Origin of the sequence: Amycolatopsis sp. NPDC057786 (genome assembly GCF_042797905.1) — a bacterium.
In the GTDB taxonomy this organism is placed as follows: Bacteria; Actinomycetota; Actinomycetes; order Mycobacteriales; family Pseudonocardiaceae; genus Amycolatopsis.
In genome coordinates, this window is sequence record NZ_JBHVKW010000028.1 from 1 (window position 1) to 55611 (window position 55611).

Annotated in this window: 59 protein-coding genes and 1 pseudogene (1 of these 60 only partly in view); 32 read left to right on the forward strand and 28 right to left on the reverse strand. The window is 69.0% G+C overall.

Going from position 1 to position 55611, the window contains the following annotated elements:
* The 5 genes from ACFVM3_RS17135 to ACFVM3_RS17155 all read right to left on the reverse strand — a co-directional run.
* A partial coding sequence (locus ACFVM3_RS17135; RefSeq protein WP_378439727.1) for a glycosyltransferase 87 family protein occupies window positions 1–1173 on the reverse strand: 1173 nt, incomplete at its 3' end.
* A gap of 92 nt (window positions 1174–1265) precedes the next feature.
* Window positions 1266–2486, reverse strand: a complete 1221-nt coding sequence (locus ACFVM3_RS17140) for an ABC transporter permease (RefSeq protein ID WP_378439729.1) — start codon at window positions 2484–2486, stop codon at window positions 1266–1268.
* Window positions 2483–3169 carry an ABC transporter ATP-binding protein gene (locus ACFVM3_RS17145; protein ID WP_034308470.1) on the reverse strand — a complete coding sequence of 229 codons (687 nt, stop codon included), beginning with the start codon at window positions 3167–3169 and terminating at the stop codon, window positions 2483–2485. Before ACFVM3_RS17145 ends, ACFVM3_RS17140 begins: the two co-directional genes overlap by 4 nt.
* Window positions 3166–4266, reverse strand: a complete 1101-nt coding sequence (locus tag ACFVM3_RS17150; RefSeq protein ID WP_378439731.1) for a peptidoglycan-binding protein — start codon at window positions 4264–4266, stop codon at window positions 3166–3168. Before ACFVM3_RS17150 ends, ACFVM3_RS17145 begins: the two co-directional genes overlap by 4 nt.
* Window positions 4263–4814, reverse strand: coding sequence for a hypothetical protein (locus ACFVM3_RS17155; protein WP_378439733.1), 552 nt, complete (start codon window positions 4812–4814; stop codon window positions 4263–4265). Before ACFVM3_RS17155 ends, ACFVM3_RS17150 begins: the two co-directional genes overlap by 4 nt.
* A gap of 230 nt (window positions 4815–5044) precedes the next feature.
* Here ACFVM3_RS17155 and ACFVM3_RS17160 point away from each other — a divergent pair, with 230 nt between their 5' ends.
* The 4 genes from ACFVM3_RS17160 (at window position 5045) to sepH (ending at window position 9821) form a co-directional block, all read left to right on the forward strand.
* Window positions 5045–6847: an alpha-L-fucosidase gene (locus ACFVM3_RS17160; protein ID WP_378439735.1), complete on the forward strand. Its 1803-nt coding sequence runs from the start codon at window positions 5045–5047 to the stop codon at window positions 6845–6847.
* A gap of 115 nt (window positions 6848–6962) precedes the next feature.
* Entirely contained in the window at window positions 6963–7622 is a 660-nt protein-coding gene (locus ACFVM3_RS17165; RefSeq protein ID WP_378439737.1) for a response regulator transcription factor, read from the forward strand.
* Window positions 7619–8785, forward strand: coding sequence for an ATP-binding protein (locus tag ACFVM3_RS17170; protein WP_378439739.1), 1167 nt, complete (start codon window positions 7619–7621; stop codon window positions 8783–8785). Before ACFVM3_RS17165 ends, ACFVM3_RS17170 begins: the two co-directional genes overlap by 4 nt.
* Before the next feature lie 190 nt (window positions 8786–8975).
* A complete protein-coding gene (sepH, locus tag ACFVM3_RS17175; RefSeq protein ID WP_378439741.1) occupies window positions 8976–9821 on the forward strand; it encodes a septation protein SepH in 846 nt (281 codons plus the stop codon).
* Window positions 9822–9857: 36 nt separating this feature from the next.
* Here the strand turns inward: sepH and ACFVM3_RS17180 are convergent, their stop codons facing one another.
* On the reverse strand, window positions 9858–10223 hold the full coding sequence (locus tag ACFVM3_RS17180; RefSeq protein ID WP_378439743.1) for an MmcQ/YjbR family DNA-binding protein: 366 nt from the start codon (window positions 10221–10223) through the stop codon (window positions 9858–9860).
* Window positions 10224–10297: 74 nt separating this feature from the next.
* On the opposite strand from ACFVM3_RS17180, the gene ACFVM3_RS17185 reads away from it, so the two are divergent.
* From ACFVM3_RS17185 to ACFVM3_RS17210, 6 genes are all read left to right on the forward strand, one after another.
* Window positions 10298–11146 (forward strand): hypothetical protein, encoded by an 849-nt coding sequence (locus tag ACFVM3_RS17185; RefSeq protein WP_378439745.1) that lies wholly within the window; start codon window positions 10298–10300, stop codon window positions 11144–11146.
* A 306-nt stretch (window positions 11147–11452) separates the two neighbouring features.
* Complete coding sequence (locus tag ACFVM3_RS17190; RefSeq protein ID WP_378439746.1) at window positions 11453–12067, forward strand: hypothetical protein; 615 nt, start codon at window positions 11453–11455, stop codon at window positions 12065–12067.
* A 32-nt stretch (window positions 12068–12099) separates the two neighbouring features.
* Complete coding sequence (locus ACFVM3_RS17195) at window positions 12100–12552, forward strand: hypothetical protein (protein ID WP_378439748.1); 453 nt, start codon at window positions 12100–12102, stop codon at window positions 12550–12552.
* Window positions 12549–13772: a putative T7SS-secreted protein gene (locus ACFVM3_RS17200; protein ID WP_378439750.1), complete on the forward strand. Its 1224-nt coding sequence runs from the start codon at window positions 12549–12551 to the stop codon at window positions 13770–13772. Before ACFVM3_RS17195 ends, ACFVM3_RS17200 begins: the two co-directional genes overlap by 4 nt.
* On the forward strand, window positions 13772–14392 hold the full coding sequence (locus ACFVM3_RS17205; protein WP_378439839.1) for a hypothetical protein: 621 nt from the start codon (window positions 13772–13774) through the stop codon (window positions 14390–14392). The genes ACFVM3_RS17200 and ACFVM3_RS17205 overlap by 1 nt, the downstream gene beginning before the upstream one ends.
* A 2-nt stretch (window positions 14393–14394) precedes the next feature.
* Complete coding sequence (locus ACFVM3_RS17210; protein WP_378439752.1) at window positions 14395–14742, forward strand: YbaB/EbfC family nucleoid-associated protein; 348 nt, start codon at window positions 14395–14397, stop codon at window positions 14740–14742.
* On the opposite strand, the gene ACFVM3_RS17215 is transcribed toward ACFVM3_RS17210, so the two are convergent.
* Both ACFVM3_RS17215 and ACFVM3_RS17220 read right to left on the reverse strand, forming a co-directional pair.
* Window positions 14739–15341, reverse strand: coding sequence for a DUF2537 domain-containing protein (locus ACFVM3_RS17215; RefSeq protein ID WP_378439754.1), 603 nt, complete (start codon window positions 15339–15341; stop codon window positions 14739–14741). The two genes, ACFVM3_RS17210 and ACFVM3_RS17215, sit on opposite strands and share 4 nt — an antisense overlap.
* Window positions 15342–15368: 27 nt before the next feature.
* Window positions 15369–16184: a TrmH family RNA methyltransferase gene (locus ACFVM3_RS17220; protein WP_378439756.1), complete on the reverse strand. Its 816-nt coding sequence runs from the start codon at window positions 16182–16184 to the stop codon at window positions 15369–15371.
* A 216-nt stretch (window positions 16185–16400) separates the two neighbouring features.
* On the opposite strand from ACFVM3_RS17220, the gene ACFVM3_RS17225 reads away from it, so the two are divergent.
* The 9 genes from ACFVM3_RS17225 to ACFVM3_RS17265 all read left to right on the forward strand — a co-directional run bounded on the left by ACFVM3_RS17225 (window position 16401) and on the right by ACFVM3_RS17265 (window position 25146).
* Window positions 16401–17900: a glutamate-cysteine ligase family protein gene (locus ACFVM3_RS17225; RefSeq protein ID WP_378439758.1), complete on the forward strand. Its 1500-nt coding sequence runs from the start codon at window positions 16401–16403 to the stop codon at window positions 17898–17900.
* A gap of 24 nt (window positions 17901–17924) precedes the next feature.
* Window positions 17925–18518, forward strand: coding sequence for a TetR/AcrR family transcriptional regulator (locus ACFVM3_RS17230; RefSeq protein ID WP_378439760.1), 594 nt, complete (start codon window positions 17925–17927; stop codon window positions 18516–18518).
* A 73-nt stretch (window positions 18519–18591) separates the two neighbouring features.
* The gene (locus ACFVM3_RS17235) at window positions 18592–19260 is read left to right on the forward strand and encodes a heme oxygenase (biliverdin-producing) (protein ID WP_378439762.1); all 669 of its coding nucleotides are present in this window, start codon (window positions 18592–18594) and stop codon (window positions 19258–19260) included.
* Window positions 19261–19426: 166 nt separating this feature from the next.
* On the forward strand, window positions 19427–21295 hold the full coding sequence (locus ACFVM3_RS17240) for a serine hydrolase domain-containing protein (RefSeq protein WP_378439764.1): 1869 nt from the start codon (window positions 19427–19429) through the stop codon (window positions 21293–21295).
* A gap of 198 nt (window positions 21296–21493) precedes the next feature.
* The gene (locus tag ACFVM3_RS17245; RefSeq protein WP_016337537.1) at window positions 21494–22117 is read left to right on the forward strand and encodes a superoxide dismutase; all 624 of its coding nucleotides are present in this window, start codon (window positions 21494–21496) and stop codon (window positions 22115–22117) included.
* 96 nt (window positions 22118–22213) lie between these two features.
* Complete coding sequence (locus ACFVM3_RS17250; protein WP_378439766.1) at window positions 22214–22963, forward strand: arylamine N-acetyltransferase; 750 nt, start codon at window positions 22214–22216, stop codon at window positions 22961–22963.
* Window positions 22964–23181: 218 nt separating this feature from the next.
* Window positions 23182–23340 (forward strand): hypothetical protein, encoded by a 159-nt coding sequence (locus ACFVM3_RS17255; protein ID WP_378439768.1) that lies wholly within the window; start codon window positions 23182–23184, stop codon window positions 23338–23340.
* A gap of 93 nt (window positions 23341–23433) precedes the next feature.
* Complete coding sequence (locus ACFVM3_RS17260) at window positions 23434–23946, forward strand: hypothetical protein (RefSeq protein ID WP_378439770.1); 513 nt, start codon at window positions 23434–23436, stop codon at window positions 23944–23946.
* 183 nt (window positions 23947–24129) lie between these two features.
* Window positions 24130–25146: a hypothetical protein gene (locus tag ACFVM3_RS17265; RefSeq protein WP_378439772.1), complete on the forward strand. Its 1017-nt coding sequence runs from the start codon at window positions 24130–24132 to the stop codon at window positions 25144–25146.
* On the opposite strand, the gene ACFVM3_RS17270 is transcribed toward ACFVM3_RS17265, so the two are convergent.
* From ACFVM3_RS17270 to ACFVM3_RS17285, 4 genes are all read right to left on the reverse strand, one after another.
* The gene (locus tag ACFVM3_RS17270; RefSeq protein ID WP_378439774.1) at window positions 25143–25571 is read right to left on the reverse strand and encodes a hypothetical protein; all 429 of its coding nucleotides are present in this window, start codon (window positions 25569–25571) and stop codon (window positions 25143–25145) included. The genes ACFVM3_RS17265 and ACFVM3_RS17270 overlap by 4 nt on opposite strands.
* Window positions 25568–26827 carry an MFS transporter gene (locus tag ACFVM3_RS17275; RefSeq protein ID WP_378439841.1) on the reverse strand — a complete coding sequence of 420 codons (1260 nt, stop codon included), beginning with the start codon at window positions 26825–26827 and terminating at the stop codon, window positions 25568–25570. The genes ACFVM3_RS17270 and ACFVM3_RS17275 overlap by 4 nt, the downstream gene beginning before the upstream one ends.
* Before the next feature lie 107 nt (window positions 26828–26934).
* On the reverse strand, window positions 26935–27366 hold the full coding sequence (locus ACFVM3_RS17280; RefSeq protein WP_016337543.1) for a MarR family winged helix-turn-helix transcriptional regulator: 432 nt from the start codon (window positions 27364–27366) through the stop codon (window positions 26935–26937).
* Window positions 27367–27433: 67 nt separating this feature from the next.
* On the reverse strand, window positions 27434–28891 hold the full coding sequence (locus ACFVM3_RS17285; RefSeq protein WP_378439776.1) for an NCS2 family permease: 1458 nt from the start codon (window positions 28889–28891) through the stop codon (window positions 27434–27436).
* 80 nt (window positions 28892–28971) lie between these two features.
* Here ACFVM3_RS17285 and ACFVM3_RS17290 point away from each other — a divergent pair, with 80 nt between their 5' ends.
* The gene (locus ACFVM3_RS17290; protein ID WP_378439843.1) at window positions 28972–29199 is read left to right on the forward strand and encodes a DUF2530 domain-containing protein; all 228 of its coding nucleotides are present in this window, start codon (window positions 28972–28974) and stop codon (window positions 29197–29199) included.
* Window positions 29200–29224: 25 nt separating this feature from the next.
* On the opposite strand, the gene ACFVM3_RS17295 is transcribed toward ACFVM3_RS17290, so the two are convergent.
* Window positions 29225–32032, reverse strand: a complete 2808-nt coding sequence (locus ACFVM3_RS17295; protein WP_378439778.1) for a sacsin N-terminal ATP-binding-like domain-containing protein — start codon at window positions 32030–32032, stop codon at window positions 29225–29227.
* A complete protein-coding gene (locus ACFVM3_RS17300) occupies window positions 32022–32888 on the reverse strand; it encodes a DUF3027 domain-containing protein (RefSeq protein ID WP_378439780.1) in 867 nt (288 codons plus the stop codon). Before ACFVM3_RS17300 ends, ACFVM3_RS17295 begins: the two co-directional genes overlap by 11 nt.
* A 49-nt stretch (window positions 32889–32937) precedes the next feature.
* Between ACFVM3_RS17300 and ACFVM3_RS17305 the strand changes: the two genes are divergently transcribed.
* Genes ACFVM3_RS17305 through ACFVM3_RS17315 form a run of 3 tightly spaced genes read left to right on the forward strand, consistent with a single transcriptional unit; the run spans window position 32938 to window position 36169 of the window.
* The gene (locus ACFVM3_RS17305) at window positions 32938–33702 is read left to right on the forward strand and encodes a glutaminyl-peptide cyclotransferase (protein WP_378439782.1); all 765 of its coding nucleotides are present in this window, start codon (window positions 32938–32940) and stop codon (window positions 33700–33702) included.
* A 51-nt stretch (window positions 33703–33753) separates the two neighbouring features.
* The gene (locus tag ACFVM3_RS17310) at window positions 33754–35676 is read left to right on the forward strand and encodes an MFS transporter (RefSeq protein WP_378439784.1); all 1923 of its coding nucleotides are present in this window, start codon (window positions 33754–33756) and stop codon (window positions 35674–35676) included.
* Window positions 35677–35704: 28 nt separating this feature from the next.
* A complete protein-coding gene (locus ACFVM3_RS17315; RefSeq protein WP_034308387.1) occupies window positions 35705–36169 on the forward strand; it encodes a DUF2771 family protein in 465 nt (154 codons plus the stop codon).
* Between the two features lie 416 nt (window positions 36170–36585).
* On the opposite strand, the gene ACFVM3_RS17320 is transcribed toward ACFVM3_RS17315, so the two are convergent.
* Entirely contained in the window at window positions 36586–36972 is a 387-nt protein-coding gene (locus tag ACFVM3_RS17320; RefSeq protein ID WP_016337551.1) for a cold-shock protein, read from the reverse strand.
* Between the two features lie 131 nt (window positions 36973–37103).
* On the opposite strand from ACFVM3_RS17320, the gene ACFVM3_RS17325 reads away from it, so the two are divergent.
* Window positions 37104–37349, forward strand: a complete 246-nt coding sequence (locus ACFVM3_RS17325; RefSeq protein ID WP_126730429.1) for a hypothetical protein — start codon at window positions 37104–37106, stop codon at window positions 37347–37349.
* Here the strand turns inward: ACFVM3_RS17325 and ACFVM3_RS17330 are convergent.
* On the reverse strand, window positions 37285–37938 hold the full coding sequence (locus ACFVM3_RS17330; protein WP_378439786.1) for an HAD family hydrolase: 654 nt from the start codon (window positions 37936–37938) through the stop codon (window positions 37285–37287). The two genes, ACFVM3_RS17325 and ACFVM3_RS17330, sit on opposite strands and share 65 nt — an antisense overlap.
* A gap of 94 nt (window positions 37939–38032) precedes the next feature.
* On the opposite strand from ACFVM3_RS17330, the gene ACFVM3_RS17335 reads away from it, so the two are divergent.
* Entirely contained in the window at window positions 38033–38644 is a 612-nt protein-coding gene (locus tag ACFVM3_RS17335) for a TetR/AcrR family transcriptional regulator (RefSeq protein ID WP_378439787.1), read from the forward strand.
* Between the two features lie 15 nt (window positions 38645–38659).
* Window positions 38660–39631, forward strand: a complete 972-nt coding sequence (locus ACFVM3_RS17340) for a R2-like ligand-binding oxidase (RefSeq protein WP_240599457.1) — start codon at window positions 38660–38662, stop codon at window positions 39629–39631.
* A gap of 87 nt (window positions 39632–39718) precedes the next feature.
* On the opposite strand, the gene ACFVM3_RS17345 is transcribed toward ACFVM3_RS17340, so the two are convergent.
* Both ACFVM3_RS17345 and ACFVM3_RS17350 read right to left on the reverse strand, forming a co-directional pair.
* Entirely contained in the window at window positions 39719–40861 is a 1143-nt protein-coding gene (locus ACFVM3_RS17345) for a hypothetical protein (RefSeq protein ID WP_378439789.1), read from the reverse strand.
* Between the two features lie 134 nt (window positions 40862–40995).
* Window positions 40996–42654, reverse strand: coding sequence for an AMP-binding protein (locus ACFVM3_RS17350; RefSeq protein WP_378439791.1), 1659 nt, complete (start codon window positions 42652–42654; stop codon window positions 40996–40998).
* 132 nt (window positions 42655–42786) lie between these two features.
* Here ACFVM3_RS17350 and ACFVM3_RS17355 point away from each other — a divergent pair, with 132 nt between their 5' ends.
* Window positions 42787–43557, forward strand: a complete 771-nt coding sequence (locus tag ACFVM3_RS17355) for a PhzF family phenazine biosynthesis protein (protein ID WP_378439793.1) — start codon at window positions 42787–42789, stop codon at window positions 43555–43557.
* The gene (locus ACFVM3_RS17360; protein WP_378439795.1) at window positions 43557–43931 is read left to right on the forward strand and encodes a YccF domain-containing protein; all 375 of its coding nucleotides are present in this window, start codon (window positions 43557–43559) and stop codon (window positions 43929–43931) included. Before ACFVM3_RS17355 ends, ACFVM3_RS17360 begins: the two co-directional genes overlap by 1 nt.
* A gap of 3 nt (window positions 43932–43934) precedes the next feature.
* Here the strand turns inward: ACFVM3_RS17360 and ACFVM3_RS17365 are convergent, their stop codons facing one another.
* From ACFVM3_RS17365 to ACFVM3_RS17395, 7 genes are all read right to left on the reverse strand, one after another.
* The gene (locus ACFVM3_RS17365) at window positions 43935–44750 is read right to left on the reverse strand and encodes a metallophosphoesterase (RefSeq protein WP_378439797.1); all 816 of its coding nucleotides are present in this window, start codon (window positions 44748–44750) and stop codon (window positions 43935–43937) included.
* Between the two features lie 171 nt (window positions 44751–44921).
* The gene (locus ACFVM3_RS17370) at window positions 44922–45716 is read right to left on the reverse strand and encodes an HAD-IIA family hydrolase (RefSeq protein WP_378439798.1); all 795 of its coding nucleotides are present in this window, start codon (window positions 45714–45716) and stop codon (window positions 44922–44924) included.
* Window positions 45717–45726: 10 nt separating this feature from the next.
* Entirely contained in the window at window positions 45727–46791 is a 1065-nt protein-coding gene (locus tag ACFVM3_RS17375; RefSeq protein WP_378439800.1) for a sulfate/molybdate ABC transporter ATP-binding protein, read from the reverse strand.
* Window positions 46788–47564 (reverse strand): ABC transporter permease, encoded by a 777-nt coding sequence (locus ACFVM3_RS17380; RefSeq protein ID WP_167373533.1) that lies wholly within the window; start codon window positions 47562–47564, stop codon window positions 46788–46790. Before ACFVM3_RS17380 ends, ACFVM3_RS17375 begins: the two co-directional genes overlap by 4 nt.
* Before the next feature lie 70 nt (window positions 47565–47634).
* Entirely contained in the window at window positions 47635–48390 is a 756-nt protein-coding gene (gene modA, locus ACFVM3_RS17385; protein WP_378439802.1) for a molybdate ABC transporter substrate-binding protein, read from the reverse strand.
* Window positions 48387–48791: a molybdopterin-binding protein gene (locus tag ACFVM3_RS17390; protein ID WP_378439804.1), complete on the reverse strand. Its 405-nt coding sequence runs from the start codon at window positions 48789–48791 to the stop codon at window positions 48387–48389. The genes modA and ACFVM3_RS17390 overlap by 4 nt, the downstream gene beginning before the upstream one ends.
* Before the next feature lie 33 nt (window positions 48792–48824).
* Entirely contained in the window at window positions 48825–49298 is a 474-nt protein-coding gene (locus tag ACFVM3_RS17395; protein WP_378439806.1) for a MarR family transcriptional regulator, read from the reverse strand.
* A gap of 78 nt (window positions 49299–49376) precedes the next feature.
* Here ACFVM3_RS17395 and moaA point away from each other — a divergent pair, with 78 nt between their 5' ends.
* From moaA to ACFVM3_RS17415, 4 genes are all read left to right on the forward strand, one after another.
* The gene (gene moaA, locus ACFVM3_RS17400; RefSeq protein WP_378439808.1) at window positions 49377–50441 is read left to right on the forward strand and encodes a GTP 3',8-cyclase MoaA; all 1065 of its coding nucleotides are present in this window, start codon (window positions 49377–49379) and stop codon (window positions 50439–50441) included.
* 1 nt (window position 50442) lies between these two features.
* A complete protein-coding gene (locus tag ACFVM3_RS17405) occupies window positions 50443–50697 on the forward strand; it encodes a MoaD/ThiS family protein (protein WP_378439810.1) in 255 nt (84 codons plus the stop codon).
* Window positions 50698–50915: 218 nt separating this feature from the next.
* The gene (locus tag ACFVM3_RS17410; RefSeq protein WP_378439812.1) at window positions 50916–51767 is read left to right on the forward strand and encodes a phosphatidylinositol-specific phospholipase C/glycerophosphodiester phosphodiesterase family protein; all 852 of its coding nucleotides are present in this window, start codon (window positions 50916–50918) and stop codon (window positions 51765–51767) included.
* 456 nt (window positions 51768–52223) lie between these two features.
* The gene (locus ACFVM3_RS17415) at window positions 52224–52859 is read left to right on the forward strand and encodes a transglycosylase family protein (protein ID WP_378439814.1); all 636 of its coding nucleotides are present in this window, start codon (window positions 52224–52226) and stop codon (window positions 52857–52859) included.
* Between the two features lie 207 nt (window positions 52860–53066).
* Here the strand turns inward: ACFVM3_RS17415 and ACFVM3_RS17420 are convergent.
* From ACFVM3_RS17420 to ACFVM3_RS17430, 3 genes and pseudogenes are all read right to left on the reverse strand, one after another.
* Window positions 53067–53983, reverse strand: a pseudogene (locus ACFVM3_RS17420) (molybdenum cofactor biosynthesis protein MoaE).
* On the reverse strand, window positions 53980–54450 hold the full coding sequence (moaC, locus tag ACFVM3_RS17425; protein WP_378439815.1) for a cyclic pyranopterin monophosphate synthase MoaC: 471 nt from the start codon (window positions 54448–54450) through the stop codon (window positions 53980–53982). Before moaC ends, ACFVM3_RS17420 begins: the two are co-directional and overlap by 4 nt.
* A 17-nt stretch (window positions 54451–54467) precedes the next feature.
* Window positions 54468–55611, reverse strand: the 3' portion of a protein-coding gene (locus ACFVM3_RS17430) for an alpha/beta hydrolase (protein WP_378439817.1). It continues 404 nt past the right edge of the window; the window shows 1144 of its 1548 coding nt (coding positions 405–1548); the start codon falls outside the window, past its right edge — the gene reads right to left on this strand; it ends in the stop codon at window positions 54468–54470.

A 55611-nucleotide genomic window follows, 5' to 3' on the forward strand; every position in this document is an offset into this window, starting at 1 on the left:
GGCCTCCTTGAGGGACCCAGAGTCCCTCAAGGAGGCCTTCACGGATTTGAGCACCAGCAGCAGCACAAGGCCGTACAGCACGAAGGATTCCGTCGCCAGCCACCAGCCGAAGCTCCCGGCGGGCCGCGGCGCGAGCCACATCGGCGCGATCACGAACAGCGCCACCGTCACGGCCGCGAGCGCGTACGAAACGACCGAGCGCGCCCAGACCAGCAGCGCGAGGATCGGCACGCACCAGATCCAGTGGTGCGTCCAGGACACCGGTGACACCAGCAGCCCGCCGACAGCGCACGCCGTCAGCGCGAACACCGGCTCCGCGACGCGCACGATCACGAACGCGGTCAGCGCCACCACGGCGATCGAGGCCAGCACCCAGGCGATGTCCTCCGCCGAGCCGAGCCCGAGCCGCGCCAGCATCCCGCGCAGCGACTGGTTGCCGACGTAGCCGCGATCGCCGATCCGGCTGGTGTCGAAGAGGATGTTCGTCCAGAACTTCGCGGACGCCCCCGGCGCGACCACGAACATCAGTGTGCCCGCGCCGAGGAAGCCGGCCACAACCCGCGCGGACGAGCGGAAGTCCTTGCGGAGCAAGAAGAACAGGATGAAGAAGGCCGGGGTCAGCTTGATCGCGGCGGCGACGCCGATCAGCAGTCCCTTCGTGCGGGCGCGGCCCGGCAGGAGCGCGTCGAGGACGACGAGAAGCATCAGCAGCGTGTTGACCTGGCCGAAGCCGAGCGTCGAGCGGACCGGTTCCATGATCCCGCCGACGGCCTGCGCCCCGATCGCCGCCAGGACGGCGATGGCGCGGCCACGGACGTTCGCACGGTCGGTGAGCGAGCCGTTGAGCGTCGCCACGAAGACGTAGACGACGATGCCGCCCGCGATGATCGACGCGAGCCCGACCAGTCTCGTGGCCAGTGCGGCGGACAGGAGCGTGCCGGGCAGGAACACCGCGGCCGCGAACGGCGTGTAGGTGAAGGGCAGCCAGCCCCCGTGCGTCTGCACCCACGCGCCGTACGGGTCGCCCGAGTCCAGGAGCAACCGCGCGCCGCCGATGTAGACCTCGAGGTCCTGGCCGTCGAACACCTTGAGGGTGAACAGCACGCCGACCACGACGACTTCGAGCGCGATCAACGCCCCCGCGAGTTTCCGCCCCGACAGTCCCACCAGCACCTGGCGAGATTACCCACCGCTACTCCGCATCCAGTCCTCTGGATGCGGTAGTTGGCACCGCGAACTACCGCATCCAGAGGACGAAACGCGAGCTAGGCGAGGGCCTGGGTCGGCGGGAGCCGCGCCGCGCGCATCGCCGGATAGGCGCCGGCGACGGCACCGACCAGAGCCGAGACCCCGACCCCGCCGAGCAGGGCGCCGACGGGGAGCACCGCCGGCCAGCCCTGGCTCAGCGCGTACCCCGAAGTCACCAGCACCCCGACCAGGACCCCGGCGATCCCGCCGAGCCCGGACAACAGCACCGACTCGGCCAGGAACTGGCCTCGCACCTGCCGTTTCGTCGCGCCGAGCGCGCGACGCAGGCCGATCTCCCGGCGTCGTTCCAGCACCGAGATCACCATCGTGTTGGCCACGCCGACGCCGCCGACCAGCAATGCCACCCCGCCGAGCCCGAGGAACAGCGCGCTGTAGGTGTTCTCCGTCAGCTTCTGCGCCTCCAGCGCCTCCGACGGACGGCGTACCTCGACCTCGTTCGGCGCCTCCGGGTTCATCGTCTGCGCCAGCACCGAACGCACGTTCTCGACCTGCGAGTCCTTCGCCCGCACGTACACGGTGGTCGGATGCCCCTCGAAGCCGAGGAGCCGCTTGGCGACGTCCCAGCCGACCAGCGCCGACCGCTCGATCTCGGGCGCCAGCGGCGTCGGCCCGAGGATGCCGCCCACGGTGAACCACTTCCCGTCGATGAACACCTGCGGCGGCTTGGCCGGGTCGATGCGGTCGATCCCGAGCCGCGCGGCCGCGACCGACCCCAGCACGACGACCGGGTAGTCGCGAGTGGCGTCACGGAGGAACTGCCCGTCGCGGACGGCGCCGCCGATGACGTCGAGAAGGTCCGGGGTCGCCGCGTAGACGCCGAGGCCGGACGTTTCGTCCTTGGCGATCTTGTCCGTACGCCGCACCGTCCCGTCGGTGGTGCCGGTCGCGGACGCCGCCGTCACCGGGGCGATCCGCTTCGCCATCGGCACCGCGCTGTCCGGCAGCGTCGCGTCGCCGCCGAACATCGTCTTGCCCGGTCCCGCCGAAAGCAGGTTGGTGCCGAGCGCGGCCAGCTGGTCTTGCAACGCCTTCGCGCCGGACGCCGGGATCGCGAGCACCGCCACCATCGCGGCGATCCCGATCCCGATGCCGAGCGCGGACAGCACCGCGCGCATCGGCCGCGTCCGCATCCCGTGCGCGCCCAGGTTCAGCACGTCACGCGGGCCGAGCCTGGCCGGATTCGGCGTCGGCGTCTTGTCGACGACCGGCGCGCTCACACCAGCACCCCCGTCCCGGTGTCGAGCCGGATCCGGCCGTCCCGCAGTTCGATCCGCCTCGGGATACCCGCCGCGATCTCCCGGTCGTGCGTGATGATCACGACCGTCGTCCCCTGCGAGCTCAATGTGGCGAGCAGGTTGAGGATCGCCGCGCCGTTGCCCGTGTCGAGATTCCCGGTCGGCTCGTCGGCCAGCAGGATCGAAGGCGAGTTGACGACCGCCCGTGCGATCGCCACCCGCTGCCGTTCCCCACCGGAGAGCTCGTTCGGGAAATGCCCGGCCCGATGCGCGAGACCGACGCGGTCGAGCGCGGCCAGCGCCCGCTCGTGCCGTTTCCGCCGCGGCACGCCCGCGTACAGCAGCCCCGTCGCGACGTTGTCGACCGCGCTCACCCCCTCGCTGAGGAAGAACTGCTGGAACACGAACCCGATCCACCGTGACCGCAACGCGGAAAGCTTGCGGTCGGGCAGTTTCGCCACGTCGTGCCCGCGCAGTTCGATGACGCCGCTGGTCGGCCGGTCGAGCGTGCCCATCAGCTGCAGCAGCGTCGACTTGCCGGAACCGGACGGGCCGACGATGGCGACCATCTCCCTGTCCTCAATGGACAGTGACACCTCGTGCAGTGCCCGCACCCCGCCGGGATAGGTGCGCGAAGCGCCGCGCACGTCCAGCACCGGGGTCATGAGGTCGTCACCACCCGCATCCCGGCGGCGAGCCCGGTACCGCTGATTTCGACGCGGCCGCCAGAGAACAAACCGGTCTTCACCGCGATGAGACGCCGATTGCCGCCTTCGTCGACTTCGACGGCGTAACCACCCTCGGCGAGCGCGAGCAGCGCGCCGACGGGGACCGCCAACACTCCACTGTGGACTTCCTTGGTGAAGCGCACCGAGACGGGTGTCGAATCGAGCGATCCCGCCGCGGCCGGATCGTCCAGTTTGATCTTCACCTTGATCTTCGGCTTGCTGTCGTCCTGTCCGGCGCCGTCCTTGCCGGTTTCCGCGACCTTGCCGACCTCGGTGATCACGCCGGTCGTGGTCTTGCCGCCGGTGATGTCGATCGCGACCTTGTCCCCTTCCTTCGCGATCGCCTGCTTGGCGGCGTCGAGCTTGACCTCGACGAGGCGCTCGGTGCCGGTGTACTTCAGGAGTTCGCCGCCACCAGGGCCGCCGAGCTGCGCGGCGATCTGCGAAACCCGGATCTCACCCGGCGCGAGAACGACGTCGCCCTGCCCGAAGGCGCCGGTCTGCTCCAAGCCCAGCGACTTCTGCCATTTCTTGAGCGCGGCGGCGGTGGCAGAGGTGAACTTCTTGTCCGGGGTGCCGAAACCGCCGAAACCGAGCGCCTTCAGGTTCTCTTCCAGCTGCTTGACGTCCGGGCCGTCCGCGGCCCCGTCCGCGAGGTCACGGAAGAACGGCAGCGTGCCGTAGAACAACGGCACCGGTTTGGCGTCGACGCCGTACACGGTCTTGCCCCTGGTGAGCACCGCGCCCGTGTCCGGCAGGGCGGTGATGGTGCCCTGTTTCCGGCCGGCGAGGGCGTTTTCCGCGCCGTAGCCCAGGGTTCCGTTCGCCTCTTCCTCCTCCTGCAGATCGGTCTTCTCGATCTTCGCGGTCTCCACCGGTGGTGGCGCCTGCCCGACCTGCTGGGCCTCCGACGTGACCCTGGTCAGCACGACCACGGACATCGTCCCGACCACGACGACGAGGACCGCCGCGATGATGAACCAGCGTGCCCGGCGCGACCGCCGTGCACCGCCGGGTCCTTCGTGTTCGCTCATTTCGCCGGGGCCGCCCTCATGGTCATGCCGAGACCGCAGGCCTTCGCCGCTTCTTCGAACTTCTTGGGGTCGCCGCCCGCGTCCAGCGTCATGGCGGCGCCCTTTCCGCTGGGATCGGGATCCGGGAAGTCGATGCCGTGCTCGCGCATGCACTTGGCTTCCTTGCGCATCTTGTCGAGCTCTTCCGGCGTGGGCGGTTTGATCTCGCCACCGTTCGGCAGCAGCTTCCGGCACGCGTCGCTCGCGGCCTTCATCTTGTTCTCGTCGGGCCTGCCCTCACCGGCCTCGATGGAGATCGCGCCCTTCCCGTCGCCGGTGGTCTGGGGATCCGGCATGTCGATCCCGTGCTCGCGCATGCACTTCGCGAAGTTGCGCATCTTGTCCTCGTCGGACACGTTGTCGGCCTGCTTCCCGTCACCGGCGGCGCCGGGAGCAGGCGGCGACGAGATCGAGGCGACCTTGTCGCCGCCGTCCCCGCCACCGCCACAGCCGGCCACCAGCGCGAGGACCGCTCCGGCGATCAGCGCCGCCATCGGTCGTTTCCGCATCGCTGCTCCTTCGGTCGTCTTGGCGCACCGATTTCTACGGAGCGGGCGATTCCGGCGCGGTAAGCGATGTTGCTTATGTCGCGCTTACCGTCCCAGTCAGCGGGACAGAGATCCGATCTATCTGCCGTCTTTACGGGTGAACTACGCAACCAACGAGACTTTCAGGGGTTCACATCCGACCTCTGGCTTCTTAGAGTCCCCGACGTCCACACCTCAGCGAGGAGGAGTGCATGAATCGCCGCAAGCCACTCCGGGCCCTGGCGGCCCTCGTCATCGCGACCACCGCACTGGGCGTCGTGCCCGCCGCGGAAGCCGCGCCACTCCCGTCCGACCACGCCTACGACGACCCGTTCACCGCCGAGCGGACGCGCTGGTGGCGCGACGACCGCTTCGGCCAGTTCATCCATTTCGGCGCGTACTCCCAGCTGCAAGGGAAGTACACCCGTCCCGACGGGAGCGTTTGCCAGGACGCCGAGTGGATCCAGCGGAACTGTCAGATCCCGCGCGCCGAATACGAGCAGATCGCCGCGAAGTTCAACCCCGCCGGGTTCGACGCGAACGCCATCGCGCAGTCGGCGAAGGACGCCGGGCAGAAGTACGTGGTGATCACGTCGAAACACCACGAGGGCTACGCGATGTGGCCGACGAAGGTCAACAAGTTCAACCTCCGCGACCATTCGGCGTTCGACAAGAAGCGCGACATCCTCGCCGAACTGAAACGCGCGACGGCCGCGCGCGACGTCAAACTCGGCTTCTACTACTCGATCTGGGACTGGCACGACCCGGACTTCCCCGATCCCGCGACCTTCCCGAAGTACAAAGAGCGGATGTATGCCCAGCTCAAGGAACTCGTCGACAACTACCGCCCGGCGGTGCTGTGGTTCGACGGCGAATGGAGCACCGACCGGCCGAACAACCCGTGGACGGAAAGGGACGGCGAGGAGCTGGAGGCCTATGTCCGCAGTCTCGATCCGTCCATCGTGGTCAACAACCGGGTCGGCAAACGCCGGGTGGTCGACGGCGACACGGGGACGCCGGAACAGGAGATCCCGGACAAGCCGGTCGACGGGCAGCTGTGGGAGTCGTGCATGACCCTCAACGGCAGCTGGGGCTACACCGATTGGGACCACAACTGGAAATCCTCGGCGGATCTGACCAGGAAGCTGCTCTCGATCGCCGGCCGCAGCGGCAATTTCCTGCTCAACGTCGGACCCGACCGCAACGGCCGCGTGCCACAGGAATCCATCGACCGGCTGAAGCAGATGGGCCGGTGGCTGCGCACGAACGGTCACTCCGCCGCCGTCTACGGGGCGGGCGCGCCAGGGCTGGTCGCCGAACCGGGCTGGGGCGTCGTCAGCCGTCGCGGCGACAAGCTCTACGCGTCGGTGTTCGACTGGCCCGCCTCGGGCGGCTCGCTGACGCTCGACGCGTTGGCGCCTTTCCGGGTTCGCGAGGCCCGGGTACTCGGCAGCCGTCAGCGCGTACAGGTCGAGCAGCCCCCCGGAAGCGTGAAGCTCACGCCGTCGGGCAGCCGGACGAACGACGTCGCGACCGTCATCGAGCTGAGCGTCGATCCGCTGCCGCAGGCGCCCGCCGGCCGCGGCTCGGGGCTGACCGCGGAGTACTGGCCGAACGCGGACTTCACCGGGACACCGACGGTGCGGCGGGTCGAGCCGGGCGTGAACCACAACTGGAAGTTCACCGGCTCGCCGGACGCGAAGATCCCGGCGGAGACCTTCTCCTCGCGCTGGAGCGGCCGGGTCACCGCGCGGGACACCGGGAAGTACACGTTCACCACGGTTTCGGACGACACCGTGCGGCTGTGGGTCGACGGGAAACTCCTGATCGACAACACCATCCCGCACGGTCCGAGTGTCGACAAAGCGACACTCGACCTGGTCGCCGGGAGGTCGTACGCGATCCGGCTCGAACACACCGAACGAGGCGGTGAGGCCTCGATGAAGCTGCTGTGGTCCAGCCCGAACACCCCTCAGCAGGTGATCCCGGCGCGGCAGCTGCACCCGGCGGACTGAAGGGGACTTTCACCACATCTCACGCGGTGAAGGGCGCTTTCCCCGCATCACATGCGGGGAAAGCCCCCTTCAGCGCTTATCCCGCGCTTACCCCCATCCGGGGCAGACTGGCCAGGTGAGAGTGCTGGTGGTGGAAGACGAGCGGCTGCTGGCGGACACGATCGCCGAGGGCCTGCGACGGTTCTCCATGGCCGTCGACGTCTGCTACGACGGCGCGCAGGCCCTGGACCGGGTCGGTGTGCACGGCTACGACGTCGTCGTGCTCGACCGGGATCTCCCGGTCGTGCACGGCGACGAGGTCTGTGCCGCGGTGATCGGGGCGGGCGGCGAGGCGCGGGTCCTCATGCTGACGGCCGCGGCCGACGTCAACGACCGGGTCGCCGGGCTGGGCCTCGGCGCCGACGACTACCTGACGAAACCGTTCGCGTTCGCCGAACTCGTCGCCCGGGTGCAGGCGTTGTCGCGGCGCGCACGGCCGGCGCTGCCGCCGGTGCTGGAGCGCGGCGGCGTGGTCCTCGACCTGCCCCGGCACCAGGCGTCCCGCGACGGCCGGTTCCTTCCCTTGTCCCCCAAGGAGTTCGCGGTACTGGAGGTGCTCATGCGCGCCGAAGGGACCGTGGTCAGCGCGGAAGACCTGCTGGAGAAGGCGTGGGACGAGCACGCCGACCCGTTCACGAACGCCGTCCGGGTGGCGATGATGACGTTGCGGCGCAAACTCGGTGAACCGCCGCTGATCGAGACCGTGCCCGGCGCCGGTTACCGGTTCGGGTCGTGAAACCGCTCCGGCTCTCCGTCCGCACCAAGCTGACGGCGCTCTACGGCGGCGCGTTCCTGCTCGTCGGGCTCGCGCTGCTCATCGTCAACTACCTGCTGGTGAGCTCGACGCTGCCGGACACGGCGGCCTTCGCGAACGGAGCGACCGCGGGGGTCCAGGTCCAGATGGCCCAGCCGTATCCGATGGACACGACGACCATCCTTCCCGCCGAGCGCGCTCAAGCCACACAACTGGTCGCGACGTCGATCACCGAATACCGCTCGGGCGTCCTTTCGACCCTGCTGTGGCAATCGCTGGTGGCGCTGGCGATCGCCGGCGCGCTCGCGGTACTGCTCGGCTGGCTGATGGCGAGCCGGGTACTGCGGCCGTTGCACGCGATCACCTCCACCGCCAGGAAACTCGAGGTGGAGAACCTCGACCGGCGTATCGACCTCGACGGTCCCGACGACGAACTCAAGGAACTCGCGGACACCTTCGACGGCATGCTCGACCGGCTCGCCGTGTCGTTCGACAGCCAGAAACGCTTCGTCGCCAACGCCTCCCACGAACTGCGGACCCCACTCGCGGTGCAGCGCACGCTCGTCGAGGTGGCGATGGCCGATCCCGACGCGAGCCCCGAGATCCGGAAACTCGGCGAACACCTGATCTACACCAACGAACGCAGCGAACGGATGATCGAGGGCCTCCTCGTCCTCGCCCGCAGTGACCGCGGCCTGGCCGCGCGCGGCCCCGTCCGGCTGGACGAGGTCGCGGCGACGGTGATCCGGTCGGCGTCGGCCATGGCGGAGGAAGCGGGCGTCACGGTGGAGTCGCGGCTGCGGCCGCGGACGGTGTCCGGTGATCCCGTGCTGCTGGAGCGGCTGGTCACGAACCTGGTGCACAACGCCATCACCTACAACCACAAGGGCGGCTGGGTCCACGTCGACATCGGCGTCGATCCGGCGCTGGTGGTGCGCAACACCGGTCCGCAGGTGCCGCTGGACGCCGTGCCCGCGCTGTTCGAACCGTTCCGGCGGCTGTCGGGCGACCGCACCGGCGACTCGCGCAACGCGGGCCTCGGGCTGTCGATCGTCCGGTCCATCGCGAAGGCGCACGGCGGGACCGCGGGCGCGGAACCGGGCGGCCGCGGCGGCGGACTGGTCGTCCGGGTGCGGCTGCCGTAGATTCCCCCGATCGTGACTGTGCGTGTCCGGCGCGTCACACGGCGAGCCGCCCGTCGCTCGCGCAGAATTCCCCTTGCCGTCATGAACAAAATAGTGAGCAGGACACATGACATCGGCGCGCCTCACACGTCAAGGCGACGCGCCGTTTTAACGTGGACACCCACAATGGTGAAGAATCGGGGAGGCGAGAATGCGAGCGCTACGGGTGGTCGGGCTGCACGAGGACGGTAAGTCCATCGTGTGCGAAGACCCGGCGAGCCGCACGCGCTTCCTGCTCCCCGCGGATGAGAGGCTGCGAGCGGCGGCGAGGGGTGACATCACCCGCCTCGGCCAGATCGAAATCGAGTTGGAGAGCCAAATGCGGCCACGCGAGATCCAGGCACGAATCCGGGCCGGTGAGTCCGTGGAGCAGGTCGCGAGCAGCGCCGGCGTCACCGTGCAGCGCGTCGAGCGGTTCGCGTACCCCGTCCTGCTCGAACGTTCCCGTACCGCCGAACTGGCCCAGCGAGCCCATCCGGTCCGCGAGGACGGCCCCGACGTCCAGACGCTCGGCGAGGTCGTCGCGCACTCCTTCGGGCAGCGCGGCCACGACTACAGCCAGGCGACCTGGGACTCCTGGCGGGGCGACGACGGCAAGTGGGTCGTCGTGCTGAGCTGGAAGGCCGGTCGCTCGGACAACCGCGCGCACTGGTCGTTCGCGCCCGGCGCGCACGGCGGCACCGTGCAAGCCCTCGACGAGAACGCCGAAGTCCTGCTCAACCCCAACGCCTACCGCGCCCCGCGCACGGTCCGGGCGCTGGACCCCGGCAAGGAAGCGGCCGTCCAGCCCACCCTCGATTCGGTTCCGGACGAGCCGGTCGCGAAGGTGATCGACGCGCCGATCGCGGAACCCGAAGAAGAGGCCGAGCCACCACTTCCGGCTGACGAGCCGGAGGAAGTGGCCGAACCCGCTCCACGGGCGAAGGGGAAGAAGAACCACCCCATCGTTCCATCCTGGGAAGACGTCCTTCTGGGCGTCCGATCACAACGAGGTTGAATCCGCACGTAGTGGCCCCTTCCGGTGGAGGGGCCATTACGTGCGTCCGGGGACCTGCGCGATCAGGGATTTCGGCGCCACGAGGCAATACGCGTCGACGACGATCCGCTCGATTTCGGCCCAGTCGACGTCCACGTCCAGCCGCACCCCGAGCCATCCCCGATGCCCGACATACGGCGGCCGGAAGAACCGCTCCGGTTCGGCGCCCACCAGTTCCTCCTGTGCTCCCGGCGGCGCCGGGCACCAGAAGGCGACCTTGTCGTCGTGATGACGGTCGGCGTACATGACGAACGTCTTCTTCCCGCGCACGAACCACGTCGGCTCGCCGTGACTGAGCCGCTCGGAGGTCTCCGGCAGCGCGAGGCACAGCCGTCTGAGTGAATCGAGCGGGTCACCGGTCATGGATCTCAGTATCCTCGCCGCTCGGTTCACGCGGAATCGATCGTCCTCCCCTACCCTCTGGAACGGGAGGGATCATGTTTTCGACGACCGGGGAGAACCCGTGGCAAGTGCGGGTCACGAGACTGCGCTACCAAGTCCTGTCCGGAGCGCCGTACGCACATGTGTCGCCGGTCGAATGGCAGGTCGACCCGGACAGCATCCGCATGATCGCCCGCGAGCGCGGCTACGTCGAAATCCCGCCGATGTTCCAGGGCTGCCTGAGTTTCCAGCACGCGCCCGATCGTTTTCCCCCGGCGGCGGCTTTCGATCATCCTGAAACCGGCCCGAGCGAGAACCGGGAACGCTGGCTTCGCAACCGGATCGACGGGAAAGCCTCGGTTTGGATCAGCGTCCGCCATGCCGGGCTGTCCACCCGGCACATCACCGAAATCGCCGCCGGTGAAGGGATGACCGTCGTCGCCGACCTCTCCGACCCCACCGATCGGCTGCTTCTGTTGAGCCGAGATCCGCGACCTCCGAGGCGACCCGTTCCCGTCCAGGCGGGCCTGAAGCGGTTCCGCTACTCGTTCCTCCTCTGGCTCTTGCCACTCGCGAACTTCTTCCTGTGTTTCCTCGGTGCGTTCATCGTCAGTGCCTCGAACGGCTACGACCCCGAAACACCGCTGGTGACCATCCTCATGGTGATGGCCTTCGGCCTCGCGATCCCGCTTTCCTTCATCGTCACCGTATTCCCGCACACGACCAAGGCAGGCTGGCTGGCGAAGGAGTTCAACGGGAGCAACAGTGTGCAGTTCCCGTTGAGCATGTTCGGGATCTCGGAGCCCTTGGCCGTCCAGCTCGCCGCTCATCGTGGCTATTTCCTGATCGGGCACACGGGTTCGCGAATGCACGGCCGCTACCTGAAGTTCGCCAAGCAGGTATAGGAAGGGCAGCCGATGTACCTGTCGCCGGAAGGCATTCAGCCCGTCGAATTCGGGGCCGAGTGGGCATGCCTCCTCGGTTCCCTGCGGTACCGGCAGTTCGACGGACGCTCTGTCGTGCACATCTCACCCGCTCTTTGGGGAATGGATCCGGCGACCATCCGGCAAGCCGCATACGACCGCCGATACGTCGAAGTCCCTCCCCCCGGGCCGGACGTCCTCAGCTTCCGATTCGCCCCGGACTCCTTTCCTGGGCGGCTCTTCGATTACCCAGCGCCCAGTCCGGCCCCTTTGCGCGGGCAATGGCTGATGAAGAAGATCCGCGGCAAGGATCAAGTCTGGATCAGCCTGCAAGACGCGAAGCTCAGCCGACGACATGTCGTCGAACTCGCGGGACAGGCTCAAATGACCGTAATGGCCGAATTCGCGGATTCCAGTGACCGGATCCTGCTGCTCACCCGTGCCTCGAATCCCCCGCGCACCACCACCGGACTCCGGATCGGTTCGCCGGGTTTCCTGACGGCCACCGTCGTGATCGTGATGATCCTGACCGCCGTCGGCTGCGCGGCCGGTGCGATGACCGAGCGTCCTTGGCTGCTCCTGGTGAGCGTGGTCGTCGGCTTTCCCCTGATCGTGGGCAGCTTCCTCTGGATGCGTGCCGCGCCAAGGAGCCGCCGCGTGACCTGGCTGGCCGATCGGTTCGACGGTTCCCCGTCGCTCCTCATCGCCCCCGCCTTCCACGGAGTCAGCCCTGAACTCGTCGCGCAGATGGCCGCTTTCTTCGACTACTACTACACCGCCTGGGTAAGGCAGAACAACGGGCGACTCCAGGGAATGGCCTTCGTGCGGCGGAACATTCCGGCACACCGGGGAACGGACACGGACGGGCGAACGTCGAACACAGGTGACGCGGGACAGTTCTAAACTGCCGGTCAAGTCGTACCAAAGGGGGGCACATGAGCGGGTACACGGTGAAGATCGCCGAGCTGGGAAAGCTCATCGGCGATCTGGAAACCGGCGCAGGCCGGATGGCGGACGCGAACAAGAAACTCTCCGGCGGTGGCGCGTGGGGCGCGCTGGGCAACGAGGATCTCGCGAAAACCGGAATGGACTTCGAAGAAGCCTGGGAATTCGGGATCGGCAGGCTGGGTGAGGCCGCGGAAGGCGTCACCGAAAGGCTGAAGAAGGCCCAGCAGAAGTACCAGAAGATGGAAGAAGAATTCGGCGGTGACCTGAACAAGTTCGCGGAGCTGATCCCCGCTCCCGTCGACGGTCCCCAAGGCGGTGGCACACCGAAACCCGGGGGTGCGCCCGACCCTTCACCGCGATTTCCGCTCGGCGACGACGGCGGCCCGGTCGGCGGCGGCTACACCGGGGGTATCACCGACATCCTCGGAGGTGGCCGGTGACCGGCAACCAGTACCCCGCGCTCGGCTTCGACCCGGCTCCCGGTGACGTCGGAGGCGTCGGCGACCTCGCCGAGAAGTACCGCGCGGTCAGCCGCGACCTCTCCGAAGCCGACACCATGCTGCGTCAGATCGTCACGAAGCAGGGAATCTGGACCGGCGAGGCCAGCGAGGCCTTCGCCCGGCGCCTGGGTCCGCTGCCCGAGTACCTCGAAGGCGCGGCGCGCTCGATGGCACAGGCCGCGTACGCGCTCGAAGGCTGGACACGCGACCTCGGGGAGCTTCAGCGTCAGGCAGCCGACTTGGAACGGCAGGCCAAGGCCGCCGCCCAAGCGGCCGAGCAGGCTCGCGCCAATCCCGACTTCGCGCTGGCGAACCGGACGTTCACCGACCAAGAGTCCTTGCAGATCGCGCAGACCCTTCTCGACAACGCCGGACGACAGCTCCAGGCGGCCATCGACGGCTGCACGGAGATTCAAGAAGCCGCGAAGAAGCTTCTCGAACAGCACAATTCGGCCGCCGTGCGCGTCGCGGACCTGCTACGGAAGGCGAAAGAGCTCGCTCCTGACGAGCCCGATCTGCTGGACGACGTCGTCGACGCGGTCACCGGAGTCGTCACCGACCTCGTGAACACGACCGCCGACCTCGTGGACGCGGCCTGGGACCTCGTTCAGGACAACGCCGAGATGCTGTCGAAGGTGTCCGACGTCATGGGAGACATCGGCAATCTGCTCGGCGTCGCCAGCGATTTCATACCCCCACCCGTCGGCGAGATCACCAGCATCGTCGCCGCGGGCTTCGGCGTGGCGGCTCTGGGCGGGCATGGCGTGGCGAAGGCGGCCGGCGCGGACGTCGCACCCGAGACCCTGACGTTCGACGCGATCGGCGCGGGAACCTCCCTGGCAGGGATCATCCCCGGCAATTCCGCTATGGCGACCAAGATGGTCACCGCCGCCGGGCTCGCCGGTTACGGCGCTCTCGGAGTCCAGACCGGCATGGACACCGCGGGAGAGATCCAAGGACGCAAGTTCGAAGGACCGATCGACGACTTCAAGAACTACTGGGTCCCGAAGGACGGCACCCAGTGGGCCGTGGCCGGTTCGTCGATCATCTTCGGCGGGGCGCCGCTGGCCGCGATGGCCATGGGCAACGCCATCGAGCAGGGTGCGGCCGAGGATCGCAAGAACGCCCAAGAGCGTGCCGAGGACAAGGCGTGGAGCTGATGAACGCGACCGGCCTCCGGATCGACCTGCCGCCCGGCTTCACCGGGATGCCGGTGACCGGGGACGACACGATGAACGCGCGATTCGCACTGGGGGTCGGCGAAAAGGCCGCCGCCCACGCCGGGCGGTCCACCGAGGACTTCGCCGCCGCGTTGATGGCGCTGACTCCCGAGCTGAAGGCGAACGGCGTGCGGGTGTTCGGCAAGTTCGCCGCGGGCGACGGCCCCGAGTACCTGGCCACGTTGTCACTGGCGGTGCCGCGCTGGCCGGACGCGGATCCGGAGATGCTGACCCTGCGGCGCACCGCGGTGGCCGACGCCTTGCTGGACGTCTACCGGAAGAAGCATCCGCGTGCCGACGCACGGGTGATCCGGTTGCCGATCGGTCCGGCGATGGCCGCCGTCGTGGCGGGCGAGTACCGGCTGCCGCCGGAGTTCACCGGCCGTCCGACGGAGATCGTGCGCGCGCAGGCCAAGGTGGAGTACCAGATCCCGCTGCCCGGCGGCGAGTTCCTGGCCGTCCTGGTGGTCGTCGCCGAATCCGAGACAGGGTGGCCCGCGGTCGCGGAAGCCGCGTCCCGCGTTGCGCACAGCCTGCGCCAGGGCACCACGGAGGAATGACGATGGCGGAACTCGGCAATCCGCAGCTCATCGAGGAAATGCGCTGGCAGCTGCGCGAGATCGAGGCGCGCAAGGCCGAGAACGCCAAGGCGCTGGCCGTGCTCGCCGCGTCGGGCGGGGTGACGGAGGTGACTTCACCCGACGGGGCGGTGACGGTGACCGTCGGGCCCGGCGGGGTGATCGGCGAGGTCCGGCTCACCGACAAGGCGATGGCGTCGAGTGCGAGCGCGCTCGGTGACGTCATCACGGCGACCATCCGGCGGGCGCTGACCGGGGAGCCCGCTCCGCGGCCGAAGCAGCCGGAACCCGCCGAGGACGACGAGCCGATCGACACGGTTTTCGATCTCTAGAAGACGACGATCAGCACGCCGATCCACGCGATCACGATTCCCGCGGCGGCGCCGAAGGAGGCCCACCGCACGATCGGCACCCGCCGCGCGAGCCACAGCGACGGCGTGATCCCGGCGGTCACGACGGCGGACGCGAGCAGCGCGAGCCAGCCGTTGGTCTCACGCGCGAGGGTGTTCGCCAGTGCCAGCATCGCCACGACGACCACGGCCGCGGCGAACGCGGAGACGGTCAGTCCGGTCAGCCACGGTGTCGGTTCCCCGGCGGGGTCCGGCGTACCGAAGAGCCGCCGCGCGAGTTCGCTGCGGGGTGCGGGAGCGGGCGGGTCGATGATCACGCCGTCGCCGGAGACGGGATCGACGAACCGCACCGACGTGCCCATCGTGGCGGCGACCCGCTGGGCGAGCTGACGGCCTCGCTGGGAGACCACGGAAGCCGCCTCGGTGCCGGAGCCGCCGACGGCGGAAGCGACCCTGGCCCATTCGTGCAGTGCCTGAGCGAGATCCGAACCGATCGCGAGTGAATGCGGGTCCACCTCGCGCGCGCGTTCGCCGCCCGGACCGGCCAGCACCGCGCGTCCCTCACGGATCCGCAATTCCATCGGTTCTCCTCGTGATCGCCCGGGTGCTCACGATAGCGGTGGACGCGTCTCGTAGAACGCGATCGCGCCCGCCGTGGCGACATTCAGCGAATCGACGCCTTCGGGCATCGGGATCCGGACCGCGACGTCGGCGGCGGCGATGGCCTCCTCGGTCAGGCCGGGCCCTTCCGCGCCCAGCATCAGCGCGACCTTCTCCGGTGTCTGATCGCGTAACTGGCGCAGCGAAACGGAATCCGCACGAGGTGTGAGGGCCGCGATGCGGAAACCGCGTTCCCGCAGCAGTTCGAGGTCGCTTGGCCAGGAGCCGAAGGTCGCGAACGGCACGCGCAGGACGTGCCCCATCGAGACGCGGACGCTGCGCCGGTACAGCGGATCCGAGCAGCCGGCGCCGAGCAGGACGCCGTCGACGCCGAGCGCGGCCGCGTTGCGGAACAGCGAACCGAGATTCTCGTGGTCACCGACGCCTTCGAGCACCGCGAGCACCCGCGCGCCGTCGATGACCTCTTCGACCGTCGGCGGCGGGTTCGGCCGGTCCGCGACGGCCAGGATGCCCCGGTTCAGGTGGAATCCGACCACGTCGGCCATCGTCTCGGCCGAAGTCACATAACCGGGGACGTCGACGCCGTCCAGGTCGCCGCCCAGTTCGTGGAACCGCCGTTCCACCCCGAGCAGGGAACGGACCGGATAGCGGGACTTGAGCAGGCGCTCGACCACGACGGTGCCTTCGGCGATCACAAAGCCACGCCCACCCGGCCTATCGGGACGCCGATCGGCTGTGGACAAGTCGCGGAAATCGTCGAGCCGCGGGTCGGCGCGGTCGTCGATGGTGATCAGTTCTGCCACCAGGAGAGTGTGTCATCCGCCCGCTGCGCGCCGTTTGCGTCCGATCGTCGAAGGGTAGGTGGTACGAACGGACGTATTTTGCTGTCAGTTAACCCCTAGTGACAGAGAGCACCAGTTTGGCCGCTAGCCGGGTGACAGCGAGGCGTGAAACCGTTGGGCCGCCTGGCAGTCCCGCCTGGATCCCGCGGAGCGTGGCCAATGAGGAGCTCGACGAACATGGGTAAGAATCTTTCGGCGGACCCCTCCGAGCCGCAGGATCGCGGCCGCTATCGCCGGAAGGTCCAGCGCTGCCTCGACACCTTGGCCCGAATGCTCACCGACGGAAGTTTTTCCTTCCCGCGCAAGAACATCGGCCTCGAGGTCGAGCTCAACCTCGTCGACGCCGAAATGCGCCCGTCGATGACGAACACGACGGTGCTCGAAGCGCTGAACGATCCGTCGTTCACCACCGAGCTCGGCCAGCACAACCTGGAGCTCAACGTGCCGCCGCGGCCGCTGGCAGGCGAGTCCGCGCTGCAACTGGAGGACGATCTCCACGCGTATCTGGGCGCCGCCTCCCGCAAGGCCGAGGAATCCGGTGCCTCCCTGGCGATGATCGGCATCCTCCCGACGCTGCGGCACGAGCACTTCGACCAGAAATGGCTGACCAACAACGCCCGGTATTCGCTGCTCAACGACCGGATCTTCGCGGCGCGCGGCGAACGCACCGTGCTCTCGATGGAAGGCTCGCCGCTCCCCGGCCGTCAGCCCGAGCGGCTGCGCAGCTACTCCGAATCCATCCTGCCCGAGGCCGCCTGCACGTCCGTCCAGCTGCATCTGCAGGTCGCGCCGGAGGAGTTCGCGGCGCACTGGAACGCGGCGCAGGCGCTGGCGGGCGTCCAGGTCGCCGTCGGCGCGAATTCACCGTTCCTGCTCGGCAAGGCACTCTGGCACGAGACGCGGATCCCGCTGTTCCTGCAGGCCACGGACACCCGGCCCGAAGAACTGAAGAACCAGGGCGTGCGGCCGAGGGTGTGGTTCGGTGAACGGTGGATCACGTCGATCTTCGACCTGTTCGAGGAGAACGTCCGGTACTTCCCCGGCCTGCTGCCCGAGACCGACCGCGAGGACCCGATCGAGGCGCTCGACTCCGGGCAGGCCCCGAAACTCACCGAACTGCGGATGCACAACGGCACCGTCTGGCGCTGGAACCGGCCGGTCTACGACGTCGTCGACGGCCTGCCGCATCTGCGAGTGGAGAACCGCGTGCTGCCCGCGGGCCCGACCGTCGTCGACATGGTCGCGAACGCCGCCTTCTTCTACGGCGCGCAGCGGGCGCTCGCCGAAGCCGACCGTCCAGTGTGGACACAGATGTCGTTCCAGGCGGCCGAGGAGAACATGTACGCGGGGGCGCGCCGGGGTTTCGACGCGCAGCTGTACTGGCCGGGTATCGGCTGGATCCCGCCGGACGAGCTGGTGCTGCGGGTCCTGCTGCCGCTGGCGCACGAGGGACTACGCCGGTCGGACGTTTCGGACGAGGCGAGAGAGCGCTATCTGGGCATCATCGAGCAGCGGTGCCTCACCCGGCGGACCGGCGCGGCATGGCAGCGGGAGTACGTCCTGCGCGCGGAGGAGCGCGGCGCCGAGCGGGAGACCGCGCTGCACCGGATGCTGGGCCGGTATCTGGAGCTGTCGGCCACCGAGACGCCGGTGCACACCTGGTCGCTGGAGGCTTAGAGTCTTCCTCCAGGGAGGTGGCTCGTGCCCAAGATCATCGGCCGGTCGCTGGAGGAACACCGGCGCGAGGTTCGCAGCAGGGTGTTCGACGTCCTGCGCGGGCAGCTGTACGAGCGCGGATTCGACGCGATAACGCTCGCGGGTGTCGCCGCCGAAGCGGGCCTCGGCCGCACGGCGATGTACAACCACTTCCCCGACAAGGAAAGCCTGCTGGTCGCCTTCGTCGAGGACGAGGCGACCCGGTACGTCGAACGGCTGACGGCGGCCGTCGCGACCGCGGACACGCCGGTCGAGAAGCTCGCGACGTTCGTGCGGCTCCAGTTGCGAGTGCTGGCCGAGTACCACCTGCCGCCGGGGACGGCGCTCGCGTCGGCGCTGGCACCCGCCGCGTACCGGCGGATCAGCGCGCACGCCGACCCCATCACCGGCCAGTTGCGCGAGATCCTCGCCGAAGGGGTGCCGGACGAGGATCCCGACGTGCTGATCCCGATGATCACCGCCGCGCTGGGCAGCCGTCAGGTCGTCGACGTGCCACCCGAACGGCTGGACGACGCGATCGAGGGAGCCGTCCGCTTCGTGCTCAGAGCGGTCGGGATGACCGATGGCCGGAAAAATTAGGGTAGCCTAACCCGCAGTTGTGCCTTACGCTCTTTCTGACAGCATGTCAGATCGATGCTTGGAGGCTCTGTCCATGCCGGTGACCACCGACGTCGAATCCGGGCCGTTCTCCGCGACCCTGCGCGCCTCCACCTTGCCCGCCCACGAGCGGGCCAACCACTCCGAGTACATGAACGCGCTGCTCGGCGGCGAGCTCACTCGCGACGGGTACACCCGGCTGGCGATCCAGTACTACTTCATCTACCAGGCCATCGAGCAGGCCGCCGACAAGCTGGCGAAGGACCCGGTGGCGGGCAAGTTCGTCTTCGAGGAGCTGCGGCGGCTGCCGAGCCTCGAACGCGACCTCGAACACCTCGTCGGCCCGGACTGGCGCGAGACCGTCCGGCCGCTGCCCTCAACGGAGCGTTACGCGCGGCGCGTGGCCGAGGCGTCGGACTGGTCCGGCGGGTTCGTCGCCCACCACTACACGCGCTACCTCGGCGACATCGCCGGCGGCCAGGTCATCCGGCGGCTGCTGGAGCGCAAGTACGAGCTCACCGAGGCGGGGTCGCTGTTCTACCACTTCGACCAGCTGGGCAGCGCGCCCAAGTTCCGGGACAACTACCGCGAGCAGCTCAACTCGGCGCCGTGGACCGAGGACGAGCGCGCGCGGCTGATCGAGGAGGCCATCGTGGCCTTCGAGTGCAATATCGCGGTGTTCGACGAGCTGGCGAGCGAGCTGGACGCGTACCGGGCCGCCTGACATCGCTCCCGAACGCCATGAACGGTCCGTTACTTGCAAATTTTGCAAGTAACGGACCGTTCATAGCACGCGCGGGGGAGCCGGTCGGGAGGTAGGGCAGGCCCCACCCCACGATCGGCGGCCCGCCGGATCCCTTCTCCCCGGGGAAAACCCTAACTTTCGGGGTATGTTCCGGATCGCGGCCACCGCCGCCCTGCTGACCGTCGCGACGGTCCTGAGTGCCCCCGCCGCCCAAGCGGCGACACCCGGCTCCGCCGCCGGCGTCTTCGACGAAATCCTCCCGCGAAGCCTTGCCGAGCATCACATTCCCGGCGCCGCCGTGGTGGTCGTCGAAGGCGGCAAGACGGTTTTCTCGGCAGGCTACGGAGTGTCCTCAGTGGACACTCAGGCCAAAGTGGACCCCGAACGCACCGGGTTCCTGATCAACTCCGTCGGCAAGTCGATCGCCGCCACCGCCGCGATGAGGCTCGTCGAACAGGGCAAGCTGGCGCTGGACGCCGACGTCAACACTTACCTGAAGTCGTTCAAGATCCCCGAAACCTTCCCCGGCCGCCCGGTCACCCTGTTCTCCCTCCTGACCCACACCGCGGGTTTCGAAGACCGCGTGTACCGGATGTTCACGCCGCGGGACGAGAAACTCCCCTCGCTCGCCGAGCACCTCGCGAACGAGATGCCCACCCGCGTCCGCCCGCCCGGCGAGGTCGCCATCTACTCGAACTACGGCTTCGCGCTGGCCGGGCATCTCGTGGAACTCGCGTCCGGACAGTCCTATGCGGACTACGTGCGGCAGTACATCTTCGAACCGGCGGGGATGAAGGACAGCAGCGTCGCCCAGCCCACCCCGGACGTCCCTCTCGCGACCGGCTACCGCTGGGACGGCTCCGCGCAGGTCGTCCCGCCCGCCAACTTCGGCCCCGAACCACCCGCCGGTGACGGGAACGTCGCCACTCCGGCCGACATGGGCCGCTACCTGTCGGCGAACCTCGTCCCCGGCGTGTTCAGCCGCTCCTTGCTCGACCAGCTGCACGGCGCGCGGTTCCGCAACGACCCGCGACTGCCCGCGATGGGGTTCGGCTTCTCCGAGCGGTACCTGAACGGCCTGCGCATGGTGGAGAAGACCGGTGACTCACCGGGCTTCTTCAGCGTGCTGGAGCTGATCCCGGAAAAGAACATCGGGGTGTACCTGGCGTTCAACGGTGGCGCGTTCTCCGGCGACGCCGCCGCGGTGACCGCCGAGGTGCTCAAAGCCTTCGTCGACCGGCTCCAGCCCGCCGCTCCCGTACCCGCCCCAGTGCCACTGACGGGGGATGTCTCGCGGTTCGAAGGCAGCTACAACAACACCCGGTTGGACTACGACAGCTTCACGAAGGTCCGTGCGCTCGCGGGCGGCGTCACGGTGACGGTCGAGGGCGACGGCGTGCTGACGACGTCCGGTCTCGGCGAGGGGACCAGGCGATGGACGCAGACCGAGCCCGGTCTGTTCACCGACGCGGCGGGCGAGCGGCTCGCGTTCCGTGAGTCCGGCGACGAGATGCTGCTCTTCGCGGGCGACGACCCGAACTCCTCCTACGAACGCACGTCGTGGCTCGGATCGCCCTCCACGCATCTGCTGGTCCTCGGTATCGCGCTGCTGCTCCTGCTGGGCGCGCTGGTGTGGTGGCCGATCCGCGCGTTCGTCCGGCGAGGCCGTGACCGGAACCCGTCGGGCGCCCGGTTCGCGACCGTCGCCGCCTGGTCCGCGGCCCTCGCGGTCCTGCTGTTCACGGGCGGTTTCGCGCTCCTCATGAGCGATCTGAGCGCCGCGGCCGTCGCGCTGACCTCCGGGCACTCCCCCTTGCTGAGCGTCACCCTGCTCCTGCCGAACGTCGTCCTGCTCCTGGCCGGCGCGGCCGTCGTCTGCACGGTGCTCGCGTGGCTCCGCCGTTGGTGGAACACCCCCGCCAGGATCACCTACACGGTGGTTTCCGTGGCCTTGGTGGCCTTCCTCGGGGTGATCGCCTCTTATCACCTGGTCGGGTTGCCCTACCTGGCTTGATGACCGCCGTCACATCGCCTTGACCTCCAGCTAACTGGAGCTAGCAAGGTGGGTTTCAGGCGGTGGCCCCACCGGGTACAGCCGCTACGAACGGGTCGTTCCACCTGGGGAGAAACGCGGCGCCCCCGGTCGCCGCAAACGGGTGAAGACGACTAAGTTCGTCCTTGGAAACTTGTGTCGAAGACAGAAGGAGGGCCGATGGCCCGCTACGTGCTCCCCGATCTCGACTATGACTACAGCGCTCTGGCGCCGCACATCTCGGGCGAGATCAACGAGCTGCACCACAGCAAGCACCACGCGACCTACGTCAAGGGCGCGAACGACACGCTCGACAAGATCGCCGAGGCCCGCGAGGCCGGCAACTTCGGCGACATCGTCGGCCTGCAGACCACGCTGGCGTTCCACCTCGCCGGGCACGCCAACCACGTCGTGTGGTGGAAGATCCTCTCCCCGGAAGGCGGCGACAAGCCGACCGGCGAGCTGGCCTCCGCGATCGACGAGGCGTTCGGCTCCTTCGACAAGTTCAAGGCGCAGTTCACCGCGGTCGCCACCACGATCCAGGGCAACGGCTGGGCCGCGCTCTCCTGGGACCCGATCGGCAAGACGCTGATCACCCAGCAGCTGCGTGACCACCACAACAACCTGGTCCTGCCGACCACGCCGATCCTGCTGGTCGACGTGTGGGAGCACGCGTTCTACCTGGACTACAAGAACGTGAAGCCGGACTACGTCAAGGCGCTCTGGAACATCTTCAACTGGGCCGAGATCTCCAAGCGGTTCGACAACGCCGTCGCCGGTGGCAACGGCCTGCTGCTCGGCTGACCTCTCTCGCCACGAAGCGGGGCTCTCCTCTCCGGGAGGGCCCCGTTCTTGTTTCCGCCTTGACCTCCAGCGGAGTCGAGGTGTGAAGGTGGACGCATGGACGTCGCCGCATACCTCGACCGCCTCGGGCTCGATCGTCCCGCCACCGCGGACGTCGCCACGCTGCGGACACTGCAGGAACGCCACCTCGCGGTGGTCCCGTTCGAAAATCTGAGCATCCACCTCGGCGAGCCGATCGTCCTGGACACCGAGGCGTTGTTCGACAAGATCGTGCTCCGGCGCCGTGGTGGCTTCTGTTACGAGCTGAACGGGCTCTTCGCCGCCTTGCTGCGAGAACTCGGATTCGACGCTGAGCTCAGGTCGGCGAAGGTGTTCCGGCCGGACGGCACCCTCGGGCCGCCGTTCGACCACGCCGTCATCCACGTCGACCTGGACGAACCCTGGCTGGCCGACGTCGGCTTCGGCCGGTTCAGCCGGTTTCCGCTGCGGCTGACCGCCACCGAGGCGCAGGCCGACCCGGAGGGTGAATTCCTGGTCCTTGACGCACCCTACGGGGACATCGACGTCCTGCGGGACGGCCAACCCCAGTACCGGATCGAGCGGCGTCCGCGGGATCTGGACGAGTTCGTCCCGACAGCCTTCTGGCAGTCGACGTCGCCGGACTCGCATTTCACGCAGGGGCCGACGTGCTCGCTGCCGACCAGGCACGGGCGGGTCACGCTGGCGGGCGACAAGCTGATCGTCACCACCCACGGCGTCCGCGAGGAGACCAGGCTTTCGGGTGAACAGGAGATCCTGGACGCCTACCGGAAGGAGTTCGGGATCGAACTCGACCGGGTGCCTTGACCGAATCGGCATGGTCATCGACCATGAACCCTCCGGAATGAACGAAGCCCCGCCTCCGGGGGTGACCCGGTTGCGGGGCTTCGTCCGTTCCCGAACTGACTGCCGCTCCCACCACGAAGCGGACATGTATGAGGTTAGCCTAACCTCATCTACCCCGACAAGGGGTTCGGCCGAGAGATGCCGATCTCACCCTTCCGGGTGACGGCGCACTGGTCTCCATGAGTCTTCTGAGCGGCAAGGCGGTGGTCGTCACCGGCGCCTGGCTGGTCGACCGGTGCGTCGCCAGGCTCGACGGCCTGGTCAACAACGCGGGCGGCGACGTGATCGTGAGCATCGGGTCCAGGTCGATGATCGGCCAGCGGCGCGCGGCCGCGTAGTCGGCCTCCTTTTGCCTACACGCAAGGGCATCACTCTCGGCCGATGATCGTCTTGTCGGCCCTGACCGGAACAATGAGCGGATGACCAGCCACGTGTTCGTCGACGAGAGCAAGGAGCGCGGCTACCTGGTGACGGCCGCCGCGCTGCTTTCCGGCGACCTCACGTCCGCCCGACGTGCCATACGCGGCCTGGTGCTTCCGGGGCAACGTCGTCTGCATTTCACCCACGAGAACGATGGACGCCGGAAACGGATTCTGGACACCATCGCCGGACTCGGGCCGACGGTGACGATCTACGACGCTTCCGCGCATCATCGACGTCGTCAGCGCGAAACCTGCCTGGACGCACTGGTCGAGGACCTCTCGAGCACCGGGACACGAATGCTGGTCCTGGAAAGCGACGAGTCGATAGTGGAGCTGGACAGAAAAACGCTCTACCGCTCCGTCCGACGACATGGCTGCCAAGACACTCTCGAATACCGGCATCTGCGTGCTTTCGAAGAACCGTTGCTCGCCGTCCCGGACGCCCTCGCCTGGTGCTGGCAGCGCGGCGGCCACTGGAAGAGCCGAGTGAGAGAAATGGCGAAAGAGATCAGAATCGTATGAGCCCGGATACGCGAAACCCGGCCCACCCACCGTCCGGAAGGCTGCCGGGTCCACTTCGCCGGTCTACTGACCAGCGCTGAACCAAGTCTACCGCAACCCTCCTCGAAGACCCACTCCTGCGGATCCATCCATCGGGTTGGCGTTTCGCCGGACAGGCGGCGCCCGACGGGCTAGCTTCACCCCGTGGCCACCCCGAACGATTACCGAGCCATCGCGCGCAAGACCGACCGTCCGATGTGGATCTGGGCGGGCTGCGCGCTCGTCAGTGCCCTGCTGCTGTTCGGGGTTGGCATCTTCGTCGCGATCACCCTGCTGAACCGGGACGATCCCGGTACCGAGGCGAAACTCCCCGAAGTCTGGCCGTCCAAGTCCGGACAGGAGCTCCGTCCGGTCATGATGCCGACGGGCGAGATGGTGGCCGCGCTGACGGACGAAACCGCCGCGCAGGTGCTGTGCCAGGCGATCCCGGAGCAGCGCTGGGCGGAGATCCTCGGCGGTCGCACGCTTCGCGAGGCCGGCCAGTCCTGTCACGCGGTCACGGCTGAGCTCGACGTCAGCACGCAGATGATCCCGGCGCTGCCGGAAGACACGAGCCGCGGCCTGCCCACGAAGACCACGGTCGCCGGCAAGCTCGCAGTCATCGCCACGGACAAGGACGGCACCACTCTGAGCGTCGAGCTGGTCGAGGTCGCGCCGCACATCGGCGCCTCGCCGGTCCTGCACGTTTCGCTCCGCGGCAGGATCGTCGAGAGCCCCGAAACCGAAAAGAAGGCGAGGGCGCTCGCCGAAGCACTGATCGCCGGCGCGATGCCGCCGGGGCCGAAGTTGCCGAAAGTCGGCGAGGACGGCGAGATCCCCTTGGAGAAAACCGAACCCGGCCCGATCAAGGACAAACCGCTCCCGGTGATCTCGTGGCTGCTGTGCGGAGAGCTCGGCCGCGCGCTCGGTGTGCCGCCGGACAACGCGAAGCCGAACTTCTTCGCCGCCTGCGAGCTGAACGGCGTGACCGCGGACTACAGCGAACTGTCCACCGCCGTCGCTCCGACCACGACGATCGCCGGGTTGCCCGCCCAGATCGACGGACGCGGCGTCGTCGTGCAGCTCACCGGTGACCCGAGCGGGCAGACGCTGAAATTCAAGGGCACCGGCGACCTCAAGGCCCTCGCCGAAAAGATGGTGCCGCCGCTGCTCGGGCGTTAGGCGCGGTAGTTCGACAGGAGATCGACGAGCAACGTCTCGTACGCGTTCCGTTCGAAGCTCGCCCCGGTGAACCGGTACTCCTCCGGGTCGTCGAACGGCTCGTAGTCGGTTTGCCAGCCGAAGGCCCGCCACTCGACCACGTCTTCGCCGAAGACGACCTCGACGCTGTACCCACCGCAGCCGAGATCACCGCACAAGGGGCACACCAGCAACGCGACCCGGCCGTCGTCGAAATCGCCGGGAAGACGGCCCAGCAGACGGCGAAGCGTCCGGACCGCGGCCTCCCGCCACGCCTCGTCGCCGTCCAGGAACAGCGGCGTCTGCTCCTGCACGGGAACCAGCGTGCGCAGCGCGACGCCGTCGATCGTCCAGTCGAGGAACCGGGATTCGCCGGTCACCGACGGTTCGACGCCGAGTCTGTTCACACCCGCTCCCGCTTCAGCACCCGCAGACCGTTCCCGAACCGACGCACCGGCAGGCTCACCCCGCCGCGCCGGATCAGCACGACGGCGCAGGCCATCGCGGCGAGCGCCGAGACCGCGCCACCGATGTAGAACGGCGAGCGGCCGCCGAACGCGTCGGCCATCCAGCCGGTCATCGGGCCGCCGACGGGGTTCCCGCCGATCAGCACCAGCACGTACAGGCCCATCACGCGGCCGCGCATCTCCGGGCTGACCGCGGTCTGCACCAGCGCGTTCGCCGTGTTCAGGAAGGTGATCGTGGCGAAGCCGAGCGGGATCAGCGCGAGACCGAAGGTCAGGTACGTCGGCATGAACGCGGTGACCACCTCGAACGCGCCGAGCAGGAACGCCGAGATCAGCAGCAGCCGCACCCGCGGACCGCCGCGGGTGTTGCGGCGGGCCGACATCAGCGCGCCGGTGAAGGTGCCGACGGCGACCAGCGTCGACAGCAGGCCGTAGCCGTCGGCGTTGGTGTGGAAGACGTTCGCGGCGACGATCGGCAGCGACGTGAAGTACGTGATGCCGAACGTGCTCACGAAGAACACCAGCACCATCACGGTCATCAGGTCGCTGCGCCGCCGCACGTAGCGCAGCCCCTCGACGAGCTGCCCCTTCTCGCGCGGGATGGCCGGGCCGCGGAAGAGCTTGTCCGGGTTCATCATCACCAGCGCGGCGATGACGGCGCCCGTGCTCACCGCGTTCGCCATGAACAGCCAGCCGGTGCCGACCCAGGTGATCGCGAAACCCGCGATGGCGGGCCCGACGATGCGGGCCATGTTGAAGATCGAGGAGTTGAGCGCGACGGCGTTGGTGACCTTGTCCCTGCCGACCATCTCGGCGACGAACGACTGCCGCGCGGGCACTTCCAGCGACGCCGTCACGCCGAGCGTGAAGCAGAGCAGGTAGACGTGCCAGAGCGCCGCGATCCCGCTCAGATCAAGCGCGCCGAGGACGACCGCCTGCGCCAGCACGGCGATCTGGATGCCGATCAGCAGCCGCCGCTTGTCGACGCGATCGGCGAGCACCCCGGCCCACAACGAGAGGAACAGCGTCGGCAGGAACTGCAGGGCGACCGCGATGCCGAGCGCGATCGGGTCGTTGCCGCTGAGGGTGAATACCAGCCAGTCCTGCGCGATGCGCTGCATCCAGGTGCCGATGTTCGAGATGACCTGGCCGGTGAAGAAGAGCCGGTAGTTACGGACCTTCAGCGAGGTGAACATGCTCCCGCGCGGCTTCTCGGGCACGGGAGGCGACGGTGGAGCGGGTTCCCGGGTAACGGTGGTCTTGGAAGGACACTGTGTTTCGTTACCCGTGGTCGTCACCGCTGTTAGTTCCCCGCCATCCTGTCGATGATCTCGGAGGCGCGAGAGAGCACTTCACGTTCTTCGGCGCTCAACTCCGCCAATTGCTTGTCCAGCCAGATCTCCCGCGCGGTGATCTGCTCGATCACGTAGGCCCGGCCGCGGTCGGACAACTCGACGATGGCCTGGCGGCCGTCCGTCGGATGCGGCCTGCGCTCGACGTAACCCATCTCCTCGAGCGCGGCGATCACCCTCGTCATCGAGGGCGGCTGGACGCCTTCCTTCGCGGCGAGCTGACCGGGGGTCAGCGCACCGCATTTGTGCAGCGTCGACAACGCGGACACCTGGGTCAGCGAGATGCCGTCACCGGCACGCTGGGCCCGCAGCCGTCGATTCAGCCGCACCACCGCGAGACGCAGGCGGCTCGCCAGTGAGCGCTCGTGCGTGTCTCCGGACATATAGTTAGCATACCTCACGATCGGATCATCGGCCCGTGAGATCGCCCACGGCTGACATAACCGCTGGTCAGTTGAACGCGGCTTGGATGGGGCCGACCGCGAAGTAGGCCACGAACATCACCGCGATACCCCACATGAGCGGGTGCACACCCTTGGCCTTGCCGGTGACCGCGCGGATGACGACGTAGCTGACGAAGCCGGCGCCGATGCCGTTGGCGATCGAGTAGGTGAACGGCATGACCACGATGGTCAGGAACGCGGGCAGCGCGACGGTGAAGTCGGAGAAGTCGATCTCCTTCACCTGGCTCATCATCAGCGCGCCGACGACGACCAGCGCCGGAGCGGCGGCCTCGACCGGGACGACCTGATAAAGCGGCGTCAGGAACATGGCCGCGATGAAGAGCACGCCGGTGACGACGTTCGCGAGCCCGGTCCTGGCGCCCTCGGCGATACCGGACGCGGATTCGACGAAGACGGTGTTCGAACTCGACGACGCGAAACCTCCCGCCACCGCGGCGGTGCCGTCGACGAACAGGGCCTTGCCGACGTTCGGGAGTTTGCCGTCCGGCGGGAGCAGGCCGCCCTCCTTCGCCAGGCCGGTCATCGAGCCCATGGTGTCGAAGAAGTCCGCCAGCACCAGGGTGAACACCAGCAGCACGACGGTGATGATCGGCAACCGTGTCCAGGCGCCGAAGGAGATGTCGCCGACCAGCGAGAGGTCCGGCACGCCGAGGACCTGGTCGGGCAGCGCCGGGTAGCCGAGGTTCCAGCCCTGCGGGTTGACGCCCTTCGACGGGCCGACCTTGGTGATCGCCTCGATGACGATCGCCAGCACGGTCGAGGCGAGGACACCGATCAGGATCGCGCCCTTGACCCGCTTCGCCACCAGGATTCCGGTGATCAGCAGGCCGACGACGAACACCAGCGTCGGCCACGACGCGATCGAACCGTTGATGCCGAGCCCGACCGGCACGGTCGTCTTCGCGTCGTCCGGGACGCGACGGACGAAGCCGGCGTCGACCAGGCCGATCAGGCAGATGAACAGGCCGATGCCGACCGCGATCGCGGATTTCAGCGGCGGCGGCACGGCGTTGAACACCGCCGTCCGGATACCGGCGAACACCAGCAGGACGATGATCAGGCCTTCCATCACCACCAGGCCCATCGCCTCCGGCCAGGTCATCTGGGAGGCGAAGGTGACCGCGATCAGGCTGTTGATGCCGAGACCGGTGGCGATGGCGAACGGGTAGTTCGCGACCAGCCCCATGACGATGGTCAGCACGCCGGCGACCAGCGCGGTCACCGCGGCGACCTGCGGGACGGGGAGGATGTTGCCGAGGACGTCCTTGTGCGCGCCCGCGTCGTCGGCGGAGAAACTGCCGAGGATCAGCGGGTTCAGTACCACGATGTAGGCCATCGTGAAGAAGGTGACGACCCCGCCGCGGATCTCACGCCCCGGTGTCGAGCCGCGCTCGCTGATCTTGAAGAACCGGTCCAGTGTGGACCGGGTGCGCTGCTCCGCCATCGCGTACCACCCTTCGCCCGTTGCCGGGTACCCTTCCCCACGTGGGCGAATCGATCAATTCCGGGGAAGTAAACGGTTCATTGCGGCCAACGCCGGAGCTGCCGAAGCGGCTGACCGACCTGACGCCGGTGGTGATCGTAGGTACCTCGCTCTGGGCGGTCGCGACCGTGGTCCTGTTCTTTGTGACCGACGGCATCTGGGTGCAGACGGCGTTCTCCGGCCTCGTGCTCGGCTTCATCGGGCTGGCGATCATCGCCTGGCAGCGCGCCGCCTCCCGCCGGGGCTCGAAGGGCGCCCAACGCTTCTAGCACCGCATTCAGAGGACTAAACGCGTCAGTTGAGCAGGGCCGAAGGCGAGGGGTCTTCGAGCAGGGCCGTGAGGACGTGCCGGTCGGCCCATCGGTCCGTGGCCCAGGCGAAGGCGCGGCCGAGGCCTTCGGGGGTGTCGGCGGCGTGCAGCCTGCCGTCGGACCACCAGGCGACGTCGTGCTCCGCGTCCTCGAAGGTCACCGTCAGCGCCTCGTGCAGCAAGACGCCACCCTCGGGCAGCTCGACGCCCAGCTGATCGGCGGCCAGCCGGAGCGCGGACAGCTCGGTCCATGGCACGAATTCGCCGTCTTCGGTGACCTTGGCGTCGAGACCGCTCGCCACCGGCAGGTCCAGCAGTTCCGCCAGCGCGACGGCACCGCTCGCCGCGACGACCATCCGCTCCGGCGCCAGCACGGCGGCGAACCACGGCACGTCGAGCACGACGGCGTCGCGAGCGTCGACGGCCGAACCGTCGGCGGCGCGGACACGGTCCGGCGGCGCGACGTCCACTGTGTACTCGGCGAGTGCCGCGTGCGCCCGGGAAGCGAGTCCAGGGCTCACCTTGCGCGCGGGATCACCCAGCCGTTCCAAGAGATCTTCGACGTCTTCGGCGTCGGCTCCCAGCTCGGTCCGGACGCCGACGGCGAGCAGGATCTCCTTGCTCAGCCCCGAATCTGGGACGACGTCGTAGAGCCCGGCCAGCGCGGACGCTTCCGGCATCCGCCAATCGAGCGGCGCGTGTCCGTCCAGGAGCGCGTACCGGGCGAGCCACCAGCCGGTGTGCCCGCCGGGTTCGGTGAGGGCACGCCAGGTTTCGGGGCGCGACGCGAGCAACCGCAGCGCGTCGGGCCAGGCGTCGTCGCCGACGAGGTCGAGATCGCGCACGGCGAGCACCCGTGACGGCGGGCGCTCCAGCGAATCCCACCAGTCGTGCTCGTCGGGCAGGCCGTGCTCGGGTTCCAGGGGTTCGTCGTCGGTGATGATCGCGAAGGAGTCCAGCACGCCGACCGCGACGAGCGTGGCCGACGGCCAGTCCTCGGCGAATTCCTCGTCCAGCACGGACAAGGCGCCGTCTTCTTCGAACACCTCGGGATCGAAGATGTCGCCCAGCGGCGAGGTGGGCAGGACGAGTTCGTCCGCGCGCCGCCAGCCGTCCTCGCTCGGCAAAGCCAAGGCGCCCACCCAATCGGGGGCCTCATCGCCGACCTCGGCGATCAGGCGGAGCACCGCGCCCGCGAGGGCCATACCGTCCAAACCGGACCGGACGTCTTCGGCACTGCGTTCGACGGCGGCGCTGAGCGCGTCGGCTTCGAGCAGATCCCCCGCCTCGGCGTGCTTGGCTCCCAAGCGTTCCAGCAACGGATGCGCCGCGGCCGGATGCACCAGCCGCAGGCCGATGATGTCCACATCGGACAGAAGTTCGAGCAGCTCCGCCGAGCCGCCGACGAGTAACGCGTCGCGGACGCCGGGCAGGGTGCGGCCGTCCGACATCGGCACCGGCAAGGCGCCGAGGTCGTCCTTGGTGAGGTCGTGCGCTTCGAGTGCCGGGAGCAGCACGTCGTAGAGCGAACGCCACCACGAGGGCTCGCGCTGCGCCCCGGCCAGCAGATCGATGGCCTCGGCGGGCGAAAGCGCCTGCGCGCCGACCGCGCGAAGGTCCACACCGGACAGTGAAGTCAGTCCGGGCACGAGGTCCGCCAGCAGCGGCGCCAGCCCCGGCACGTCCACCGACAGGACACGCGCCCGACGCCCCGGCAAGTCGTCCCCTGATTGCGCGGGAAGCCAAGGCAAGTCGGCGAGATTTTCGAGGATGGCCTCTCGCAGCGTTCCGTCCACAGTGGAACGCGGGAAGTCCGCGCCGGGCACAAGCGCCAGCCGTTCCTTGCCCGGCAAGGAACGGACGAGTTCGACGTACTCCCGCGCGGCGTTCGTCAGCGCCGCCGTCAGCTCCGGACCCGGCAGTGCGCGGCGACGGGACGGCTCGATCGGCAACGTCGCGATCAGCCGGGCAGGCAGGGAAAGTTCGTCGTCGGTGGGGGTCGGCGCGTGCAGGACGTCTTCACCGAGCGGCCGGGGCGAACCGGGCCCGTCCAGCGGAACGGCCCAGACGACGTCGCCGCGATGGACCTGCCAGTGTTCGGAACCGTCCGGCGACGCGAGCTCGACGACACCGTCACCGAGCTCGGACCGGCGCCAGGCACCGCCTTCGACCTCGATGCTTTCGAGCCAGGACAGGGTGAGCAGGAGATCGCCGATGTCGTTCTTCAGGTCCGCCAGCAAGGCCTCGCCGTCGATGCCCTCACGCAGCGGAAGCCGGACCTCGGTGGTGAAACCTTCGGGCACGGGAGGTTCGGTTTCGGCGACCGGCCACGGAAGCCGGAGCACGGGAACGTCGCCGGCGCGACCTGCTTCGGCGCGCGTGCGTTCCGCGGAGAAGGCGACCCCGCCGGTCACCGAAACGATCCTCGGCTCGGCGGAAACCGTGAGCACGGCGGCGAACCCGACGCCGAAGCGGCCGACGGTCTCCTCGCCCTTACCGGAAGCGCGAAGGGAGGCAAGGGATTCGACCCCGCGGGCGTCCAGGGGCGCGCCCGTGTTGGCGAACCTCAGCTCACCGTCCACGATGGACACCCGAAGCCTGCCGCGCTCACCCGCGGCGAGGGCGGCGTCGGCGGCGTTCTGCGCCAGCTCGACGAACAGCCGGTCACGGTAGCCGCCGACCCGCAGGTCGTTCTCGGTGTTCGTGTCCTCGGTGAACCGCGTCGGCGAATCGGCCCACGCCCGCAGGACGGCGGCGCGGAGCCGCTCGGTGCCGAACGGGTCAGTGCTCACTGGCGCTTTCGGCTTCGACCTGAGCTTCGTCGGCGGTCTCCTCGGCCGGGGCGACGGTCTCGGGCTCGGCCTCCGGCTGGACCTCGGCGGAGGCCTCCGGCGCGGGCTCGAAGTCGATCAGCGAGTCGTCGTAGACCAGCTCCGCCACCGGCACCGACGAGGTCACCTCGACCTCGATCTCGGAATGCGCGCCGCAGCCGTACTCGACGTCGACGACGTGACCGTCCGCCGGGGAGATGTCGTTGGTGCACGCGCCGAAGGCCGCGCTGAGCGACCCGGCGAGCGGCACGAAGAAGCCGCAGCTCCCGCAGACGTCCGGCGCGCTGCGCGCCATGTCCGACCGCGGGCCGAACTCGCCGCCGTGCCAGCGGGCGGCGGCGTCGAGCCTGCCGTAGCGGGACAGCACGTGGACCCGGCCGAGGCCGGTCTCCTTGGCGACCGCTTCGACCGCGGGGTCGTCGGACTCCAGGTACGCGGGGACGAGCCGCGGGTCGTCCTTCTCCACCGGGAAGATGTCGCCGACGCCGAGGTCGCCCGCCTGGACGCGGCGGTCCCACGGGACCCACGCCGGGGCAACGCGCGCCTCCGGACCGGGGATCAGCACGACCTCGCTGACCGTGATCGGCTCTTCCTCGCCGGCGAGCGCGACCGTGACCGACCAGCGCCAGCCGCGATAACCCGACACGGTCGCCTCGAACAGGTGGCTCGCGGAGACCGCGTCCTCCCGGTCCACGCCGACGTGCGCGCCGACCTGTTCGGCACCGGCGTCCTCCAGCACCGCCGCACGGGCGAGATCGACCGCCTCGGCGAGTTTGCGCTGGATGGAGCCGTCGTCCAGGGTCAACAGCAGGGTCATGCCCCCATTCTGCCGCACGCGATATCGCGGTCCGTGTCAGGCTGTCCGCGTGCGCACGCTGATGACCATGTCACTCCTGCTGGCCGCCGTCCTCGGTGGCTGCGCCGCCGCGCCGGTGAGCGACGCCACCCCGCCCGCGCCCGAGAAACTCAAGGTGCGGGTGCTCTCGACGCTGCCCCACGACCCGGCCGCCTTCACCCAGGGCCTCGAGTTCTCCGGCGAGACGCTGTACGAGGGAACCGGCCTGGTCGGGAAGTCGTCGATGCGGGCCGGGCCCCCGGGCGCGGCGCCGGCGGTCCGGCAGGAACTGCCCGGCCTGTTCGGCGAGGGAATCACCGTGCTCGGGCGGACGGCCTGGCAGATCACCTGGCAGGACGGCGTCGCGATCGAACGCGACGCCAAGACGCTGGCCGAGCTGAGGCGCGTGAACTACACCGGCGAGGGCTGGGGGCTGTGTCACCGCGACGGGCGGCTGGTGATGAGCGATGGGTCGTCGAAGCTGACCTTCCGCGACCCCGTGACCTTCGCGCCGACGGGCAGTGTCGAGGTCGGCCGTGACCAGCTGAACGAGCTCGAATGCGTCGGGGGCTCCGTGTACGCGAACGTCTGGCAGACCGACCGGATCCTGCGGATCGACGCCACGACCGGCCGGGTGACCGGCGAGATCGACGCATCCGGGCTGCTCACTCCCGACGAACGGCGGTCCGCCGACGTCCTCAATGGCATCGCGGCGGTGCCGGGGACCGACGAATTCCTGCTCACCGGCAAGCTCTGGCCAAGGATGTTCCGCGTGAAATTCGTCGCGACCTCCTAGAAAGCAGTGGTGAACGCGCGAAGCGAGACCCGCGTAAGGCAGGATTGAAGCGTGGGAATCTTCGGCTCGAACTCTGGACCCGACGGCACGCCTTCCGGCAGGCCGGGCAAGGAGCGTGGCCGCAAGAGCAAGCGGAAGTGGACGCCGGAGCCGGGAGCCGCCCAGGCGCGCGACTGGTCCGCGCCGCCGCCGACCCGTGTCGACCAGCAGCCGGTGCCGCCCGTCGGCCGTCCGCGGCACCAACCCCACTACCAGCCGCATCCGGCCGGGCCGACCGCCGACGAGGCGCGCACCAGCGCGATCCCGATGGGGCACCACCAGCCACCACCGCCGCCCCCGCCGAGGACCCCTCCCCGCGGCGCGCGACCGTATCCGGATCCTTCGCAGCGGCAGACCGAACCCGTCCGGCGTCGTCCGGGCGGGTTCTACGACGAGCACCCGCCGGGCAGCGGCGAGTACGAGCACTACGACACCGGCGGGTACGCGGGTGAACCGCGGGTCGCCCAAGAGCAGCCGCACGAGCATCCGACGACCGCTGCCCCGCCACGCGCGGGCTCCCTGCCGAAGATGCCGAAGAAGATCACGGTCACCCGGGTCGCGGCGATGCGCAGCCGCCAGCTCACCGGGCAGGCCGTCGGCGCCTTCCAGCGCGCGACGAAGGCGGACGGTGCCGACAAATCGGGCCTGACGTCGCTGACGTACGCGGTGATGCTGAACTACGCCAGCGACGCCGCCATGGCGATCGCGCTGGCCAACACCTTGTTCTTCGCCGCCACCAGCGGGGAGAGCAAGGGCAAGGTCGCGCTCTACCTGCTCATCACGATCGCCCCGTTCGCGCTGGTCGCGCCGGTGATCGGCCCGGCGCTGGACAAGATCCAGCGCGGCCGCAGGCTCGCGATGTGCGTGTCCTCGGCGGGACAGGCGCTGATGGCGATCGTGATGGCGCTGCACTTCGACGACTGGCTCCTGTACCCGGCGGCGCTGGGCATGATGGTGCTCTCGAAGTCGTTCACCGTGCTCAAGGCCGCCGTGACCCCACGGGTGCTGCCGCCCGAGATCACGCTGTCCAAGACGAACGCGCGGCTGACCGTGTTCGGCCTGGTCGCCGCCGGTGTGTTCGGCGGTCTGGCGAGCGGGGTCAACGCGATCTGGGGCTCACAGGGCGCGCTGTGGTTCACCATGCTGATCTGTATCGCCGCCGCGGTGCAGTCGATGCGCATCCCGTCCTGGGTCGAGAAGACCGAGGGCGAGGTGCCGGCGTCGCTGTCCGCGCATCCCGAGCGGCGGGTCAAGAAGCAGCGGCAGCCGATGGGGCGGCAGATCGTCGTCTCGTTGTGGGGCAACGGCACCGTCCGCGTGCTGACCGGGTTCCTGATGATGTTCTCCGCGTTCGCGGTGAAGGCGCAGGCCGAAGGCAGCGGGCAGAGCCCGTTCGACCAGCTGCTGCTGCTCGGCATCATCGGCGCCGCGGCCGGTGTCGGCGGTTTCCTCGGCAACGCACTGGGCTCGCGGCTGCACTTCGGCAAACCGGATCAGGTGATCCTGGCCTGTGTCGGGGCCTGTCTCGGCATCGCGATCATCGCCACCGTGGCGGCGGGACTGGCGACGGCGGCGATCGTGGCGCTCGTCGGCGCGACCGCGAGCGCGCTGGCGAAGATCAGCCTCGACGCCGTCATCCAGGAAGACCTGCCGGAAGAGTCGCGCGCGTCGGCGTTCGGGCGGTCGGAAACCGTGCTGCAGATGTCCTGGTGCTTCGGCGGTGCCGTCGGCCTGCTGCTGCCGCCGACGTACTGGATCGGCTTCCTGGTGCTGTCGATCCTGCTGGCCGTCGGGTTCACGCAGACGTTCATGGTCCGGCGCGGCACTTCGCTGATCCCGGGCCTGGGCGGCGACCGGCCGCTGCGCCCGGAGCCGACCAGTGAGTCGCCGATCCCCTCGCAGCCCGGTGACTCCCGGTGGCGGCCGGGCTCGTAATCTTCACCGTATGCGGCGACTTCGTATTTTGGCCCTACTCGCGGCGGGTGGTTTCGTGGTGGCCGGTTGTGCGGCCCCCGGCCCCGAAGAGGTGACCTTCTTCGCCGACGGCAAGACGGTGAACGTCGCCCCACTGGCGTCCTGCGACATCAAGAGCGCGCAGTGCACCACCCGGCCCGACGCCGCGGGCAAGCTGCGCATCCGGCCGGGGAAGCCGGTGCAGATCTCGGTGCCGAGCGCGATCGCGGAGACGCCGTGGAAGGTCACGGTGCAGTACGTGAACGGCAAGGGCGAGCCGCAGGAGCTCAAGCAGGACATCATCACGTCGCTGGACCGGTTCGCCTACACCGTGACGACGCCCCGGCCCGACGACCAGATCCTCGTCGTCGAGGTCGCGCAGGCTTCGGTGATCAGCCAGACCGGGCGTCCGGAGGACGCGGAGGCGGTCACCACGGCGATCTGGTCGCTGCAGGTCGAGCCGCCCGCCGCCTGAGGGGAGCAAGGGACCTTTGCTACCGCTCGACGGGTGCGGCCGGTCGTGACACCACGCCGCCGCCGTTGCTCGCCCCTTCACGTACTTGGGGGTTCTGCAGGGCGGCACGCCTGGCCGGAGGGTTGCGAAAGTGGCTTTCGCAACGTTGAGGGTTGCGAAAGTGGCTTTCGCAACCTCCGGCCGCGTCCTGCCCCGGCACCGCCCTCGCGAACAGGTCGCGAAAGCCACTTTCGCGACGTCTGGTGTCCCGAAAGTGGCTTTCGCGACACCACCCCAGACCGCGCAACCCCACGGGTACCGGTGAGGCCTGGCGACCACCAAGTCCGTGAGGCTCCCGTGCCATGAAAGGTCCTTTCCTTGCAAATTTTGCAAGGAAAGGACCTTTCATGGCGTTTACGCGAGGGGGCGGCGGCCGATCAGGGATCGAGGTCCCGCGCGACGGCGCGCATGATCTCGGCGATCTGCTTCGTGTTCTTACGGTCCGGGTAGCGGTTGCGCCGCAGGTCCGGCTGCACCTTGAGCTCGAGCAGCTTGATCATGTCCTCGATGAGCCCGTGCAGCTCCTCGGCGGGACGGCGGCGCGCCTCGGCGACCGACGGCGGCGGGTCCAGCAGCCGGACGGAGAGCGCTTGCGGGCCGCGGCGACCGTCGGCGACACCGAACTCGAGGCGCTGCCCGGCCTTGAGTCCTTCGACGCCCTGTGGCAGCGCGGCTTTGCGGATGTAGACGTCGGCGCCCCCATCCTGGGTGACGAAACCGAAACCCTTCTCCGCGTCGTACCACTTGACCTTGCCGGTCGGCACTTCCCTCACCAGTCCTTTGCTGTCCTGCTCACAACGAACGCGCCCGGGGCGTACCCAGGGCGCGCGTCCCATAAGCGTATCTCGCCACACGCCCTGTGGAGAAGCGGATACCGGCGGATACCCTCTGCTTCATGGAGACCGCAGTAAAGGAGGCCGCTGTGGCCGTCCCCGAAAAGCCGGGCAAACCGATCCTCATGCGCGTCGGCATCGGCCTGTTCGCGCTCGGCATGCTCGCCGTCACGGCGGTGTTCGTGCTGTTCGCCGCCGGTCTGGAGAACCTGCCGGTGTGGCTGTCCGCCGCGGCGGGCGTGATCACTCCGCTGGGGCTGGCCCTCGGTCTGATCGCCCTGATCCGCGAGGCTCGCCGAAAGAGCTGAACCAGCCGGGGAACTCGGTCAGCGAGTCGAACACCACGTCGGCCCCTTCCGCGAGCAACTCGTCCTTGGTGCACGGACCGGTCGTGACCCCGACCGGGACCGCGCCCGCCGCCAGCGCGCCGCGGATGTCGCCGAGGTGGTCACCGACGTAGACACGGGCGCCGTGCTCGGTGAGCGCGGCGGCCTTCTCCGTCGACCACAACTCTCCGACCAGGACGTCGACCTCGAGCCCGAGGGCGTCCAGGTGGAGTTTCGCGTTGGGCCCGTACTTGCCGGTGACGACGACCGTGCGCCCGCCTGCCTCGCGGACCGCGTGCAGCGCCTCGGCCGCTCCGGGCAACGCGACCGTCACGGGCACGACCGTGTCCGGGTACATCGCGCGGAAACGCGCCACCAGCTCCGGGATCCGCTCCTCCGGCGCCCCGAAGCCCCGCAGGCTGGCGTCGAGGGGCGGGCCGAGGTTGGCCGCGAAGTACTCGCCGTCCAGCGGCAGGCCGGACTCCACGCCGAGCGCGTTCATCACCGCGACCATGCCCGGCCGCGGATCGATCAGTGTCATGTCGAGGTCGAACCCCACGGTGATGCCCACCCGGCCACGGTAGCCGCCACCACCGACAGATTTACACCGGCTGGGTGCCCGTCAACTTCTTTGACATGGACGCGATCTGTGTCAAGCTGGAACTGTGGGCGAGATCACGAGCTTCTCCGATCGGACCAAGGCCTCTCTGCGAGAGGCGCTGCTCGACGCGGCCACCGAGCTGCTCACCGAACGCGGCTACACGGCCCTGCGGATGGCGGACGTCGCCGCCCGCGCCGGGGTGAGCAGGCAGACCGTCTACAACGAGTTCGGCACCAAGGGCGCGCTCGCGGAGGCCGTGGTCCTCCGGACGACGTCGGAGTTCCTCGAAGGTATCCGGCTGCGTGTCCAGGACGCGCGGGACCTGCGCGACGGGATCCGCGAAGCGGTCGTCTACACGATCGAACACGCACGGGAGAACCGGCTCGTCGCCACCACGCTGGGCACCGAAGCCGGCGAGGACCTTCTCCCCCTGCTCACCACCAAGGGCGAGCCCATCCTGACCGCGGCCACCGAGGTCGCGGCCGGGCAGTACCGGGAGTTCGAGCCGTCGCTCTCCCCGGAATCCGCCACGCTGCTGGCGGAGACCGTCGTGCGGCTTTCCCTGTCCCATCTCGTCATGCCGACGCATCCGGCCGACGAGGCGGCGGCAACGGTCGTCGCCGTGCTGGCGCCCGCGATCCGGGCGCTGACCACCGATTCGTCCACAATGGAGTGACACGAAGGGTACGTCATGACCGATACGCTCTCCGAACTGCGGACCGGTTTTTCCTCACTGCGCAAGGGCGGGCTGAACTGGGACTCGTTCCCCCTGCGGCTTTTCGTCAAGGGCAACAAGAAGTTCTGGAACCCCGCCGATATCGACTTCTCCCGTGAACGCGAGGGCTGGGACAGCCTCAACCCGGAACAGCAGCGATCGACGACCTATCTGGTGGCACAGTTCATCGCGGGCGAGGAGGCGGTCACCGAGGACATCCAGCCGTTCATGCGGGCGATGTCCGCGACGGGCCGGTTCGGCGACGAGATGTACCTGACGCAGTTCTGTTTCGAGGAGGCCAAGCACACCGAGGTGTTCCGCCGCTGGATGGACGCCGTCGGGCTCACCGAAGACCTGCATCCGTACGTCGCGGAGAATCCTCACTACCGCAAGCTTTTCTACGAAGAACTGCCGCAATCCTTGCGCGCACTGGAGGACGATCCGAGTCCGCTCAACCAGATCCGCGCGAGCGTCACCTACAACCACGTCATCGAAGGCAGTCTCGCGCTCACCGGGTACTACTCCTGGCAGCTGATCTGCACGCAGCACGACATCCTGCCGGGGATGCAGGAACTGGTGCGCCGCATCGGCGACGACGAACGCCGTCACATGGCATGGGGCACCTTCACCTGCCGTCGTCACGTCGCCGCGGACGACTCGCTGTGGGACGCGGTGCAGCAGCGGATGGGCGAACTGCTCCCCCACGCGCTGGGCATGATCCAGTGGGTGCAGGACCAGTTCGAGGAGATCCCGTTCGACAACGATCCGGAGGAGATCATCCAGTACGCGGCCGACCGGGCGCAGCGGCGCCTCGGCGCGATCGAATCCGCGCGCGGGATGCCGGTGGAGCAGATCGACCTCGACTATTCGCCGGAGAACCTCGAAGAGACCTTCGGCGAAGAAGACGCGAAGGCGATCGCCGCGGCGGCCGCCAACACCGCGGCCTAGCGAGAGCTGAAGGGGACTTTCACCGCATCCCACGCGGCGAAGGGGACTTTCCCGGCATCCCATGCGGGGAAAGTCCCCTTCAGCCCCTTACCTGGCGGGCCAGTAGACGGCGTGCCAGTTGCCGTCCGCGGCGACCGCGCCACCCGCGATCGTGCCGTCGAGACCGATCAGCTGCGCCCGGCTGAACCCGCCGCCCGGCAACGTCCCGAGATCGGTCCGCACCCCGTTCGCGTCCCAGAGCGCGGCGTTGCCCGCACGACCGACGATCCTGCCTCGCGGGTCGATGTCCTCCGCCTGACCATCGGTGCCGGACAGCAGCGTCACCGTCCCGTCGCTCGCCCAGCGCACCGGGGCGGGAAGCGAACCGCTCGGGGAATCGACGTAACCCATCCCCACCGCGACCCCGGAACCGTTGAGCCCCAACGCCTCCGTGGCGTACGAGTTCACCCAGCCGAGTTCGATCATCCGGCCGTCGGCGGTCCACTTCACCGCCGCGTACCGGCCGTCGATCGTGGTCCTTCCGACGATCTCACCGGAACCGTTCAACGCGCCGAACCAGCTGTCCGCGCTCGGGGAATCCAGCATGGTGACCGCACCGGCCGCGTCCCAGCGAAGGACCCGGCGTCGTCCGTCGTCGCCGAAGAGCTGCCCGGCGATGAACCGGGCGTCACGGGTGATCGCGTTCGCGGTGTAGTGCCCCGTCACCGGCGGAGCGGCGAGCACCGTGACCCTCCCGGACGGGTCCCAGCGCAGTCCCTGCTGGTTGCCGCTGGCATCCGAGCCCAGCCCGACGATGACACCGAGCGTGCTGATCCCCGTCGCCTCCCAGGTCCGGCCGCCCGGCGGCGCGGGCAGTTCGGTGATCGAGCCGTCCGTGGACCAGCGCACGGCCCGCGTACTCAGGTCCTGCCCGGTCGAGTTGCCGACGGCGACCCCGCTCCCGTTGATCGCCTTCGGGGACCCGAAACCGCCGGGCAGGGCCGACAGCGGGGAGATCCGGCCTGCCCGGTCCCATTTCACCGCCGTGCAGAAATGCGTGTGCGGTTCGGTGTCGCAGGACTCGCCCACGAGCTGACCCCGGTCGCCGACCGCCGTCACGGCGGTCCGCTCGTCACCCGGCAACAGGCCGAGATCGATCGGCCCGGCCGCCGCGGTCGCCGCCGCGGGAATCGAAAGCGGAATGGTCACGACCACGGCGGCCGTGACGAGCAAGCGTCTACCCCGTTCCACGAACATGTTTCCCCTATGCGGCTCCCCACCGCCCCCGTCCTCTGCGAGAGCCGGACTTTCTGCCGCACAGAGGACACGCGTCAGCACTGTGACAGGTTGCCCTCAGATGTCAATCGGAAGAGCCGAAGGCGCGCTCAGGCGTGTTTGGTCGCCGCCGCTTTTTCGAGCCCGAGGAGGCTGATCGACTCCGCCCGCATCTCGACCTTGCGCACCTTGCCGGTCACCGTCATCGGGAACTCGTCGACGACGTGCACGTACCGCGGGATCTTGTAGCGCGCCAGCTTCCCCTCGCAGAATTCCCGCACGGCTTCGGCCGTCAGCGGCTCCGCGCCCTCGCGCATGCGGACCCACGCCATCAGTTCTTCGCCGTACTTCTCGTCCGGGACGCCGATGACCTGTGCGTCGAGAATGTCCGGATGGGTGTAGAGGAACTCCTCGATCTCACGCGGGTACAGGTTTTCACCGCCGCGGATGACCATGTCCTTGATCCGGCCGGTGATGTTGACGTACCCGTCGGCGTCCATGATCGCGAGGTCGCCGGTGTGCATCCACCGCGCCGCGTCGATCGCCTCGGCCGTCTTGTCGGCTTGCTCCCAGTAGCCGAGCATCACCGAGTAGCCACGGGTGCAGAGTTCGCCCGGTTCACCGCGCGGCACGGTCAGCCCGGTCTCCGGATCGACGACCTTGACCTCCAGATGCGGCCCGACCCGCCCGACCGTCGACACCCGCCGTTCCACCGAATCGTCCGCGCGGGTCTGCGTGGACACCGGCGACGTCTCGGTCATGCCGTAGCAGATCGACACCTCCGCCATGCCCATCCGGTCGATGACCTGCTTCATCACCTCGACCGGGCACGGCGAACCCGCCATGATCCCGGTGCGCAGCGAGGACAGGTCGTGGGAGGCGAAGTCCGGGTCGGCCAGTTCGGCGATGAACATCGTCGGGACGCCGTACAGGGACGTGCACTTCTCGGCGGCGACGGCTTCGAGGGTGGCCTTCGGCTCGAACGCGGGCGCCGGGATGACCATGCAGGCGCCGTGGGACGTCGCCGCGAGATTGCCCATCACCATGCCGAAGCAGTGGTAGAAGGGCACGGGGATGCAGATCTTGTCGGCTTCGGTGTAGTTGCAGAGTTCGCCGACGAAGTAGCCGTTGTTGAGGATGTTGTGGTGGCTCAGCGTGGCGCCCTTGGGGAAACCCGTGGTGCCGGACGTGTACTGGATGTTGATCGGGTCGTCCGCGGACAGCTCGCCCTGGCGCTGGGCGAGCCTCGCCGGATCCGCGCCGCGTCCGTTCTCCAGCAGCGACGTCCATTCCTCGCTTTCGAGGAGCACGACGTGTTCCAGCGCCGGGCATTTCGGGCCGGCTTCGGCGATCATGCCCGCGTAGTCCGACGTCTTGAACGAAGCCGCGGCCACGACGAGTTTGATCCCCGCCTGGTTCAGCACGTACTCGAGTTCGTGCGAGCGGTACGCCGGGTTGATGTTGACCAGGATCGCGCCGATCTTCGCGGTGGCGTACTGGACGCAGGTCCACTCCCACCGGTTCGGCGACCAGATGCCGACGCGGTCGCCCTTGGCGATCCCGAGGTCCAGCAGGCCCAGCGCGAGCGCGTCGACCTCGGCGGCGAGTTCGGTGTAGGTCCAGCGTTTCCCGGCGGCGCGGTCGACGAGCGCGTCCCGGTCACCGAAGGCGGCGACGGTGCGGTCGAAGTTGTCCCCGATGGTGTCCCCCAGCAGCGGGGTGTCCGAGATTCCCGATGCGTAGCTCGGCAAGGCGGGGGCGTCGGGCATGGAGACTCCTGCGTTCGGCGGCATCGACGCGTCGAGTCTAGGAACGCGGAGTGACGGCGGCCACCTGCAAGTGGAGACCACCTCAGGGAAACCCGGAGGCCTGGTGCGACGGTGGCCGATATCGTCGAAGACATGCGCCTCTACATCGTCGACGCCTTCACCTCCGAAGCCTTCGCCGGTAACTCCGCCGGCGTCGTGCTGCTGGACTCGCCGGGCGACGCGGGCTGGATGCAGTCCGTCGCCGCCGAGTTGAAGCACGCGGAGACGGCCTTTGTCGAGGTCGACAGTGTCGACAGTGAAGGACCGAAGTCGCTTCGCTGGTTCACGCCGGAGACCGAGGTCGACCTGTGCGGGCACGCGACGCTGGCGACCACGCACGTCCTCGGCGGCGAACAGACCTTCACGACGAAAAGCGGCGAGTTGCGCTGCCGCGCCGAAGACGGCTGGGTGTCGATGGACTTCCCGTCGGATCCGCCCCGCGAGTCGGACGACGATCTGTCGGCGATCCTGCCGGGCCTGGAGTTCGAGTACGTCGGGCGCAGCAAGCACAACCTGTTCGCGGTGGTCGGCGACGCGTCCGTGGTGCGCTCGCTCGCCCCGGACCTCGCCGCGTTGCGCGCGCACTGGAACGGGCGGCTGATGGTCACCGCGCCGGGTGACGTGGCCGGGATCGACTTCGTCACCCGGTTCTTCGCGCCGGGCGTCGGCATCGACGAAGACCCGGTCACCGGATCCGCGCACTGCGTCCTCGCGCCGTACTGGGCCGCTCGCCTCGGCCGGGACGAGCTCGTCGGCGAACAGGCCTCGGCCCGCGGCGGCATCGTCCGGATGAACCTCGAAGGCGACCGAGTCCTGCTTTCGGGTCAGGCGGTCACCGTGGCCAGCGGGGAGTTGCACGTCTGATGCGCCTGATCCTGAACGTCATCTGGCTCGTGCTGTGCGGCCTGTGGATGGCACTCGGCTACGTCGTCGCCGGCATCATCTGCTGCATCCTGATCGTCACCATCCCGTTCGGGCTGGCGTCGTTCCGGATCGCGGCCTACGCGCTCTGGCCGTTCGGCCGCACCGTGGTGGACCGGCGCGACGCCGGGGCCGCGTCGACGATCGGCAACGTCATCTGGTTCCTCTTCGCCGGGCTGTGGCTCTCGATCGGGCACGTACTGACCGGGGTCGCGCTGTGCGTCACGATCATCGGGATCCCGCTGGGCGTGGCGAACTTCAAGATGATCCCGGTCTCGCTGATGCCGCTGGGCAAGGAGATCGTGGAGCTCCCCTGACGATCAGTCCTCGGGCTCCCATGGCAGCGGCACGATGAGGCACGGGCCGCCGACGAACAACCCGCCGTCGATCCCCAGCGCCTTCCCGCCCGCGTAGAGGTACGGTCCCTCGATCTGCGCGGGGTGGATCCCGAGCTGGTCGGCGATCACGCTGTGCCCGTGCACGATCCGCTCGCCGCCGAGCCGGTCCATGACCTGCTGCGCGACGTCGGCGCCGTCCGGGCCGCGGAAGGCGTAGCGCGTGGTCATCCGCCGCCAGACGTCCCACCAGGCCTGGATGTCACTGCCTTCGAGGATTTCGCGGCCGCGCGCGTTGATGCCGTCGATGTCCTCGCCCCAGTCGAGGTATTCGAGCGTGTCCGAATGCATCAGCAGATGGTTCGCGGCCAGCGTCAGCATCGGGCGGGAAGTCAGCCACTCGATATGCTGCGGGGTGAGCCGGTCCTGGTCTTCGAGCAGCCCGCCGTTGATCTCCCAGCTGCGGGCGAAGCTGCGCGGACCGAAGTCGGACGGCACCTCGGTGTCGCCGAAGTGGTACATCCCGAGCAGCAGGATCTCGTGGTTGCCCAGCAGCGTCCCGCAGTGCCCGCCCGCCGTCGCGGCCTGCCGTTCCAGCCGCATCACCAGGTCGATGACGCCGACGCCGTCGGGCCCCCGGTCGACGAAGTCACCGAGGAACCAGAGGGTCGTCTCCCCGCCGGACCAGTCGTCGTCGGAGTCGATCAGCCCCTTCTCCCGGAGCGCTTCGGCCAGCTCGTCCCGGTGTCCGTGGACGTCACCGACCACGTAGGTCGGGGACGCGGGCTGATCGTCGTGCATCGTCAGACGATAAGCCCTCCGCCCTCCGCCGTGTCGCTCAGCCTGTCAGCGGAGCTGAAGACGGCCCGCGAAACGGGGGCTCGCCCGCCTCGCCCACCGAGGTTGCGAAAGTGGCTTTCGCAACCCGCCGCGTACGGACGGCACCTGGTCGGCAGGGGACGTCGTGGTCGCTCAGCCTTCGCCGAACGGGTCGCCGGTGCGCCCGACCAGATCCGCGATGGAGTCGATGATCTTGGTCGGCCGGTACGGGTAGTGCTCGGCGCTCTCCCGCGTGGAGATGCCGGTGAGCACCAGGATCGTCTGCAAGCCTGCCTCGATTCCCGAGTGGACGTCGGTGTCCATCCGGTCGCCGATCATCAGCGTCGACTCCGAATGCGCGCCGAGCCGCCGCAGGGCCGAGCGCATCATCAGCGGGTTCGGCTTGCCGACGTAGTACGGCGAGCGGCCGGTCGCCCTCTCGATCAGCGCCGCGACCGAACCGGTGGCGGGCATCGAGCCCTCCATGCTCGGGCCGGTGGCGTCGGGGTTGGTGGCGATGAACTTGGCGCCGCCTTCGATGAGCCTGATCGCGCGGGTTATCGCGCTGAAGCTGTACGTGCGGGTCTCGCCGAGGACCACGTAGTCGGGGTCGCGTTCGGTCAGCACGTAGCCGACCTCGTGCAGGGCCGTGGTGAGCCCGGCTTCGCCGATCACGAACGCCGAGCCGTTCGGCCGCTGCGAAGCGAGGAACTTCGCGGTCGCCAGCGCGGAGGTCCAGATGGCCTCCTCGGGGATGTCGAGACCGGTCCGCTCGAGCCTCGCCCGCAGGTCGCGCGGGGTGTAGATCGAGTTGTTGGTCAGCACCAGGAAGCCGATGTCGTTGGCGCGCAGCTCCTTGAGGAACTCGTCCGCGCCGGGTACGAGGTGCTCCTCCTGGACCAGCACGCCATCCATGTCGCTGAGATATGTCCAACGGCGCTCGTTCATACCGCCCACCCTAATGATCGGAGGCGGCGTGAACAGCCACGGACGCCGCCTTGACCGAAAGATTGACCGGTGTGCCGGGTTCGAGCGCCAGCTCGGCGACCGCCGCCGGGGTGAGGTCGGCGGCGAGGCCCGCCGCCCAGTCGTCGCCGCGGGCCCGGACGCGGATCACCGGTCCGTGGGGTTCGAGCGCGTCGACGATTCCCTCGACGGTGTTGCGCGGGCTGCCCCGATGTTCGCCGTCCCGCAGGTACACCGCGACGGCACTGGGCGCGAAGACGGCGACGGCTGTCTCCCCCTCGACGACATCCTCGGCCGGAATTCCGGCCAACTGCCCGCCTGACGTGCGCAAACCGCCCTCGACGGCGATACCGGGCACCAGGTTCAGCCCGGCGATCCGCGCGGTGAACGCCGTCCGCGGCGCGGAGAGGACCTTGCGGGTCTCGCCGCGTTCGACGATCAGGCCGCCGTCGAGGACGGCGACGTGGTCGGCCAGCGCCAGCGCGTCGAGGGGGTCGTGGGTGACCAGCACGGTCGGCGGCCCGGAACGCAGGACCCGCCGGAGCAGCCCTCGGATGGCGGGTGCCGCGTCGACGTCCAGAGCGGCGAAGGGCTCGTCGAGCAGCAGGAGTCCCGGCTCGGCGGCCAGCGCCCGCGCGATCGCGACGCGCTGCGCCTGCCCGCCGGAGAGTTGCGCGGGCCGCCGTCCGGCCAGTTCGAGGGCGTCCACTTCGGTCAGCCACTCCCGCGCGCGCTTCTTCGCCTCGGCGCGGCCGGCCCCGGTCGAGCGCGGAGCGAAGGCGACGTTGTCCAAAGCGGACAGATGCGGGAAGAGCAGCGCGTCCTGGGAGAGCAGGCCGATGCCGCGCGCGTGCGGAGGCAGTCCCGCCAGGTCGCGGCCGTCGAGGGTGATCCGCGCCCGGCCTGGCCGGAGGAGACCGGCCAGGCAGCCGAGCACACTGGACTTTCCCGACCCGTTCGGTCCGAGCAGTGCGAGCACACCGCCGTCGGGGACCTCGAAGCCGACGTCCAGGGTGAACTCGCCGCGCCGGAGGGCGAGTTCGGCCACGAGGGTCACGACCGGACTCCTTCGAGCGCGCGCGGCCGGGCGAGCGCGATGACCGCGACGGCGACCAGGATGAGCAGTAACGCGAGCGCCACCGCGCTGTCGACGTCGACCTCGGCCTGGGTGTAGACCTCCAGCGGCAGGGTCCGGGTCACGCCTTCGAGGCTGCCGGCGAAGGTGATCGTCGCGCCGAACTCGCCCAGCGCCCGCGCGAAGCTCAGCACGATGCCCGAACCGAGCGCGGGCAGCAACAGCGGCAGTGTGACCCGGCGGAACACCGTCCACGGTTTGGCGCCCAGCGTCGAAGCGACCCTCTCGTACCGGTCGCCGGCGCCGCGGAGGGCTCCTTCGAGGCTGACCACCAGGAACGGCATCGCGACGAACGTCTGCGCGATGACCACCGCGGCCGTGGTGAACGGCACCTGCTCACCGGTCAGGGTGGTCACCAGGATACCGAGGAAACCCTTGCGGCCCAACAGGTACAGCAGCGCCAGGCCGCCGACAACCGGCGGCAGCACCAGCGGCAGCAGCACCACCGCGCGCAGCACGCGGACACCGCGCGCTCCCGAGCGCGCGAGCACCACGGCGAGCGGGACCCCGAGGAGCACACAGGCCACAGTGGACAGTCCGGCGGTGATCAGCGAGAGCTTGAGCGCGTTCAGCGACGACGTCGAGGTGATGAGGCTCGGGAAGCGCGTCAGGTCCGAACGCACCAGAAGGCCGACGACCGGCAGTACGACCAGCGCCAGCGCGCAGATCGCCGGCGGCCACAACACCCACGGCACCCCCGCGTTCAGTCCTCTGAATGCGGTACTTGCGCGGGCATCTACCGCATTCAGAGGACTGAACGCGGGGTCACGGCGCGCCAAAACCGGCCTTCGCGAGTTCGTTCCTGCCCTCCGCGCCGAGGACGAAGTCCCTGAACTGCCCGGCGAGCTGAGCCTGCGGAGCGTCCTTCACCACCGCGATCGGGTAGTCGTTGATCGCGCTCGCCGCCTCCGGGAAGTCCACCTTGTCCACCTTCGCGGCCGCGGAGGTCGCGTCGGTGACGTAGACGAGTCCCGCGTCGGCGTCGCCCGTCTGCACCTTCGCGAGCACCGACTTGACGTCCTGCTCCTCGCTCGCCGGCTTGAGCGTGACCCCGGACGACTGCTGGACCTTCTTCGCCGCCGACCCGCACGGCACCTGCGGCGCGCAGACGACGACGGTCAGCCCGTCCTTCGCGAGATCGGCCAGCCCCTTGATGCCCTTGGGGTTGCCCTTGCCGACCGCGATGACGAGCCGGTTGGTGGCGAACACCGACGGCTGCCCGTCGATCAGCCCGGCCTTGGCGACCTTGTCCATATTGGCCTTGTCGGCGGAAGCGAAGACGTCCGCCTTCGCGCCTTGGGTCAGCTTCTGGACCAGCGCCGAGGAACCCTCGAAGCCGAACTTCACGGTCACCCCGGAGTTCTGCGCCTCGAACCGCTTGCCCATCGCCCCGAACGACTCGGTGAGCGAGGCCGCCGCGAAGACGGTCAGCGTCCTCGCCCCGTCTTGAGGCGCCGCCTCCGAACCACAGGCCGTCGCGGCCAGAGCCAGCGCGGCCAGGACGGGCGCGAGCTTCCTCATCGGCTTCCCTCCGGGGTTTCGACCACGACGGTGGTCGCCTTGACGACGGCGACCGCGAGCACCCCCGGCCGCAGCCCGAGTTCGCGGACGGCCTCGGCGCTCATCAGGGAGACCACGCGATGCGGGCCGCACTGCAGCTCGACCTGTGCCATCACCTTGTCCGTGATCACCTCGGTGACGAGCCCGACGAACCGGTTCCGCGCGGAGCGGCCGACGCTCGAAGGGTCATCCGGCTGTTCGGCCTGCGCCTTGGCGAACGCGGCGAGCTCGGCGCCGTCGACGACCTTGCGGCCCGCCGAGTCGTCGAACGCGGTCAACTGGCCGGCGCGCACCCAGCGGCGGACGGTGTCGTCGCTGACGCCGAGCAGACGAGCGGCCTCGGATAACCGGAATTGCGGCATATCTGGAAGGTTACTTCCGCAGATACGGAAAAGCTATGGACGCGAAGCATCGCCGGGGAGTTCGTCGCGGAGGCCGTCGAGCACCGCGCTCTGGAATCGCACCAGCACTTTCCGTTCCTCGGGAGAGAACTGTTCGAGCACCGTCTTCATGGTCGTGTACGCGGATTCGAAGAGCGGCGCGTGCCGCTCCATGGCGCCGGGGACGACCTCGATCAGGACCTTCCGGCGGTCGGCGGTGTCGCGGACGCGGCGCGCGAGACCGGCCTTCTCGAGCCTGTCCATGACGCCGGTCACAGCGCCCGTCGAGAGCCCGGTCAGCTCGGCGATCCTGCCCGCTGTCAACGGCCCCGGCGACTGGCCAGCCAGTTCGAGGACCTGGTGATCGGTGGCCGACAGGCCCATCCGCTCGGCGATCCTGGCGTGCCGGAGAACGGTCAGCGTGCCGCTCTCCCTGCCGAGATGGGCGAACCGGGCCAATTCCTCCGCCGAGAGCGGGTATTTCGCCATCCGGAAACCCTTCCGATTCTGTGCGAAAGGGATTGTAGACAGTCGGTTTTCACCCGCTCCGGGGTTAGTCTGGTGTCAATGACAGCAGTCGATCTCGGGTTTCCCCGTGTCCCCGGCACACGAGGGCGTCCCAGCGTGCCCAGGCCGGACAACCCCGCTCTGATCGACACCTTCGGCCGCGTGGCGACCGACCTGCGGGTGTCGCTCACCGACAAGTGCAATCTCCGCTGCACCTACTGCATGCCCGCCGAAGGCCTCGAATGGATGCCGAGCGCGGACGTGCTGACCGACGACGAACTCGTGCTCCTGCTGCGGATCGCCGTCGAGCGGCTCGGCGTCACCGACATCCGGCTCACCGGCGGCGAACCGCTGCTGCGCCAGGGCCTGGAGAAGATCGTCGAGCGGGTCGCGGCACTCGAACCGCGGCCGCGGCTTTCCATGACCACCAACGGAATCGGGCTCGCGAAGCGCGCGAAGCCGCTCGCCGACGCGGGGCTGGACCGGATCAACGTCTCGTTGGACACCGTCGACCGCGCGCTGTTCGAGACGATCACGCGTCGCGACCGGCTTTCGCACGTGCTCGCCGGGATGGCCGCGGCGCGGGAGGCCGGGCTGGACCCGGTGAAGGTCAACGCGGTGCTGATGCGCGGGCTGAACGAGGACCAGGCCGTGCCGCTGCTGAAGTTCTGTCTCGCGGAGGGCTATCACCTGCGCTTCATCGAGCAGATGCCACTGGACGCGCAGCACGGCTGGAACCGCGCCGACATGATCACCGCCGAGGAGATCCTCGGCATGCTCGGCGAGGAGTTCACGCTGTCGCCGTTCCCCGCCGCGCGGGGCGGGGCGCCCGCCGAACGCTGGCTCGTCGACGGCGGACCTGGCGACGTCGGCGTGATCGCGTCGGTGACCCGCCCCTTCTGCGGCGCCTGCGAGCGGACCAGGCTGACCGCGGACGGCGCGGTGCGCTCGTGCCTGTTCAGCAACGACGAGACCGACCTCCGCGCCCTCGTGCGCGCGGGCGCGCGCGAAGAAGAGGTGGCGGACGCCTGGCGGGCGACCATGTGGGGCAAGCTCGCCGGGCACGAGATCAACGAGGCCGGGTTCGCGCAGCCGATCCGGCCGATGAGCGCGATCGGCGGCTGACATGGTGACCATCGTGGTGCGGTACTTCGCCTCGGCCCGCGCGGCCGTCGGTCTCGACGAGGAGAAGGTGACCCTGCCGGACGGCGCCCGCGTGGCCGATGCCGTCGTCCGTCTGCGCGAACTCCACCCGGAGAAGCTGGCGAAGCTGCTCGACGCGGTCTCCTATCTGTTGGACGGCGTCGCGGTGCGGGATCTCACGCGGCCGCTGACCGAAGGCGCCGAACTGGACGTCCTGCCGCCGTTCGCCGGGGGCTGACCTGCCACTGCCGTGCGGACGGCGCCTGCCGGGCGTGTCGGGGCGCTGTCGCGAAAGCCACTTTCGCGACGTCTGATGTCCCGAAAGTGGCTTTCGCGACATGCTCGCCGGGATCACATCGCCCCTGACCTGCACGAACGGCGAAAGTGGTAGCAAAGGTCCCTTGCTCGCCGTCTCGAGTTCACCGTCCGGTCGCCGAAGCAGCCGAGGATGCGCCAGTGATCACTCCCCGCCGTATTCTCGCCGCACTGCTCGCCGCGGTCGCCGCCACGAGCCTCGCGACCGCTCCGGCGTCCGCCCACGAACGCGGCGTCCGGCCGCTGCCGCAGGCGCACAGCCACAACGACTACGAGCACGCCCGTCCGCTGCACGACGCGCTCGACCAGGGCTTCACCAGCGTCGAGGCCGACATCTTCCTGGTCGACGGGCAGCTGCTGGTCGCCCACGACCTCGCGGACACCCGCCCGGACCGCACCCTGGAGTCGCTCTACCTGGAGCCGCTGCGCAAGCGCGTCCTGGCCAATCACGGGGTCGGCGTCTACCGGCAGCGCACGGAGTTCCAGCTGCTGATCGACGTCAAGGGGGACGCGAACAGCACCTACGCGGCACTCGAGAAGCGCCTCCACGACCCGCGCTACTCCTTTCTTTTCTCTGTGTACGCGTTCGGTCACGTGAAGAAGCGGGCCGTCACCGCGGTGATCTCCGGCGGGCGCCCCAAGGACGTGATGCTCGGGCAGAAGTTCCGGCTCGCCTTCTACGACGGCCGGATCAGGGACGAGAACGACCTCGGCATCGGCTCCGACCCGCAGGTCACGCCGCTCGTCTCGGACTCCTGGAGCGGCCTGTTCACCTGGACCGGTGACGGCCCCTTCCCCGCCGGCGAGCGGGCGAAACTCCACGATCTGGTCAAGCGGGCCCACGCGGCGGGTCAGCGCGTGCGCTTCTGGGCCACGCCGGACGCCGCCGGGCCCGGCCGTGACGCGTTGTGGAAAGAGCTGGTCGCCGCCGGGGTCGACCACCTGAATACGGATGACCTGCCAGGACTGGCGAACTTCTTGAGGTCTCGCTAAAGTGCGCGGCCCATTCGCGCGCGAAGGCGCACGAATGGGCCAGTCATCCCTTAATCCACGTGATGCAAGCCTCACGATCCGTGAATTATCTCGGTCAGGAAACGGCCAGATAACGGCGCGCTGACCTGCACAAACAGCCGAATCGTTATGGGTTGCGTGCTGTTACTGTGATGTAGGTCACAGCTCGAATAATTTCCGATCAGGCCGTTCGTTACGTACCGTCGCTTTTCGGTTGGCCCCGACCGACCACGCAACACCGGGAACCCGTAGCGCCGAGCCCTGTCCAACGGATTCCCGGACCCAACCCCGAGCGAAAGCATTTCCGGACAGGGACGAGGGGACCGAGCCGACGCGTCGTGCGTCAGGCGAAGTCAGCCGGCCTGAGACGGCCGGCCAGGACCCACGGGTCTTTCCCTCAGCACAGGCTCGTAGGCGCAGGGAGCGAGATTTACTCACATGTCTTACCGAGGCAAGCACCGCAAGATGTCCGCCGCCACCCGTCACATCGCCCGCGTCGCCATTGCGGGTGTCGCGGTCGGCGCTCCCCTCGCAATCGCCGCGACCCCCGCGTCGGCGACCAACTGGGACGCCATCGCGCAGTGCGAGAGCAGCGGCAACTGGAGCACCAACACCGGTAACGGTTACTACGGTGGCCTGCAGTTCTCGCCGAGCACCTGGCGTGCCTACGGTGGCACCGGCAGCGCGCACAACGCCACGCGTGAGCAGCAGATCGCCGTCGCCGAGCGGGTCCTCCAGGGCCAGGGCATCGGCGCGTGGCCGCACTGTGGCAAGAAGGGCGGCTCCGCCAGCCCCGCCAAGGCCAAGTCGAGCGCCCCGAAGGCCACCAAGAAGGTGACCCCGAAGAAGTCGACCGCTCCGGTCACCAAGCAGCAGGCCCCGGCCCCGGCCGCCGCCAATGTCGCCAACTCGAACCCGGCGGGTGACTACACCGTCGTGGCGGGCGACACGCTGTCGAAGATCGCTTCCAAGTTCAACGTCCAGGGCGGCTACCAGAAGCTGCAGGAGCTGAACAAGGAATACGTGCCGAACGCCGACTTCATCGTCGTCGGCCAGAAGCTCGCCACCAAGTGAGCTCTTGAGCACCGGTAAGTCGTGATGCCCGCGGGATTCCCCGCGCGGCCACGTCACGACTGACAAGGCCCCACCGCGCCATTCCCCCGGCGGTGGGGCTTTGTCGTGTCCGGGCCCCGATGCGGGCTGAAAGCGCCCTTCACCTCGTCTGACGCGGTGAAGGGCGCTTTCGTCGCATCGCATGCGGGGAAAGTCCCCTTCAGCCCCCTACGGCGAGTTGACCCACTCGTCACTGCCGTCGCTGAAGTGCTGGTGTTTCCACACCGGCAGCCGCGCCTTGACCTCGTCGACCAGCTCCGAGCAGGCGGCGAACGCCTGACCGCGGTGCTCGGCGGCCACGGCGCACGCCAGCGCGACGTCACCGATGGCCAGCGCCCCCAGCCGGTGGCTGACGGCGACCGCCCGCACGCCCTCCCACTTGCCCGAGAGGTCCGCGACGACCTCCGCGAGCACGTCGGCGGCGCTGGGATGTCCTTCGTAGGCGAGCCGGTCCACCGACCGGCCGCCGTCGTGGTCCCGCACGACCCCGCCGAAGGTGACGACGGCACCCGCGGCCGCGTCGTCCACCAGGCGGGCGTGCTCTTCGACCGAAAGCGGCTCGTCGACCACCGCGATCCGTGCGACCCGAACGCTCACTGCTGTGCCTCCCGTGGGTGGTCGCCGCCCGCCAGCTGGTCGACGGCGTGGTCGAGGATCCCGTCCAGTACGCCAAGGCCGTCCTTCACCCCGCCACGCGAGCCGGGCAGGTTCACCACCAGGGTCCGGCCCGCGACGCCGGCGACGCCGCGCGAGAGCACGGCCGTGGGCACCTTGGGCAGTCCGGCGGCGCGGATCGCGTCCGCCACGCCGGGGAGTTCGTAGTCGAGGACGGCGCGCGTGACGTCCGGGGTGCGGTCCGTCGGGGAGATACCGGTGCCGCCGGTCGTCACGATCACCTGCACCCCGGCCGCGACGGCGTCCCGCAGGGCCGCGCCGACGGGTTCCCCGTCCTCGACGACCACGGGCTCCGGCACGTCCCAGCCACGTGAGGCCAGCCAGTCCGCGATGACCGGGCCCGTGGTGTCCTCGTAGACGCCCTTCGCGGCGCGGTTCGACGCCACGATCACCCTGGCGACCCGGTTCACGGCCGCTCCCAGGTCCCGGTCTTGCCACCGTCCTTGCGGATCAGGCGGACGTCGTCGAGGGTCGCCGCGGGATCGACGGCCTTGATCATGTCGTGCAGGGTCAGCCCGGCGACGGCGACGGCGGTCAGGGCCTCCATCTCGACGCCGGTGCGGTCGTTCGTCTTCGCGGTCGCGGTGATGTGCACGGCGGTCTCGTCGACGACGAACTCGACCTTCACGCCGGACAACGCGATCTGATGGCAGAGCGGGATCAGCTCGGGCACCTTCTTCGCGCCCATGATGCCCGCGATCCGGGCGGTCGCGAGGGCGTCGCCCTTGGGGAGCCCGTCCGTCGCCAGCAGGCCGAGCACCTCGGCCGTGGTGTGCACGGTGCCGCCAGCCAGCGCGGTGCGGGCGGTGGGCGTCTTGCCGGAAACGTCGACCATACGGGCGGCACCCGTATGGTCGACGTGGCTGAGTTCACTCACGCCCAGCAGGCTAGTCCTCAGAAGATCCGCTGCTTCGAGCGAACCTCGTCGAGGGCCTTTTCGCGTTCCTGCCGCTGCTCCGGCGTCATCGACGCGAAGAGCCCGCCCTTGTCCGCGGCGCAGGCCGTGTCACGCGCGGGGCGTTTGCCTTCCACGAAGAACCGGTTGACGGCGTTGTTGCCGCAAGCGTTCTCGTCGGTCAGCCAGACGCCGTGCCCGCCCTCGTCCACGGTCACGATCCGCGCCCGGTCGCCGAGCGCGCGGCGCATCTCCTCGGCACCGCTCAGCGGCGTCGCCGGGTCACGCAGGTTCTGCACCATCAGGATGTTCGACGGTCCCCGGTCGCCGATCCGCACCGGCGGCTCGATCGGCTCGGACGGCCAGTACGCGCAGGCCCAGATGTTCGCCCCGGCGGCGCCGAACATCGGATACTTCACCCGGTCCTTCGCGACGTTGCGCTGGTAGGTCGCGACGTCCTCCGGCCAGTTCCCGTCGTTGCAGACCACGTGCAACTGCCCGGCGAGCAGCTGTGCCGGGTCGATCTGCTGGGCCTGAGCGGTCTGCTCCACGGTGCCTTCGGTGTCGAGCGCCTGCCACTGCTGCGCGAGCACCGGGAAGGAACTGGTCGCGTAGAGCGCGCCGAACGTGCCCATGCGGAACGCCGCGCCGTCGACACCGGGGACGGCACCACCGTCGAGCTTGGCGGCGAGTTCGTAGAACTTCGCCGTCACCTGCTGCGGAGTGCGGCCGAGCCCGTAGCTCGCGTGCCGCGCCGCCGCCCATTTCGCGAAGTCCGGGAAGCGGTCCTCGAACCCCTCCGCCAGGCGGCGCGACGTGACCGGATCGAGCCCACCGGAGCCGGTCACGCTGTCGATCACGACCCGATCGGTCTGCCGCGGGAACAGCGTCGCGTACACGGCGCCCAGGTAGCTGCCGTACGAAACGCCGTAGTACGAGAGCTTCTCCTCACCGAGGGCTTCCCGGATGCGGTCCATGTCGCGGGCGGTGTTGGCCGTGGTGATGTACGGCAGGTTCGCGGCGGTCGCCGACGCCCCGCACTGCTTCGCGATGCCCTCGACGTACTTCGCGCGTTCCGCCACCGCCGCCGCGTCACGCGCGTACGGCGGGACGTTGCTCACCTGCTGCTCGGGCTTGAGGTCA

Excerpts from the sequence above, each read along its gene's own strand:
- ACFVM3_RS17195 (WP_378439748.1), top strand. The coding sequence starts at position 12,100 with ATGAGCGGGTACACGGTGAAGATCGCCGAGCTGGGAAAGCTCATCGGC.
- ACFVM3_RS17180 (WP_378439743.1), bottom strand. The coding sequence starts at position 10,223 with ATGACCGGTGACCCGCTCGATTCACTCAGACGGCTGTGCCTCGCGCTG.
- ACFVM3_RS17350 (WP_378439791.1), bottom strand. The coding sequence starts at position 42,654 with ATGCCCGACGCCCCCGCCTTGCCGAGCTACGCATCGGGAATCTCGGAC.
- ACFVM3_RS17145 (WP_034308470.1), bottom strand. The coding sequence starts at position 3,169 with ATGACCCCGGTGCTGGACGTGCGCGGCGCTTCGCGCACCTATCCCGGC.
- ACFVM3_RS17150 (WP_378439731.1), bottom strand. The coding sequence starts at position 4,266 with ATGAGCGAACACGAAGGACCCGGCGGTGCACGGCGGTCGCGCCGGGCA.
- ACFVM3_RS17390 (WP_378439804.1), bottom strand. The coding sequence starts at position 48,791 with ATGCCGCAATTCCGGTTATCCGAGGCCGCTCGTCTGCTCGGCGTCAGC.
- ACFVM3_RS17245 (WP_016337537.1), top strand. The coding sequence starts at position 21,494 with ATGGCCCGCTACGTGCTCCCCGATCTCGACTATGACTACAGCGCTCTG.
- ACFVM3_RS17250 (WP_378439766.1), top strand. The coding sequence starts at position 22,214 with ATGGACGTCGCCGCATACCTCGACCGCCTCGGGCTCGATCGTCCCGCC.
- ACFVM3_RS17355 (WP_378439793.1), top strand. The coding sequence starts at position 42,787 with ATGCGCCTCTACATCGTCGACGCCTTCACCTCCGAAGCCTTCGCCGGT.
- ACFVM3_RS17325 (WP_126730429.1), top strand. The coding sequence starts at position 37,104 with ATGGAGACCGCAGTAAAGGAGGCCGCTGTGGCCGTCCCCGAAAAGCCG.
- ACFVM3_RS17210 (WP_378439752.1), top strand. The coding sequence starts at position 14,395 with ATGGCGGAACTCGGCAATCCGCAGCTCATCGAGGAAATGCGCTGGCAG.
- ACFVM3_RS17360 (WP_378439795.1), top strand. The coding sequence starts at position 43,557 with ATGCGCCTGATCCTGAACGTCATCTGGCTCGTGCTGTGCGGCCTGTGG.
- ACFVM3_RS17280 (WP_016337543.1), bottom strand. The coding sequence starts at position 27,366 with ATGTCCGGAGACACGCACGAGCGCTCACTGGCGAGCCGCCTGCGTCTC.
- ACFVM3_RS17300 (WP_378439780.1), bottom strand. The coding sequence starts at position 32,888 with ATGACCCTGCTGTTGACCCTGGACGACGGCTCCATCCAGCGCAAACTC.
- ACFVM3_RS17235 (WP_378439762.1), top strand. The coding sequence starts at position 18,592 with ATGCCGGTGACCACCGACGTCGAATCCGGGCCGTTCTCCGCGACCCTG.
- ACFVM3_RS17240 (WP_378439764.1), top strand. The coding sequence starts at position 19,427 with ATGTTCCGGATCGCGGCCACCGCCGCCCTGCTGACCGTCGCGACGGTC.
- ACFVM3_RS17275 (WP_378439841.1), bottom strand. The coding sequence starts at position 26,827 with ATGTTCACCTCGCTGAAGGTCCGTAACTACCGGCTCTTCTTCACCGGC.
- ACFVM3_RS17285 (WP_378439776.1), bottom strand. The coding sequence starts at position 28,891 with ATGGCGGAGCAGCGCACCCGGTCCACACTGGACCGGTTCTTCAAGATC.
- ACFVM3_RS17405 (WP_378439810.1), top strand. The coding sequence starts at position 50,443 with ATGGTGACCATCGTGGTGCGGTACTTCGCCTCGGCCCGCGCGGCCGTC.
- ACFVM3_RS17225 (WP_378439758.1), top strand. The coding sequence starts at position 16,401 with ATGGGTAAGAATCTTTCGGCGGACCCCTCCGAGCCGCAGGATCGCGGC.
- sepH (WP_378439741.1), top strand. The coding sequence starts at position 8,976 with ATGCGAGCGCTACGGGTGGTCGGGCTGCACGAGGACGGTAAGTCCATC.
- moaA (WP_378439808.1), top strand. The coding sequence starts at position 49,377 with ATGACAGCAGTCGATCTCGGGTTTCCCCGTGTCCCCGGCACACGAGGG.
- ACFVM3_RS17160 (WP_378439735.1), top strand. The coding sequence starts at position 5,045 with ATGAATCGCCGCAAGCCACTCCGGGCCCTGGCGGCCCTCGTCATCGCG.
- ACFVM3_RS17340 (WP_240599457.1), top strand. The coding sequence starts at position 38,660 with ATGACCGATACGCTCTCCGAACTGCGGACCGGTTTTTCCTCACTGCGC.
- ACFVM3_RS17365 (WP_378439797.1), bottom strand. The coding sequence starts at position 44,750 with ATGCACGACGATCAGCCCGCGTCCCCGACCTACGTGGTCGGTGACGTC.
- ACFVM3_RS17190 (WP_378439746.1), top strand. The coding sequence starts at position 11,453 with ATGAAGAAGATCCGCGGCAAGGATCAAGTCTGGATCAGCCTGCAAGAC.
- ACFVM3_RS17255 (WP_378439768.1), top strand. The coding sequence starts at position 23,182 with ATGAGTCTTCTGAGCGGCAAGGCGGTGGTCGTCACCGGCGCCTGGCTG.
- ACFVM3_RS17395 (WP_378439806.1), bottom strand. The coding sequence starts at position 49,298 with ATGGCGAAATACCCGCTCTCGGCGGAGGAATTGGCCCGGTTCGCCCAT.
- modA (WP_378439802.1), bottom strand. The coding sequence starts at position 48,390 with ATGAGGAAGCTCGCGCCCGTCCTGGCCGCGCTGGCTCTGGCCGCGACG.
- ACFVM3_RS17370 (WP_378439798.1), bottom strand. The coding sequence starts at position 45,716 with ATGAACGAGCGCCGTTGGACATATCTCAGCGACATGGATGGCGTGCTG.
- ACFVM3_RS17155 (WP_378439733.1), bottom strand. The coding sequence starts at position 4,814 with ATGCGGAAACGACCGATGGCGGCGCTGATCGCCGGAGCGGTCCTCGCG.
- ACFVM3_RS17205 (WP_378439839.1), top strand. The coding sequence starts at position 13,772 with ATGAACGCGACCGGCCTCCGGATCGACCTGCCGCCCGGCTTCACCGGG.
- ACFVM3_RS17185 (WP_378439745.1), top strand. The coding sequence starts at position 10,298 with ATGTTTTCGACGACCGGGGAGAACCCGTGGCAAGTGCGGGTCACGAGA.
- ACFVM3_RS17415 (WP_378439814.1), top strand. The coding sequence starts at position 52,224 with ATGTCTTACCGAGGCAAGCACCGCAAGATGTCCGCCGCCACCCGTCAC.
- ACFVM3_RS17215 (WP_378439754.1), bottom strand. The coding sequence starts at position 15,341 with ATGGAATTGCGGATCCGTGAGGGACGCGCGGTGCTGGCCGGTCCGGGC.